Annotated in this window: 48 protein-coding genes, 1 tRNA gene and 3 pseudogenes; 24 read left to right on the forward strand and 28 right to left on the reverse strand. The window is 71.8% G+C overall.

Translation table 11 applies throughout. The annotated features are described in order from the left end of the window. Positions 1-510: 510 nt before the first annotated feature. The 6 genes from AB0O67_RS06115 to AB0O67_RS06140 all read right to left on the reverse strand — a co-directional run bounded on the left by AB0O67_RS06115 (position 511) and on the right by AB0O67_RS06140 (position 4,489). Complete coding sequence (locus tag AB0O67_RS06115; RefSeq protein WP_365446680.1) at positions 511-918, reverse strand: hypothetical protein; 408 nt, start codon at positions 916-918, stop codon at positions 511-513. Further along, positions 912-1,685 (reverse strand): M23 family metallopeptidase, encoded by a 774-nt coding sequence (locus tag AB0O67_RS06120; RefSeq protein ID WP_365446682.1) that lies wholly within the window; start codon positions 1,683-1,685, stop codon positions 912-914. Before AB0O67_RS06120 ends, AB0O67_RS06115 begins: the two co-directional genes overlap by 7 nt. A 67-nt stretch (positions 1,686-1,752) precedes the next feature. Beyond that, positions 1,753-2,628, reverse strand: a complete 876-nt coding sequence (locus AB0O67_RS06125; protein ID WP_365446684.1) for an NlpC/P60 family protein — start codon at positions 2,626-2,628, stop codon at positions 1,753-1,755. Between the two features lie 142 nt (positions 2,629-2,770). Beyond that, on the reverse strand, positions 2,771-3,322 hold the full coding sequence (locus AB0O67_RS06130) for an RNA polymerase sigma factor (RefSeq protein ID WP_365446798.1): 552 nt from the start codon (positions 3,320-3,322) through the stop codon (positions 2,771-2,773). A 161-nt stretch (positions 3,323-3,483) separates the two neighbouring features. Beyond that, the gene (locus tag AB0O67_RS06135) at positions 3,484-4,143 is read right to left on the reverse strand and encodes a M15 family metallopeptidase (protein WP_365446686.1); all 660 of its coding nucleotides are present in this window, start codon (positions 4,141-4,143) and stop codon (positions 3,484-3,486) included. 160 nt (positions 4,144-4,303) lie between these two features. Next, the gene (locus AB0O67_RS06140; RefSeq protein WP_365446688.1) at positions 4,304-4,489 is read right to left on the reverse strand and encodes a hypothetical protein; all 186 of its coding nucleotides are present in this window, start codon (positions 4,487-4,489) and stop codon (positions 4,304-4,306) included. Between the two features lie 329 nt (positions 4,490-4,818). Between AB0O67_RS06140 and AB0O67_RS06145 the strand changes: the two genes are divergently transcribed. Together AB0O67_RS06145 and AB0O67_RS06150 are read left to right on the forward strand one after the other, a co-directional pair. Beyond that, positions 4,819-8,025: a BTAD domain-containing putative transcriptional regulator gene (locus AB0O67_RS06145; RefSeq protein ID WP_365446690.1), complete on the forward strand. Its 3,207-nt coding sequence runs from the start codon at positions 4,819-4,821 to the stop codon at positions 8,023-8,025. A gap of 662 nt (positions 8,026-8,687) precedes the next feature. After that, a complete protein-coding gene (locus AB0O67_RS06150; protein ID WP_365446800.1) occupies positions 8,688-10,241 on the forward strand; it encodes a glycosyl hydrolase family 28-related protein in 1,554 nt (517 codons plus the stop codon). Between the two features lie 639 nt (positions 10,242-10,880). Here the strand turns inward: AB0O67_RS06150 and AB0O67_RS06155 are convergent. Beyond that, positions 10,881-12,506, reverse strand: coding sequence for a multicopper oxidase family protein (locus AB0O67_RS06155; protein ID WP_365446692.1), 1,626 nt, complete (start codon positions 12,504-12,506; stop codon positions 10,881-10,883). A 265-nt stretch (positions 12,507-12,771) separates the two neighbouring features. Here AB0O67_RS06155 and AB0O67_RS06160 point away from each other — a divergent pair, with 265 nt between their 5' ends. The 3 genes from AB0O67_RS06160 (at position 12,772) to AB0O67_RS06170 (ending at position 15,454) form a co-directional block, all read left to right on the forward strand. Then, the gene (locus AB0O67_RS06160) at positions 12,772-13,020 is read left to right on the forward strand and encodes a hypothetical protein (RefSeq protein ID WP_365446802.1); all 249 of its coding nucleotides are present in this window, start codon (positions 12,772-12,774) and stop codon (positions 13,018-13,020) included. A 166-nt stretch (positions 13,021-13,186) separates the two neighbouring features. Continuing rightward, positions 13,187-14,863, forward strand: a complete 1,677-nt coding sequence (locus AB0O67_RS06165; RefSeq protein ID WP_365446694.1) for a hypothetical protein — start codon at positions 13,187-13,189, stop codon at positions 14,861-14,863. 81 nt (positions 14,864-14,944) lie between these two features. After that, positions 14,945-15,454 carry a helix-turn-helix domain-containing protein gene (locus AB0O67_RS06170; RefSeq protein ID WP_365446696.1) on the forward strand — a complete coding sequence of 170 codons (510 nt, stop codon included), beginning with the start codon at positions 14,945-14,947 and terminating at the stop codon, positions 15,452-15,454. Positions 15,455-15,541: 87 nt separating this feature from the next. Here the strand turns inward: AB0O67_RS06170 and AB0O67_RS06175 are convergent, their stop codons facing one another. From AB0O67_RS06175 to AB0O67_RS06195, 5 genes are all read right to left on the reverse strand, one after another. Then, positions 15,542-16,600, reverse strand: coding sequence for an LLM class flavin-dependent oxidoreductase (locus tag AB0O67_RS06175; protein WP_365446698.1), 1,059 nt, complete (start codon positions 16,598-16,600; stop codon positions 15,542-15,544). Next, complete coding sequence (locus tag AB0O67_RS06180; RefSeq protein WP_365446700.1) at positions 16,600-17,106, reverse strand: SRPBCC family protein; 507 nt, start codon at positions 17,104-17,106, stop codon at positions 16,600-16,602. The genes AB0O67_RS06175 and AB0O67_RS06180 overlap by 1 nt, the downstream gene beginning before the upstream one ends. A gap of 64 nt (positions 17,107-17,170) precedes the next feature. Further along, positions 17,171-17,722 carry a hypothetical protein gene (locus AB0O67_RS06185; RefSeq protein WP_365446702.1) on the reverse strand — a complete coding sequence of 184 codons (552 nt, stop codon included), beginning with the start codon at positions 17,720-17,722 and terminating at the stop codon, positions 17,171-17,173. Continuing rightward, positions 17,719-20,121, reverse strand: coding sequence for an FUSC family protein (locus tag AB0O67_RS06190; protein WP_365446703.1), 2,403 nt, complete (start codon positions 20,119-20,121; stop codon positions 17,719-17,721). Before AB0O67_RS06190 ends, AB0O67_RS06185 begins: the two co-directional genes overlap by 4 nt. After that, the gene (locus AB0O67_RS06195) at positions 20,118-20,276 is read right to left on the reverse strand and encodes a hypothetical protein (RefSeq protein WP_365446705.1); all 159 of its coding nucleotides are present in this window, start codon (positions 20,274-20,276) and stop codon (positions 20,118-20,120) included. The genes AB0O67_RS06190 and AB0O67_RS06195 overlap by 4 nt, the downstream gene beginning before the upstream one ends. A gap of 209 nt (positions 20,277-20,485) precedes the next feature. On the opposite strand from AB0O67_RS06195, the gene AB0O67_RS06200 reads away from it, so the two are divergent. Then, positions 20,486-21,676, forward strand: a complete 1,191-nt coding sequence (locus AB0O67_RS06200) for an MFS transporter (protein ID WP_365446707.1) — start codon at positions 20,486-20,488, stop codon at positions 21,674-21,676. Between the two features lie 12 nt (positions 21,677-21,688). Here the strand turns inward: AB0O67_RS06200 and AB0O67_RS06205 are convergent. Both AB0O67_RS06205 and AB0O67_RS06210 read right to left on the reverse strand, forming a co-directional pair. Beyond that, positions 21,689-22,150: pseudogene (locus AB0O67_RS06205) on the reverse strand (DUF664 domain-containing protein); the annotation flags it as partial. Next, entirely contained in the window at positions 22,147-22,851 is a 705-nt protein-coding gene (locus AB0O67_RS06210; protein ID WP_365446709.1) for a helix-turn-helix domain-containing protein, read from the reverse strand. The pseudogene AB0O67_RS06205 and the gene AB0O67_RS06210, both read right to left, overlap by 4 nt. A 56-nt stretch (positions 22,852-22,907) precedes the next feature. Between AB0O67_RS06210 and AB0O67_RS06215 the strand changes: the two genes are divergently transcribed. From AB0O67_RS06215 to AB0O67_RS06225, 3 genes are all read left to right on the forward strand, one after another. Beyond that, a complete protein-coding gene (locus tag AB0O67_RS06215) occupies positions 22,908-24,512 on the forward strand; it encodes an FAD-binding oxidoreductase (RefSeq protein WP_365446711.1) in 1,605 nt (534 codons plus the stop codon). A gap of 334 nt (positions 24,513-24,846) precedes the next feature. Beyond that, on the forward strand, positions 24,847-25,290 hold the full coding sequence (locus tag AB0O67_RS06220; RefSeq protein WP_365446713.1) for a VOC family protein: 444 nt from the start codon (positions 24,847-24,849) through the stop codon (positions 25,288-25,290). Positions 25,291-25,335: 45 nt separating this feature from the next. Continuing rightward, a complete protein-coding gene (locus tag AB0O67_RS06225) occupies positions 25,336-26,775 on the forward strand; it encodes an NAD(P)/FAD-dependent oxidoreductase (protein ID WP_365446715.1) in 1,440 nt (479 codons plus the stop codon). Between the two features lie 37 nt (positions 26,776-26,812). Here AB0O67_RS06225 and AB0O67_RS06230 read toward each other — a convergent pair whose 3' ends face one another. The 3 genes from AB0O67_RS06230 to AB0O67_RS06240 are packed head-to-tail and all read right to left on the reverse strand — an operon-like array spanning position 26,813 to position 28,612. After that, complete coding sequence (locus tag AB0O67_RS06230; RefSeq protein ID WP_365446717.1) at positions 26,813-27,271, reverse strand: carboxymuconolactone decarboxylase family protein; 459 nt, start codon at positions 27,269-27,271, stop codon at positions 26,813-26,815. Further along, entirely contained in the window at positions 27,268-28,257 is a 990-nt protein-coding gene (gene sigJ / locus AB0O67_RS06235; RefSeq protein WP_365446804.1) for an RNA polymerase sigma factor SigJ, read from the reverse strand. Before sigJ ends, AB0O67_RS06230 begins: the two co-directional genes overlap by 4 nt. A 34-nt stretch (positions 28,258-28,291) precedes the next feature. Continuing rightward, positions 28,292-28,612 carry an STAS domain-containing protein gene (locus AB0O67_RS06240; protein WP_365446719.1) on the reverse strand — a complete coding sequence of 107 codons (321 nt, stop codon included), beginning with the start codon at positions 28,610-28,612 and terminating at the stop codon, positions 28,292-28,294. Positions 28,613-28,860: 248 nt separating this feature from the next. On the opposite strand from AB0O67_RS06240, the gene AB0O67_RS06245 reads away from it, so the two are divergent. The 4 genes from AB0O67_RS06245 to AB0O67_RS06260 all read left to right on the forward strand — a co-directional run bounded on the left by AB0O67_RS06245 (position 28,861) and on the right by AB0O67_RS06260 (position 31,261). Continuing rightward, on the forward strand, positions 28,861-29,460 hold the full coding sequence (locus AB0O67_RS06245) for a sulfite oxidase-like oxidoreductase (protein WP_365446721.1): 600 nt from the start codon (positions 28,861-28,863) through the stop codon (positions 29,458-29,460). Then, positions 29,430-30,182: a ferredoxin reductase gene (locus AB0O67_RS06250; RefSeq protein ID WP_365446723.1), complete on the forward strand. Its 753-nt coding sequence runs from the start codon at positions 29,430-29,432 to the stop codon at positions 30,180-30,182. Before AB0O67_RS06245 ends, AB0O67_RS06250 begins: the two co-directional genes overlap by 31 nt. A 77-nt stretch (positions 30,183-30,259) precedes the next feature. After that, entirely contained in the window at positions 30,260-30,532 is a 273-nt protein-coding gene (locus AB0O67_RS06255; protein WP_365446725.1) for a DUF6510 family protein, read from the forward strand. 81 nt (positions 30,533-30,613) lie between these two features. Continuing rightward, positions 30,614-31,261 carry an RraA family protein gene (locus AB0O67_RS06260; RefSeq protein ID WP_365446726.1) on the forward strand — a complete coding sequence of 216 codons (648 nt, stop codon included), beginning with the start codon at positions 30,614-30,616 and terminating at the stop codon, positions 31,259-31,261. Positions 31,262-31,469: 208 nt separating this feature from the next. On the opposite strand, the gene AB0O67_RS06265 is transcribed toward AB0O67_RS06260, so the two are convergent. Next, positions 31,470-32,387 carry an NADP-dependent oxidoreductase gene (locus AB0O67_RS06265; protein ID WP_365446728.1) on the reverse strand — a complete coding sequence of 306 codons (918 nt, stop codon included), beginning with the start codon at positions 32,385-32,387 and terminating at the stop codon, positions 31,470-31,472. A gap of 207 nt (positions 32,388-32,594) precedes the next feature. Here AB0O67_RS06265 and AB0O67_RS06270 point away from each other — a divergent pair, with 207 nt between their 5' ends. After that, positions 32,595-33,500, forward strand: coding sequence for an NAD(P)H-binding protein (locus AB0O67_RS06270; protein ID WP_365446730.1), 906 nt, complete (start codon positions 32,595-32,597; stop codon positions 33,498-33,500). Positions 33,501-33,590: 90 nt separating this feature from the next. On the opposite strand, the gene msrA is transcribed toward AB0O67_RS06270, so the two are convergent. After that, complete coding sequence (msrA, locus tag AB0O67_RS06275; RefSeq protein ID WP_365446732.1) at positions 33,591-34,103, reverse strand: peptide-methionine (S)-S-oxide reductase MsrA; 513 nt, start codon at positions 34,101-34,103, stop codon at positions 33,591-33,593. A 239-nt stretch (positions 34,104-34,342) separates the two neighbouring features. On the opposite strand from msrA, the gene trxB reads away from it, so the two are divergent. After that, complete coding sequence (gene trxB, locus AB0O67_RS06280; RefSeq protein WP_365446734.1) at positions 34,343-35,338, forward strand: thioredoxin-disulfide reductase; 996 nt, start codon at positions 34,343-34,345, stop codon at positions 35,336-35,338. Positions 35,339-35,601: 263 nt separating this feature from the next. Next, positions 35,602-36,912, forward strand: coding sequence for a cation:proton antiporter (locus AB0O67_RS06285; RefSeq protein ID WP_365446736.1), 1,311 nt, complete (start codon positions 35,602-35,604; stop codon positions 36,910-36,912). A 27-nt stretch (positions 36,913-36,939) separates the two neighbouring features. On the opposite strand, the gene AB0O67_RS06290 is transcribed toward AB0O67_RS06285, so the two are convergent. Further along, positions 36,940-37,602, reverse strand: coding sequence for a response regulator transcription factor (locus tag AB0O67_RS06290; protein WP_365446738.1), 663 nt, complete (start codon positions 37,600-37,602; stop codon positions 36,940-36,942). Between the two features lie 2 nt (positions 37,603-37,604). Then, positions 37,605-38,546 carry a HAMP domain-containing sensor histidine kinase gene (locus tag AB0O67_RS06295; RefSeq protein ID WP_365446740.1) on the reverse strand — a complete coding sequence of 314 codons (942 nt, stop codon included), beginning with the start codon at positions 38,544-38,546 and terminating at the stop codon, positions 37,605-37,607. 236 nt (positions 38,547-38,782) lie between these two features. Here AB0O67_RS06295 and AB0O67_RS06300 point away from each other — a divergent pair, with 236 nt between their 5' ends. Next, a complete protein-coding gene (locus AB0O67_RS06300; protein WP_365446742.1) occupies positions 38,783-39,070 on the forward strand; it encodes a DUF3040 domain-containing protein in 288 nt (95 codons plus the stop codon). 162 nt (positions 39,071-39,232) lie between these two features. On the opposite strand, the gene AB0O67_RS06305 is transcribed toward AB0O67_RS06300, so the two are convergent. After that, positions 39,233-40,435 carry an epoxide hydrolase family protein gene (locus AB0O67_RS06305; RefSeq protein WP_365446744.1) on the reverse strand — a complete coding sequence of 401 codons (1,203 nt, stop codon included), beginning with the start codon at positions 40,433-40,435 and terminating at the stop codon, positions 39,233-39,235. A gap of 323 nt (positions 40,436-40,758) precedes the next feature. Between AB0O67_RS06305 and AB0O67_RS06310 the strand changes: the two genes are divergently transcribed. Continuing rightward, a complete protein-coding gene (locus AB0O67_RS06310) occupies positions 40,759-43,578 on the forward strand; it encodes an AAA family ATPase (RefSeq protein WP_365446746.1) in 2,820 nt (939 codons plus the stop codon). An 18-nt stretch (positions 43,579-43,596) separates the two neighbouring features. Here the strand turns inward: AB0O67_RS06310 and AB0O67_RS06315 are convergent, their stop codons facing one another. Next, entirely contained in the window at positions 43,597-44,454 is an 858-nt protein-coding gene (locus tag AB0O67_RS06315) for an alpha/beta hydrolase (protein ID WP_365446748.1), read from the reverse strand. A gap of 338 nt (positions 44,455-44,792) precedes the next feature. On the opposite strand from AB0O67_RS06315, the gene AB0O67_RS06320 reads away from it, so the two are divergent. The 4 genes and pseudogenes from AB0O67_RS06320 to AB0O67_RS06335 form a co-directional block, all read left to right on the forward strand. After that, positions 44,793-45,530 (forward strand): flavodoxin family protein, encoded by a 738-nt coding sequence (locus AB0O67_RS06320; protein WP_365446750.1) that lies wholly within the window; start codon positions 44,793-44,795, stop codon positions 45,528-45,530. Between the two features lie 117 nt (positions 45,531-45,647). Further along, complete coding sequence (locus AB0O67_RS06325; RefSeq protein ID WP_365446752.1) at positions 45,648-46,217, forward strand: DM13 domain-containing protein; 570 nt, start codon at positions 45,648-45,650, stop codon at positions 46,215-46,217. Positions 46,218-46,390: 173 nt separating this feature from the next. Further along, positions 46,391-47,740, forward strand: a complete 1,350-nt coding sequence (selA, locus tag AB0O67_RS06330; RefSeq protein ID WP_365446806.1) for an L-seryl-tRNA(Sec) selenium transferase — start codon at positions 46,391-46,393, stop codon at positions 47,738-47,740. Positions 47,741-47,745: 5 nt separating this feature from the next. Then, positions 47,746-48,255: pseudogene (locus tag AB0O67_RS06335) on the forward strand (GTP-binding protein); the annotation flags it as partial. A gap of 186 nt (positions 48,256-48,441) precedes the next feature. Here the strand turns inward: AB0O67_RS06335 and AB0O67_RS06340 are convergent. Next, positions 48,442-49,038, reverse strand: coding sequence for a hypothetical protein (locus AB0O67_RS06340; RefSeq protein WP_365446754.1), 597 nt, complete (start codon positions 49,036-49,038; stop codon positions 48,442-48,444). Between AB0O67_RS06340 and AB0O67_RS06345 the strand changes: the two are divergent. Next, a pseudogene (locus AB0O67_RS06345) lies at positions 48,934-49,476 on the forward strand (selenocysteine-specific translation elongation factor); the annotation flags it as partial. The gene AB0O67_RS06340 and the pseudogene AB0O67_RS06345 sit on opposite strands and share 105 nt — an antisense overlap. Positions 49,477-49,559: 83 nt before the next feature. On the opposite strand, the gene AB0O67_RS06350 reads toward AB0O67_RS06345, so the two are convergent. Next, positions 49,560-49,652 (reverse strand) — tRNA-Sec (locus AB0O67_RS06350). Between the two features lie 52 nt (positions 49,653-49,704). On the opposite strand from AB0O67_RS06350, the gene selD reads away from it, so the two are divergent. After that, positions 49,705-50,727: a selenide, water dikinase SelD gene (selD, locus tag AB0O67_RS06355; RefSeq protein WP_365446756.1), complete on the forward strand. Its 1,023-nt coding sequence runs from the start codon at positions 49,705-49,707 to the stop codon at positions 50,725-50,727. Positions 50,728-50,773: 46 nt separating this feature from the next. On the opposite strand, the gene fdh is transcribed toward selD, so the two are convergent. The 3 genes from fdh to AB0O67_RS06370 form a co-directional block, all read right to left on the reverse strand. After that, positions 50,774-54,034: a formate dehydrogenase gene (gene fdh, locus AB0O67_RS06360; RefSeq protein WP_365446758.1), complete on the reverse strand. Its 3,261-nt coding sequence runs from the start codon at positions 54,032-54,034 to the stop codon at positions 50,774-50,776. A gap of 152 nt (positions 54,035-54,186) precedes the next feature. Further along, positions 54,187-55,233, reverse strand: a complete 1,047-nt coding sequence (gene nrfD, locus AB0O67_RS06365) for an NrfD/PsrC family molybdoenzyme membrane anchor subunit (RefSeq protein WP_365446808.1) — start codon at positions 55,231-55,233, stop codon at positions 54,187-54,189. A gap of 20 nt (positions 55,234-55,253) precedes the next feature. Then, complete coding sequence (locus AB0O67_RS06370) at positions 55,254-56,174, reverse strand: 4Fe-4S dicluster domain-containing protein (RefSeq protein WP_365446810.1); 921 nt, start codon at positions 56,172-56,174, stop codon at positions 55,254-55,256. Between the last annotated feature and the right edge of the window lie 202 nt (positions 56,175-56,376).

A 56,376-nucleotide genomic window follows, 5' to 3' on the forward strand; every position in this document is an offset into this window, starting at 1 on the left:
ACCACACGACGACGGGCGGACCGGGCGAAGCGCCCGCCACGTTCACTGTTCAGAGTCTTCATGGCCATCCTCGGATCGGGTGGTGGTGCGTCGCTCGCACCACCGGCAGGACGGCGATGCGTGCCGCGCCGTATGAGGGCGGGGCGGAGGAGCCCCGTACCACGCCGTACGAGGACCGGGCCGAGGAGCCCCGGGCCGGCGCCGCTCTCATACGACGGGGCGCCCCCACCCGTCACCCGGGTACGGGCCGCAGGCCGCCGTCGCCGGCTTCTACGTCTCGCTGCAGACGAACAGCAACGCCCGCTCGGCGCCCGGCACGCAGAACGTCCCGCTGCTCTGGGCCTGAGGCGGCAACGTCGACGTCGGCAAGGACCCATCCCCGCTCGTGAACGAGTGCTGAACCGCACGCCGATGCCCCTGGGACCGCGAACCTGGTCCCAGGGGCATCTCGCTGTGCTCAGCGGGCCAAAAAGGTTCCGCGGCTGGCGAGGTCGCGCGGATCGGAGAGACTCAGCAGTTCGGCAGACCCGAGTCGCGCTCGTCGTCGCCGCCCCCGACGAGGAAGATCTCGCTCATGTAGGCAGACGGCGCCATGCCGACCGCGGGGGTCTTGACCCACCAGGTGTGCCAGTAGCCGCCGTAGTCCGCGCGACCGCCCTTGACCTGGCACAGCACCCTCAGCCACCCGCCGTCGGGCGACGTCGCGATGACCGGCGCCTGCTGGTTGGGCGCGGAGCGCAGATTGACGTTCGAGCCCCAGATGGGGCACCGGTACGTGCCCGGGTAGTCGGGGTCGGGGGTGCAGGGCGCCGAGTCGGCGGCCTGCGCGGATGTGGTGAGGCCCGGGGTGAGAAGCGCCGCGGCGGCCAGGACGACCGCCGCGACACCCTTCCCACCGGCGCGCAGGCCGGTCAGCATTCACGCACCCCCGGCAGCCAGGCGGCGGGGTGGTCGATGTAGATGTTGCTGACGTAGCCGCCGAGCCCCGGGATGTAGGACCAGGCGTCGTTGCTGTAGCCCTCGGCGTTGACCACGTCACCGTGCTTCTGGCATTCCACGAACACCGGCGTCGGCCCGGTCAGCGTGCGCACGACCGCCGCGTTCAGCCGGGCGTCGGCCCGCACCCGGACGCTGGTGCCCCAGGTGGTGAAGTTGGTGCCGGGCGTGCCGCTGCCCGGCGTGCACGGCAGGCTCACCCCACGTGCCGCCAGGTACGGCACCGGGTCCATGCCGCGGGTGCTGGACGTGGAGCTGTGCGCCTCGAAGTGCAGGTGCGGGCCGGTGGACTGGCCCTCGGAGCCCATGCGCGCGATCAGTTGGCCGCTGCTCACCCGCTGGTTCACGGAGACGAGACGCTCGTACATGTGGCCGTACTCGGTGACCGTGCCGTCGTCGTGCCGGATGCGGATCCACTGGCCGTAGCCGCTGGCGGTGCCGGAGACGATGACGGTACCGGGGCCGGCCGAGTAGATCGGCGTACCGCGGTTGTTGGCGATGTCGACGCCGTCGTGGCCGGAGTGCCAGCCCTGGGTGATGGTCCCGGCGGTCGGGCAGGAGCCGGCGTAGTCGGCGGGCTTGGCGGGCGGGGCGGCGTCGGCCGCGCCGGCCGTGAGCGGGACCAGCCCGGCCGCGGCGACCGTGGCGACGAGCATGCCGAGGGACTGGGAGCGCTTGAATGCGCGCATGACGGGTTCTCCTCCGTGCGGGAAAGGGTGGTTGGGTCGGTTCACCGGTACGGGCGGCGCCCGTGGCTCAGCAGGTCGGCACTCCGGGCAGCCAGGCCGCGGGGTCGTCGATGTAGATGTTCGAGATCCAGGCCCGGTACTTCGGCAGGTACGACCAGGCGTCGTTGCTGTAGCCCTCGGCGTGGACCATCTCGCCGTGCGTCTGGCACTGCACGTCCACCGCAGTCGGGCCGGGCAGCCGGGTCACGGGAGGCTTCGCGGTGCCGGGCTCCGGGCGCAGGCCGACGCCGGTGCCCCAGGTCATGAAGCGCTTCGTGCCGGCCGGCGGCTGCTCGCCGCCCGCGATCCGCAGGGCGCCCGCGTACTGGGCGTTCAGTCGCACGTCGCTGACCATCACGAGCGTTCCCGACTCGCGGGCCTCGACCATCTTGCCGCCGCCCAGGTAGATGGCGATGTGATGGACGCTGCCCAGGTTGCCCGGGTTCGACGCCCACAGCAGCAGGTCGCCCGGCTGCAACGGGCCGAGGCCCTCGTCGCGGCCGAACCGGGCGGTGGCGCCGCTCCACCGGGCCTGGTTCCAGGACCCTTCGGGCAGGGCGATCCCGGCTCCCTGCCAGGCCGCGTACTGCACCAGGTGCGAGCAGTCGAAGCCCTTCACCTGGCTGTCGTGGGCGCCGGGGCCGCCGCCGGGGTAGTCCTGACCGTACGTCGGCCCGTGGATGGAGCCGCCGCCCCACGAGTACGGCACGCCGATCTGCGAGCACGCGGCGTCGACGATCGCCTGCGCCTGGGCGGACGCGCTCGCCAGGGCGCGGCAGTCGGCGGCGGCCACGGTTTTCGACGGAGCCGGTGCCGCGGCGGCCAGCGCGGTCCCGGTACAGCTCAACGTGGTGGCGAGCAGCAGTCCTCCTGCCACCGCCAGTGTGCGGTTCGTGCGGCGCATGCGGGTCCCCCTGATGTGGTTCGAGCGCTGTGCGGATGGGTCGGGTACGGGCGTGTGGTCCACGGACGAGTCCTGGGCGTGCGGGGCGTACGGCGGGTCGGCGGAGCCCGGCAGTCGGTCGTCTGCCTCGGGCCGTCGCCGGTCACACCGTGGGCGTGGGCCGCGCGGGCCCGTCGGCCTTCGTGGAGGAGACGGGCGCGGAGGCCGGTTCGTATGCGTCGAGTGCGGCGCGGATCTTGGCGAGTCCGCGCATCCGGTTGCGCTGCACGGTGCCGCGGTGGGCGCCGAGGCGTTCGCCTGCCATGTCGTGGGTCAGGCCCTCGATGTCGACCAGGATCACGGCGGCCGCCTCCTTCGGGGAGAGCCCGCGCAGCAGCGCGGTCGCCACCGCCTCGGCCTCCCTGCTCGCGAAGCCGCCGTCCCAGCTCGGCTCGGGCAGCCGGTCGGTGGAGCGCTCCTGGCGCGAGGGGTGGCGCCACTGGTCGCGCAGCAGGTTCAGCGCCGCCGCGCAGGTGTAGGCGTACGGCTGCTGCTGCCGCACCAGGGTCTGGGCGCGCGCCCGCCGGGAGAGTCTCAGATACGTCTCCTGCAGCAGGTCGTCGGCGTCGTGCGGATTGCCGGTCAGGACCAGCAGCCGGCGCCGCAGTCTCGGCATCACGGCGGTGAAGGCCTCGTCGAACTCGGCCGCGGTCATGTGGTGCGTGACGGTCGTCGTGCTCGTGTCCGTGGTCTCCACGGCGAGGGACGACTTGCTCGTCATCGTCGGGGCGATGCAGGTGCTTTCCATGGTGTTCCCCCGGGGTCCGTCTGTCTCGTACTGCGGTGGGACCTGTGTGTTCCTTCGGGTGCGCGGCGTTACGGGCGGCGCGGCGTGGCGGGCCCGTACTTGGCCGTCGGCGCCGCGGTCATCAGCGCCCAGTACCGGTCTCCGTGGGACCAGTGCCACCACTCCGTCGGGTAGTTGACGAACCCCGCCGCCGTCATCGCCCGGCTCAGCACCGCCCGGTTGGCCCGGGCCTCGGAGCCGATGCCGGCCGCGCCGGTGCGGCACCGTCCCCCGCTCTCCTCGGGGGTGGCGTTGACCTCGGTACCGAGGGGGAGTTCCACACCGTCCGCGGTGCACAGCGTCAGGTCCACCGCGCCGCCGCTCACGTGCGGGGCGACCTCCGGAGGCGAGATGTAGGCGCTGGCCAGCTCCCGGATCCGGTCCGGTCGCGCGTCCGGATGGGCGGTGCGCAAGGTGGTCGCGTACTCGTCGAAGTAGCGGCGTTGCAGCGCGGCCGGCCGGAAGCCCTCCACCATCAGCAGGTGGATGCCCGCGGGCAGCGCGTCCTGGGCGAGCAGGAGCCGGCGCAGGACGCCGGCCCTGACATGCGCGTACGAGCCGTCGGCGTCGGCCTGCCGGGGGTCGACCCGCAAGGCGTCGACCTCCCGGACGTCGACCAAGGGCTCGCCGTTGTCGGCGACTTGGGTCCCGGCCACTCGGTGGTCCGAAAGCAGGATGATGTCCGTCACGCTCACAGCGTGGCGGTGCGCTCTGCAGGATCGCTGCAGATCCGCTGCAGAGCTGTCTGCATCGCTGTCTGCCGGGGCGAAGTGGCTGCGAATGGCCCGTCATCACCCCCCGCACCGCCCGCCGGATGGACCTGGTGGCCGCGCCCGCGCCCGGACTTGGTCAGAAGCAGTCCTCGACGTTCTCGGAAACTCCGGGAATGGGGTTGTAATTGCCGCCCCCACGCACGTACACCGCGCTGATCCAGCCACGGGGCCTGCCGGCGTCCACCTGAACCCAGTAATTGTTCTCGTAGGGACCGTCCTTGACGGTGTCACCCGTGTTCTGGCAGTACGCCGTGACATACATCCGGCTGACCTTGATACCGCTTTAGGGCGGGCACGAGAACGCGGCGCACGCGCGCGTGTTCACGTCCGTCCCCCAGACGTAGACCCTGGTCGACTCCGCGGCCTGCGGAGCCTGCGGAGCCTGCGGGGCCGGCGCGGCCGCGATCAGGACCCGCTCATACGGAGGGGCGCCTCCTGCCGTCCCCAGGTGGGAAGTCGGACAGCCTCTTCTACGGATTGGGGGGAATTCTCACCGGACACCCAGTGATTTCCGGCCACTTTCCGTCCTCCCGCACTGCCGAGAGAAGAAGGGCAGTGCGGTGTGAGGCATGCCTGTCTGCAGGTGCCGGTATGTTGTCCCTGACTCGCGGGAACGTGAATTCGGGGGACACGGTGGACGTTCGCCTTCTGGGTCCGGTCGATGTGTCGAGCGGGGGGCAGCTGATTTCGCTGAACGGTGCGAAACCGACAGCGATACTCGCGGCTCTCGTCGTGCATCTCGGTGAGGTCCTGTCCGCCGAACGGCTGGTCGACCTCGTATGGGAGGAGGAGCCGCCCGCCACCGCCCGGGCGCTCGTCGCCTCGCACGTCTCCGGCCTGCGCCGCGCCCTCGCCGGCCGGGAGGGCGGTGACGCGATCCGCACCCGATCCCCGGGCTACGTCGCCGAGTTCCCGCCCTCCGCCGTGGACGCCCGATGCTTCGAGGACACGTTCACCGCCGGCCGGAGCGCGGCCCTCGACGGGCGGGCCGAGGAAGCCGTCGACATCCTGCACAGGGCGGTGCGTCTGTGGCGCGGACAGGAAGCGCTGGAAGGGCTCGGCCAGAGCTTCGCCCGGGTCGAAGCCATGCGCCTGGCAGAACTCCGGCTGGAAGCACAGGAGTTCCGCTTCGCCGCCGAGCTGGACCTGGACCGCCGCACGGATCTCGTCGCCGAACTCGTCGCACACGTCGCAGCCCACCCCCTGAGGGAGCGCCCACGCGGCCAGTTGATGACCGCGCTGTTCCGCACCGGCCGCGTCGCCGACGCGCTGCGCTGCTTCGACGAGGGCCGCCGACTGCTCCGTACCGAACTGGGCCTCGACCCCGGCCCGGAACTGCGGGCACTGCACCGGGCCCTGCTCCAGGCGGACACCACGGTGCTGGGGCCCCCGGCCCGCCGGGCGACCCCTCCCGCCGGACACGGCCACGCCGGACGGAGCCCCGCCGGACAGGGCCCCGGACCCAGGGAGGAGGCGGCGACCCGCCCGGCTGCGGACGCGGACGCATCGCCACCGCCCCGGCTCCGGCCGGCCCACGAAGGCACGCGCCGCCCCGTACCCTCCCAACTCCCCCCTGACGTGGCCGACTTCATAGGGCGTACCGAACAGATCGCCTGGGCGACCACCCTCCTGGGGCAGGTGCGCGACCCGCTGCGCACCGCACCGCCCATCGGGGTCATCTCAGGCCGGTCCGGCACCGGCAAGACCGCCCTGGCGGTCCACGTCGGCCACCGAACCGCCGCGCTCTTCCCCGACGGGCAGCTCTTCGTCGACCTGCGCGCCTCGGACTCCGAGCCCGTACGGACCGCCGACGCCCTCGCCCGGCTGCTGCGCGCCCTCGGGATGGATCCCGACACCGACGCCCGCGACGAGGAGGACCTCCTCGGCCTGTACCGCACGCACATCGCGCGCCGTCGGGTCCTGCTCATCCTCGACAACGCGGTCAGTGAGGCCCTGCTGCGCCCCCTGCTGCCGCCGGGCGGCGGCTCGGCGGTGCTGATCACCGGCCGCCGCCGGCTGGTCGCCCTGGAGGGCGCCACGCATCTGGATCTGGGCGTGCCCTCGGAACCCGAGGCCCTGGACCTGCTCGCCCGCGTGGCAGGACCGACCCGCCCCACCCTGGAGCCGGGCGAGGCCGCCGAGATCGTCGCACTGTGCGGCCGGCTTCCGCTCGCCCTCCGTGTCGCGGGCGCCCGTCTCGCCGCCCGCCCCCACTGGACACCGGCCCGGCTCGCCGCACGCCTCCAGGACGAACGCCGCCGCCTGGACGAACTCCAGGCGGGCGACCTGGAGGTCCGCGCGAGCCTCGGACTCGGCTACGCCGACCTCGACGCACAGGAGCAGCGCGCCCTGCGCCGTCTGGCCCTGATGGATCTGCCCGACTTCGCCGCCTGGGTCGCCGGGCCGCTCCTCGACGTGACCGCGCACGAGGCGGAGGACGCGGTCGAACGCCTCGTCGACTGCCACTTCGTGGAGGTCGTCCGCACCGACGAGACGGGCCGCACCCGTTACCGCATCCACGACCTGGCGCGCGAGCACGCCCGCGAGCGATGTCTGGCCGACGAGGACCCGCACGAGCGCGAGACGGCGGTGGGAAGACTCGTCGACAGCTGGCTCGGCCTGGCACGCGGCGCGGCGGCCCGCGGCCCCGGCGGCGCGTCACGGCTCCTTCCGGGCACCACCGCGGAGGAGCCGGTGGATCTGTCGGGCGAGCCGACCGCGTGGTTCGCCGCCGAGCAGCGCTGCCTGCTCGCCGCGGTCACCCACTGCGCGGAGCACGGCATGTCCGACGCCGCCCGCGAACTCGCCGCCGCCCTGATGGCCGCCTCCGCGGCGCTCTACAACCAGTTCGACGCCTGGTCCCGCTCGCACGACGTGGCCCTGGAGGCGGTACGCCGCGGTGGTGACGTCGAGGGCGAGGCCTGGTTGCTGAACGGGCTCGGCCAACTCCGGCTGGAGCAGGACCGCTTCGACGAGGCCCACGCGTTCTTCGCCGCGGCACTGCGCCTGTTCGAGGAGCGGGCCGTTCGCCGGGGCCGCGCGGAGGCGCTGGCCGGCATGGGCGCGGCCCGACGTGAACAGGCCCGCTTCGCCGAGGCGCTGACCCTGCTCACCTCGGCGCTCGAACAGTACCGGGAGCCGGAGGACATCGCGTCCATGGCCCATGTGCTGTACGGCATCGGATGCGTGCACCGGGACCAGGGCCGGCACGACGAGGCATGGGAGGCCCTCTCCCAGTCGCACCGGCTGTACGTGACCGCCTGGGACCGCCACGGCGAAGCACTGGCGCTGCGCTCACTGGGCCTGTGCCACCGGGCGCGGGGAGACCTGCCCGGCGCGCAGGCACTGCTGCGGCGGTCCCTGGACATCTTCGAGGAGACGGACGACGCCTTCGGCGTGATGTACGCGAGTCAGTCCCTGGCCAAGGTCGAGTTCCGGCAGGGCCGGATGACCGAGGCTCGGGAACGTCTCGACCGGTGCCTGGAAATCACCCGTGAGCGCCAGGACATGTTCGGCGAGGCCCTCGTCCTGCGCACGATCGGCGAGTGGCACCTCGCCGCCTCGGACTGGGAGACCGCGATCGAGACCCTGCGACAGGCGCTCGGTCTCTGGGAGAAGCTGGCTCTGCCGCTGTGGCGTGCCCGCACCCTGCGGGACCTCGCCCGCGCCGAACTGGCCAAGGGCGCGGCGGCGGCGGGACGCGAGCTCGAGGAGGAGGCGCAGCACATCTTCCGCGAACTCGGCAGCCGCGAGGCCCAGGAGCCCCTGGAACCCGACGGCGGCGGTCCAGGACGCTGAGGTGGCCCGCGCCCCGCGAGCGACTCTGCCCGGTGGTCATGGGGCAGGCGCTCGGCTCCCGTCGCACGGGTGGACGGCGCGGCACCCGCCGCCCGGGGCACCGCCGGGAGAGGACCCCACCATGCGCCTCGCCCCCCGTCGACCTGGCACTCTGGCAGGTACGCACCCGTACAGGACGCCGCGTCAGGGCGACGACGGCCACGGCCCTCACTGCCGGGTCCCTGGGCGACGAACGTGAACGTCCGTCACGACGGGCAGGACGCGGACCGCGTCTAGTCCGACATCGCACCGGTGTTCATCACTATGAACACAATTCAGGTTCTGAGTCGCTCTTTCGTCCGCGGGCTTGACCGTGATCGAGGTGAAGGCCACCGTTGTAGCTCGCCAGTGAGGACGCTTCCCGGCTCGAGCCCCGTGTGCCGTCTGTTCACATACCTGAAGCACGGTCATGTGATGCGGAGTTGAGGAGCTGCGGGGTTCATGCCGGATCGCACAGGAGTCCAAGGATGCGAAGGGAGTCGGCCGTGACGCCAGACGAGCGCCGGGGGAGCGACGCGCACCCCGTCGGAGGGATCACCAGACGCGGCCTGATCGCCGGCGCCGCGCTCGTGGCGGCCGGCGGCACGGCTGCCGCCGCCCCTGCCCGGCCGGGACAAGTGCCCATGCTCTGGCGGGAGTTCTCCCGGAACCCCTACACCCACCCGCAGATCCCCTATGTCGGCCGCGCGGGCTTTCGCGGGGGAGCCGAGCGCCTGCCCCGCCGCCCGGTCATGGCCGACGTGCGCGACTACGGAGCCGTGGCGGACGGCACGGCCGACTCCGCTCCCGCCATCAACCGTGCCATCGCCGCCGCCGGAGAGGCCGGCGGTGGCACGGTCACCATCCCGCCCGGCACCTTCCGCATCGACGGCCTGATCCGCGTCGGCCACTCCGGCGTCGTGCTGCGGGGCGCCGGCAGCGGCCGTACCACCCTGTACGCGACACGGAATCTCACCGAACTGATCGGCGCCTACGGCTCCCGGTACGGCGGTGACAAGTCCTCCTGGTCCTGGGCGGGCGGCCTCATCTGGATGGCCCCGGCGGCGCGGTGGACCTCGCTGGTGACGGCGATCCAGGAGAAGCGGTGGCCCTTCGAGGGCTGGACCGGCAACCGGCGGGACGAGTTCAGCCCGCTCACCCCGGTCGAGCCCGCCCCGCAGGGCTCCTGGACCGTGCGGGTCGCCGACCCCTCGCGGCTCCGCCCCGGCGCCCTGGTCCTGCTCCGCCTCTCCGACGACGCCGGGCACACCCTGCTGGAGCACATGGCGGGGGGCGGGCCGGGTCCGGAGACGTACCTATGGGACGACAAGACGAAACTCACCTCGTACGTGCCCTACGAGTGGCCGGTGCGCGTCATGCGCGTCCGCGGCCGTGACATCGCGCTGGAGCGTCCCCTTCCGCTCGACGTGCGCCCCGAATGGCAGCCGCAGCTGACCACTCTCGCGACCCCGCTCACGGGAGCCGGCGTCGAGGGCCTGACCCTGGAGGCCGTACAGACCCCGCAGGCTCCCCATCTGCTCGACAAGGGCTACAACGGCGTCGTTCTGCAGTGCGCCTACGACTGCTGGGTCGACGACGTGACGGTGCGGCACGTGGACAACGGATTCGGCCTGGTCGCCGCGTCGGCGTGCACACTGCGCCGCACGCGGGTGGCCGGACGCGGCACCCATCACCCCTATTACTGCCGGGAAGGCTCGCACGACAACCTCGTCGAGGACTTCACCATCGAGGAGCGCACCACCCCGGCGCCCTCGAACACGCAACTGCACGGCATCAACGTCGAGGGCCTGTCCTCGTACAACGTGTGGTCGCGCGGCCTCATGGCGATGGGCACCTTCGACAGCCATCGGGGGATGCCCTTCGCCAACGTCCGCACCGACATCACCGTCAACAACAACGGCCGCCACGGCGGCGACGCGAGCGCCGGGCCGCTCTTCGGCGCGCGTTTCACCCACTGGAACATCCGCGTCACCAACGGCCGCGCGGGGCTGATGAAGATCGACGGCCTGGCGCCGCGCTCCGCGACCGTCGGCATCAACCAGGTCACCGAGTTCGACCAGATCGACGTACCCGACTTCACCGGCGATCTGCGCTCCCGCCTGGAGCTGTACGGCACCACGGACGTGGTGCGTCCGCGCAACCTGCACACCGCGCAGCGCGACCTGCGAGACGACTGACGCACTACCCGTTCCCCGGCACGTACGGGAAGTTCCCGCTCGACGCATGTGTCCCGTCCCGTGGCGCACGGTCCGACTGCCGCTGTTCACCGGGGCTGGAAGAACCTGGGCTGGCGCGAAGTGCCGGACGCGCTCCCGCCCAGAGGCGGGCGGCCGGCCCGCGTCCTTTCCCGCCTGGGGGTCCGTTCGCGGACGGTCCCGGTCGTCCGGCACCGCGCGGCCGGCCGGTGCGGTGCCGCGGCCGTAGTGGTGGGTGGCGAACATGTACAGCAGGCCGGTCACCACCACCACCGCGCCGCACAGCAGGACGGTCCAGTTCTCGAACCACGGATCCTGCGGTTTGCGGGGCCAGGCGATGTTGACATGGCGAAGATGCCGTAGGCCAGCGCCGCCACGTTCACCGCGAGCCCTGTCGCGCAGCAGCAGGTCGTGCACGCGCAGCCGGTGCAGGGTCGGGAGCGGGGGCCGATCTCGGTTCGACGGTCAGCAACATGGCTCATCAGGCGGGCGGCGGGGATGTGCCGCACGCCGCGCAGGGCGGGCGAGCCGGAGGGCGGCTGCCCCGGCCGGGTCCCGGCACGCGGCCGGGGCCCGAGGTCGAGAGCTGCCGAGGGCTCATGTCCCGCGTAGGGGAGACCGTCACTTCCGGTAGCCGAGGATGGTCATCATGCCGGATTCGGAGTGGTACTGGTTGTGACAGTGCAGCATCCACAGGCCGGGGTTGTCGGCGTAGAAGTCGATGACGAGCTTCCGGTGGGGCAGCACATGGGCGGTGTCCTTGCGGGCCCCGACCGCGTCGATGCCGGTGAGGGCGAACGTGTGGCCGTGCAGGTGCACCGGGTGCCACATGTCGGTGGCGTTGATGAGGCTCAGGCGGACACGTTCGCCTTCGCGGATCGGGATGCGCTTCTCGATGGAGTAGGGCTCGTGGTCGAAGCCCCAGTCGAAGTTCTCCATCCCGCCGGTCAGCTTGATGCGCATCTCGCGGTCCGGCTCGTCGTCGCTGAGGGCGACGGACTCGTGCGGCACGAGGCGCCTGGCGGGCACGAGCATGCCGTCGAGCTCGTCCGGGTGCGCGGTGGGCGGGGGGATCGAACCGCTGCTGGTGCGCAGTACCGCCATCGCCCTCGCGCCCTTGCCCTCGGCGATCGCGACCAGCGGGAACACCCCGTCGCCGGCGGTGATCATCACGTCGTAGCGCTCTGCCATGCCGAGCAGCAGCGCTTCCGTCCTCGTGTGCTCGACCGGGTAGCCGTCCGTGTGGGTCACCGTCATCTCGTGACCGCCGAGCGCCACCCGGAAGGCGGTGTCGCCTCCCGCGTTGATGATGCGCAGCCGGATGCGGTCCCCAGGGCGGGCCTGGTAGACCGAAGGAGCCCCCGGGAGGCGGCCGTTGATCAAGTAGTGCGGGTAGTCGACGTTGCCTCCCATGCTCTCCAGGACGCGGCTGTACGAATCGCGCAGGACCCGGTCGGGGCCGGCGGCCCTGGCTGAGGCCGACTCGTGCGGGTCGCCGGACTTGGCGCTGTTCGGGCCGTGAGCGCCCTCACCCATGTCCATCGGCGAGGCCTCGCCGCCCCGCAACTGGCCGAGCACGCGGTCCGGGGTGGACCCGGACACGCCGTCCACCCAGTCGTCCAGGACGATGACCCACTCCTTGTCGTAGGACAGCGGCTCCTTGGGGTCCTCGACGATCAGCGGTGCGTACAGACCGCGGTCGAGCTGCATGCCCGAGTGCGAGTGCAGCCAGTAGGTGCCGGGGTGCCCCACCGTGAAGCGGTAGGTGAAGTCCTCGCCGGGGTTGATGGAACGCTGCGTCAGGCCCGGTACGCCGTCCATGTCGCAGCGCATCCGAATACCGTGCGAGTGCAGCGTCGTCGCCTCGCGCAGATGGTTGGCGAGCGTGAGGTCGAGTACGTCGCCTGCCGTGATCCGGATCTCCTTCCCGGGCAGCGAGTCGCCGTACGCCCACGTCCGGACGGTCCGGCCGCCCAGGTCGATGGACGCCTCGGTGGCGGTGAGTTTGAACTTGCGGACGGGCCCGGACCCGCGCTTCTTCTCGGCGGCCAGGACCTCGGGATCGGACGGGTTGACGTATCCCTTGGGTCCCTTGGGGATGAAGTTGCCGGCACTGTGCCTGGCGCCCCTTTGGCCGGTGGCTCCGCCTTCGGATGGTGCGCCGGACCCGGAGCAGGCGGCCAGAGTTCCCGATCCGGCGGCCACGATCGAGGCACCGAGCAAGGTGCGCCGCGTAAATTTCTGCATGAATGTATAAGACCTGTTTTGTGCGCTTATATGTGAGAACCGGAGCGGCGCGTCTCACGAATCACGGGCACGGCGCGGGGGAGCGGCGCCGGTCGGAGGCATGCGGTGCCACGCGGGGACGTGATCGACATCGGGTCCGGGCGCCGGCAGGCGGGCGCGATGCGGATACCCAGACAGGCGGCGAGAGTGGCGGTACTGGACCCGGCGGGGGTCGGTCTTCCTGTTCCGGTACCCCGGCGGCGGGCTCGACCCCGGCGAGGCGCCGCTGCGGGCGGCGCAGCGCGAGCTGCGAGAGGAGACCGGGTGGGCCGACCTCGGGATCGACGGCACCTTGCTGTGTCTGTGGGAGCACGACTTCACCCGGGCCGGCGTCCCGGTGCGCCGGAACGAGCACGTCTACCTCGCGCACGGCCCGCGCCGGGATCCGGTCCCGCGCAGCCGGCGCGCCGCCGACCCCGATCGACCTCGGCTTTGTCTCGGCTTCGTCCGGAACGATCCGGAGACCGGCGGCTGATCAGGGGCTACGCCTCAGGAGCGCCGAGACGTGTGACACCGGCTCATCGGCGGAACAGGCCGCGGTGACCGTCGCCTACTTCTGGCTGACCATCAGATGGACACTCCGTATACTCCGCCGGAGCGCAGCCCATCCGAACACCTGGCCAGAGAGTCCGCATACCGCCATGAAGAACGCCCTGCCTCCGCTGTCGCCCAACTACGCCACCCAGAGGAACCGCGCCTACAGGGAGAGCGTGGAGGTGCATGGGAAGTGGCCGGTCGAGTTCCAGTTCCGCCCGGCCCAGGGCGACCACCCGCATCTGCTGGTCGTGTTCTCGTCCGTGGGCAGCAAGTACGGCTTCGGCAACGCGCTGGAGAGCGTCAAGTGCAACATCCTCAGGATCCGTGATCACTTCGACGGTGGGGCCTCGTACTACGTGGCGAGGAACATGGACTTCAGCGTCACGGATTCCATACAGGCCCTCATCGAGGACCACATGCGGCGACTGCGGGTGACCCGGGACGAGGTGACGCTCCTGGGCGCGTCCAAGGGCGGGAGCGCCGCGCTCTACTACGGCCTGAAGTACGACTACAAGAACATCGTGGCCTCGACGCCGCAGTACTTCCTCGGCAGCTACTCCAAGGGCCACGGGCAGCTCGGAGACGCCGTCCTCGGCGAGGGACAGTCCGAAGAGAACGTCGCGACGATGGACGCCGTCATGAAGGACGTCCTCGCGCAGAGGTCGGACCTCAAGCGGAACATATATGTGGTCTCCTCTCCCGGCGACTATCAGTACGAGCAGGAGGTCAAGCACTACCTCCCCGCCCTGCGGGAATACGAGAACTTCAACTTCCTCTTCGTGGAATCGCCGACGGTACGACGGCACGACGAGGTGGTCCGGCAGGCGCTGCCGTCCATCCTGAGCATCGTGTACTCCCTGACGGAGGGCGTCGCTCCCCGGTGGGGCGAGGTCCGGATCGGGACCGATTCCGAGGACCCGGAGGCGGCCGCCGAGCACCTCGCCGGGCTCCGGGAACGCGACACCGCACTGGCCACTCTCCGGAGTGCCGAGTTCGCGGACGGGTGTCTCCAGCTGAAGGGGCACGCCTTCCTGCCGGGCGTTTCGCCCGACGGTCCGGTGGTCGAGAACAAGCAGCTCGTCCTGGAGAAGGACGGCGAGACCTGGACGTACCCGCTGGAGTCGACCAAGGAGATCAGGCTCTACCGGGACTATTTCGACGAGTACTTCTGCGAGTACGCCATGGGCGGTTTCGCCTCTCAGGGCGAGCTGGCCTTCACCGGTCTCCCGCAGGGTATGTACGACGTCTCCGTCTGCATCACGAGCGAGGACGAGGGGATCGAGCGGCGGACGCGGCTGATCTCACAGAACGCGGTCGACCGACGTCAGGCCAGCGGTGACTCGGAGCTTCTCTTCCGGGGCGGCAAGGGCGGTCTGAAGCTGGTCAAGCGGAGCATCGTGGGGGTCGATTCCGCCGGGGTGTGCTTCTCCGCCGGGAAGGCGCAGGAGCGCGACCAGAAGATCCACGCGGAGGGGGTTCTCTTCCTGCCCGGAAGGAATGCCGACCGTGACGCGCATGCCTTCTACTACCTCGTACTCCAGGGGAGGCAGGAATGCCACTCCTTCCCTCTGGGCGTGAAGAAGAACCCCGACGTCGTACGGCCGCACAAGCCGGCCGGAGACCTCGGGAACTACGACTTCGGATACTTCACGACGGGAACCGGAGGAATCGACGTCTCCGGTGTCCCGGCCGGAAAGTACACCCTGCTGGTCTCGATGAGCGTCGGTGGTGCCCTGTTCACCAAGAAGGCCGGGAAGGTCACCCTGAAGACGCCTCGCTGAGCGGGGAAGGCCGCGTCAGGGGCATTTCCCGCGAGCTGCCGGGGCCACCGCATCTCATCATGAGACTGTATGGTCGAGGGCATGAGACGGACGTCCTTCGATGGCTGGCCCTGCTCGATCGCTCGTACGGTGGACATCCTGGGCGACGGCTGGACGATGCTCGTCCTGCGGGAGGCCTTCTACGGCGAGTCACGCTTCGACGGCTTCATCGGCTCGCTGGGCATCGCCCGCAACACCCTCGCCGACCGGTTGCGGCGGCTGGAGGACGCGGGGCTCCTGGAGCGCCGCGTCTACCAGACCGAGCCGGTCCGCCACGAGTACCGGCTGACGGAGAAGGGCCGCGACTTCTTCGGCGTCCTGGCCGCGATCAGCGCCTGGGGAGACCGCTGGCTGGCCGGCGAGGAAGGCGTCCCCGTGGTCATGCACCACACCACCTGCGACCACGACACCCGGCCCCAGGTGGTGTGCTCCTCCTGCGGCGAGCCGCTGCGGCACGCGGACGTGGCCGTGACCACCGGGCCCGGCTACCCGGCCCGCCTGCTGAAGCGGCCCGATGTGCGGGCTCGCTTCGGTCTCGACCTGGAGGGGTGACGGGAGGGGCGAGGGCGCGCGGTTTCGGCGCCGGCTCCTGAGCCGGGGTGCCGGGCCCCGCACCGATACATCGGGTTGGCGTGAGGTTCAGGCCTCGCCGTCGAGTTCGCGGACCAGCTCGATCGCCCTGCCCAGCGTGTCGAGCCGGGCCTGGAGGGTCTCGCCCGCCGGATACAGGCGGACCGTGTCCACCCCTGCGTCCCGCCAGACGCGCAGCCGCTTCCGGACCATCTCCTCGGTGCCGATGAGCGTGGTGGCCAGCACCATCTCGTCGGTCACGAGGGCGGCCGCGCCGTCGCGGTCACCCGCCTGCCAGCGCTCCCGTACCTCCGCCGCCACCTCGGCCCAACCCTGGCGGCTGTAGGCCCGGTTGTAGAAGTTGGTCGACGCCGAGCCCATGCCGCCCAGGCTGAAGGCGAGCTCCTTCCTGCGGCCGGCGACCATGGCGCCGAGCGCCTCCTCGTCCGCCGCGAAGGAGACCTCCGCGCCCTGGCAGACGTCGAATTGGGCGCGGTTGCGCCCGGCGGCGGCCAGACCCTCTTGGAGCGGGGTGAAGTAGGCGTCCGCCGCGCCCTCGGGGACGAAGCTGGTGCCGAGCCAGCCGTCCGCTACCTGCCCGGTGAACTTGAGCATGGCGGGTGACAGGGCCGCCAGGTAGAGGGGGACGGCGTGCTCGGCCCGCACGGAGAGCCGCATGGGGACGGCCTCCCCGCCGGGGCGCGGAATCTGGAACTCCGAGCCCGTGTGCGCGATCTTGCCGCCCGCGATCGCCTGCCGCACGATCTCCACGGTCTCCCGGACGCGCGCCAGGGGGCGGACGAACGGTACGCCGTGCAGGCCCTCCATCACCTGGGGGCCGGAGGGCCCGAGACCCAGCAGGAAGCGTCCGCCGGAGAGGTTGGACAGGGTGATCGCCGTCTGCGCGAGGGAGACCGGGGTGCGTGTGCCCACCTGCATGATCCCGGAGCCGAGCAGCAGCCGTTCGGTGCGGGCCGCGTAGAAGCCGAGGGCGGACGGGGCGTCGGACCCCCAGGCCTCGGCCACCCAGCAGATGTCAAGACCGAGTTTCTCCGCCTCGACGACGAAGTCGGCCTGAGCGGACCAGGTGCCGAAGCTCGACGCCTCGACCGTCGTCGCCGTGCGCATCACGCCTCCGCCCACTGTTTGATGTGTTCCAGCGTGGCGGTCATGTTGCGCTCGAACTCCCGCATGCGCACGAACACGATCTTCTGCTCCTTGTCCGGCATGGCCTCGATCGCGAGGGACAGCCCGGAGGGGGCCGGCCCCATCTGCACCCACTGCGACAGCTCGGTCCCGTCGTCCCTCGGCGTCAGCCGGAACCGCCAGACGGCCGTGGGGTTTTCCGGATCGACCACCGCCCACGCGAACACCGTCGGCCGTTCGCATTCGATGACGGTCGAAACCGTCTCCCACTCCCCGAGTTCCGGATGCGCGCTGCGTCCCAGGAACCGGGCCCCCACTCCCGGCCCGACGGCTCCGTCGACCCACTCCACCGATTGCAGCTCCGCGCTCGCGCCGGGCATGCGCCCCACGTCCGACACCAGCTCCCACACGCGCTCCGGCGGGGCGTCGACCCAAGTCGTCACCTCCACCGTCGGCGTGTCCGCATACCGCGCGCCCGTCCACTCCACCGCGTCCGCCTCCTCATCGCCAAGGCACCCTTGGCAGTAGAGTTGCGTAATGAGACTTACATGGTCAAGCCCCGGTGTGGCTGGCGGTTGGTGGGGGCGGGGTTCCCTCGACGGGGCGTGGCGTCCCGAAATCCCCACCCACGAGCGTGCCGCCCTCGCCGGCCTCGTAGAAGGCGGCGGCTCGCAGGTGGCCCAGCCGGGGCGGTACGGGGCGCAGCAGGGGGCGCTGCATGGCCTCGGCGACGGAGTTGGCCCTGACGAGGTGTTGCCGGGTCTGCTCCCGCTGCCAGGACAGCGCGACGCTCGCGATGCCGATGAGGAACGTGGCGACATACATGGCGATGTGGTGCTGCTCGTCGAAGTCGCCGGGGTGGCGAGCGGCGATCCACATCTTTAGGCCCAGGCACGCCACCACCGACAGCGCCGTGCCCCGCAGCCCGCGCGTCGCCGCGGCCAGCGGGGGGACGGCGATGAGCATGAAGCTCACCGGTTCGCTCCCGTGGACCAGGAGTTCGGCGACCACGTCGATCGCCACCGCGGCCGGCGGCAGCCACCACACCCATCCGTGGCGCGGCGACGGTGGCCGCAGCGCGGCGTGCAGACTCCGGCTGGTCACCGCGCGCCCTGACGTCTGTCTCCGCCGGGGCGGGCCGCGGATCCGGGGACGCCGACAGCCGTCGTGCGGCGTTCCGCCTGGCGGACCGTCTCGGGCAGGTCGTCCTCGATGCGGTTGAGCTGAGCGGTGACGCTGCGCAGCCAGACGTCGAGGTCGACCAGCGCGGGCATCGGGGTCCGGTCCGCCTGCGGGGGCGCCGGACGGGTCTCGTCCGGTGCGGGGAGAGCGGGTCTCGGCCGCGAGGAGGTAAACGGGTCCTCGTCCGGCCTCTGGGGTGGCGGCTGCGCCTCGTCGGCCTCCGGTCCGGACGATCCGGTCGACCGGGCCGCGTCGAGCGGGGAAACCACCGCTCCCGGCTCGGCGGCGGACGGCCCGCCCCGCTCCCACTCGGACAGGTCGCCGGCGCACAGGGCGGCCAACCGGTCGGTGGTGTTCGCCAGTGCGCGGGCGCCGGCCCGTGCCTGGTCGGCGGCATCTGCGGGCAGGGCCCTGGCGGGCAGGTCGACGCGAGGGAGCCACTGGGCGCCGAGCAGGATGTGGTTGGCGGCGATGAGTACGGCGTGCCAGTCGGCGTGGGCGGGCGTGCCGCCCCGAGGCTCGCTGCGGTACTGGGCGTAGGCGGACTCGGCGAGGCGCAGCCGGTGCAGGGTCGGGAGCGTCGGCGGAGCGGGGGCCGAGCCCGGTGGTACGGCGGTCAGCGTCGCGACGGTGCCTTTGATCAGCGGGCCGCATTCCCGCAGCAGCCCGGCCATGGTCCGGAGTACTTCCCGGCGGGCTCCGGAAGGCCAGGCGAGCATGGCGCACAGCAGTCCGATGGCGCTGCCGGTGACGACGTCCACGATCCGGGCCGCCGCGATGTGCCAGGTCGCGGGGGCGATCTGGGCGAAGGCGGTGGCCACCACGAGGGTGAACAGCCCCTGGGCCCAGGCGATCCCGAGCAGCGGCCCGAGCGCGAAGGCGATGAGCATGCCTGGCGCGAGGAGCGCGGCGTAGGCCTCGGTGTGCTGGCCGAGGCCGATCAGCAGCGCGCCCGCCGCGACGGCACCGACGAGGTTGCCCGCGACGGCCTTGCGGATGGCGGCCCAGGTCTCTCCGACGGTGGTGCGGCTCAGCGTGAGTACCGCCAGCAGTACCCAGAAGCCGTGCGTCAGGTCGAGCGAACCGGCGACGAGCCGCGCGGCGGCGAGTGCCACGGCGATGCGCGTGGCGTTCTGGAACTGCACCGAGCGCAGCGTCATGTTGCCGATGATCCGGCGTGACCACAGGCAGGGGGTGGAGGACTGCGCGTACCAGAACAGCTCCCGTGGCTCGATGGGTGGGGTACGCCGCCCGTCGAGGGCGACCCCTACGGAGATCTCCAGGACCCGGACGGACTCGGCGACCGCCAGCAGTGCCGCCTGTCGGCGCAGCACCGGAACCGGCGGAACCTCGGACGCCGACTCCGTCACCTGCCGCATGCGCAGTTGCTGGAAGCCGTCGATCGCCGCTTTCATCCGCTGCGAGCCGGGGGTGGCCCGGCCGGTCCGCAGGGCCGCGGCCGTCTCGTGGCACAAGGTCGCCACCTGTGGCAGCAGCGACCCGGAGGCCACGTCACAACGGTCCCCGCCGTCCTTGCCGCCGACATCCGCGTCCGGGTCCGCGGCCGCACCGGTGCCGTCCCGGACGAGGGCGCGCAGTTCGCCGGACTCGGTCAGGTGGGCCAGCTGTTCGAGCAGCCGGCGCGTGGCGGACCCCGCCTGGGCCAGGCCGCGGGCGGCGCGACCCGGGCCGGCGGGGCGTTCCGCCGGCGGGGCGTCGGACAGCCGCAGCCGCGCGCCGGCGTCCCGCAGTTCGGTGGGGGAGAGGTGGCCGCCGCGTCCGACGATGGTGTCGCCGGCCGTCACAAGGGCGTGCGCGAGTGTCTCCCGGTAGGTCGGTCCGGGGGGCTGCGGCAGCAGGAACAGCTCGCACAGCGCCAGCACCACCACGCCGTAGGTGAGCCCGGCCAGCCGTAGCCACAGGGTCTCGGGTTCGTACGGCGGGAAGCAGGCCAGGATGTAGAAGAGCTGGAGGCCAGGCGCCGCTCCGGCCGGCCGGGGCCCCGCGATCGCGGCGAAGGCGAGCAGGAAGCCCACGACGAGCATCCCGACCACCGCCGCCCAGGTCTGCACCGCCAGCACGGTCCCCAGGGTCACCAGCACCAGGCCCACCGGCAGCGCCTTGAGCATCACCTCGGCGCGCTGCCGCCCGGACCCGGGGATCGAGGACAGCAGACCGAGGGAGATCGGCGCGAACAGCGCGTACAGCGCCACGACCGGATCGTCGAGCCCGTACAGGAACGGATAGAAGCCCGCGGCGGCGGAGAGCGACACCCGCACCGACCGGCGCAGGATCTCCGTCCGCTCCGTTCCGCCCTTCACGGCAGACGCCCGTCATGGCGCGTGTGCGGGCCGAGCGGCTGCGCACCGCGCAGGAGCGCGAGCCGGTGACGTACGGCCTCCGAGAAGGCGCTGGTGATCACGGCGACCGCGATGGAAGCTGCTCTGCGCGCGGCTGGCGAAGACTCGGCGCGCATGAGCACGCTCCTCTCGGGCGGCGCCGCGGTGTCTTGGACGGGTGGACAGGCGACCCGCTCACCATTGTCGGCCGCCCCCGAACGGACCGCAGCCCGGCGCCCCGGGCCTGCCACAGCGTGATGCCCGCCTGTGGGCATGACCATGACTTGGCGTCGGGCGGGCGTGCCGTGCGGACGGTTGCGGTGTTCGGACGGTTACCGTCGGCGACATGGACGGCGTTCGCCGAGGGTGGCGTGAGTGTGTGCTCGCTGGGGCGGTGTTCGCTGTGTGCATGGCCGGCACCACGCTGCCGACCCCCTTGTATCCCCTCTACCAGGAGAAGTTCGGGTTCTCCGAGTTCACGGTGACCGTCGTGTACGCCGTGTACGCCTTCGGGGTCATCGGCGTACTGCTGCTGGTGGGCAACGCCTCGGACGCCGTGGGCCGACGTGTCGTCGTGCTGTGGGGTCTTGGATTCTCGGCGGCGAGCGCCGTGTGCTTCCTGTGCGCCACGGAACTGGGCTGGCTGTATGCGGGACGGCTGCTGTCGGGAGTGTCGGCGGGGCTGTTCACCGGGGCCGCCACGGCGTACGTGATGGAGCTGGCACCGCACGGCGGCGCCTCGCGCGCCACGTTCGTGGCGACGGCCGCCAACATGGGCGGGCTGGGCTGCGGCCCGCTGCTCGCCGGAGTGCTGGCGGAGTACGCCGCCTGGCCCCTCTACCTGCCGTTCGTCGTGCACCTCGCGCTGGTGGCCGCCTCGGTCGCGGTCCTGCTGCGCCTTCCGGAGACCGTACGGGAACGGATGCCGCTGAGGACGGTACGGCCGCACGGGCCCGCTCTGCCCGCGCAGGTACGGGCGGTGTTCGGGCCCGCGGCCACGGCCTCGTTCGTGGGGTTCGCGCTGTTCGGGGTCTTCACGTCGGTCAGCCCCGCGTTCCTGGCCGAGTCCCTGGGCATGCAGAACCACGCCGTGAGCGGGCTGGTCGTCGCACTGGCCTTCTTCGCCTCGACGGGCGGGCAACTGGCCGTCGGCCGGATCGGGGTGCGGCGATCACTGCCGCTGGGCTGCGCCGGACTCCTGGCCGGACTGGCGCTGCTCGCGGGAGCACTGTACTGGGACCTGTTGGCGCTGGTGGTGCTGAGCGCGCTCGTCGGCGGAGGCGGGCAGGGGCTGACGTTCCGCGCGGCGCTGGCCTCGGTGTCCCACGCGTCTCCGGAGGACCGGCACGCGGCGGTGATCTCCACGCTGTTCGTGGTGGCCTACGCGGGCATCTCGGTGCCGGTGATCGGCGTGGGGGCACTGACGGGACCGATCGGCCTGGAGGGCGCGGGGCTGGTGTTCATCGGCTGCATGGCCGTGCTCGTCTCGTCGGCCGCCGCCTATCTGCTGCGGCGGCCGGTGCCGGAGGAGGCGTGAGCGGTGTGGCAGATCGGCGTGCCCACAGTGGCGGGCGTACTCCTCGATGCGGTGAACCCACAGCTCCCGCACCGCCGTACCGTCCTGGCCCACCCGCGTGCCCAGATCCACGTACTCGAGCAGCGCCGCGTCGGCCGCCGCCTGTTCGCGAGCGAGGTCGGCGAACGCGCCCTCCGCCACCGCCTGTTCCGCCACGGCGCCCTCGAAGTCGGCGTCGCGGGCGCCGGGCGGCTTCGGTTCCTGGTCCTCCGGGCGAATCCAGTTGCGCCAGTCCCCCTCCACCTCGCCAAGATGACGTACCAGCCCCAGCGGGAACATGGTCGACGGCGGCACCGAACGGCGCGCCAGGTCACCGGCCCCCAACCTGTCGCACTTCATCCGCAGGGTCATTCGATAGCCGCTGAGGAAATCCTGCAGAGTGGCCGACTCGCCGTCCGGACTGACTGAGCGGCGGCCTGGCAGACAAGCGATCACTCAGGTGTACCGAGAGCGTCCCGACCCGCTGCGAACAGGCGGGCGCAGCGGTCCGTCATCGCCTCCACGGACTCCTCGGGATGGGTGATCCACCAGCGGACAAGCGCCGTGACGACGCCCTGCCAGGCGTGACGCAGGGCATCCGCGTCACGCGCGTCGAAGGAATCGGCGGCCAGCAGGACGTCGGCGGTGCCACGTGCCGCACACGCGTCGACGGCGGCCCGGTAGCGCCGCGCGCGGCGGGCGGCCTCGCTGTCGGCCGGCAGGGAGGTGTCGTAGAGGACGAACCATGCCTCCCGCTGTCCCTCCAGCGCGGTGAAGAGGCCGTGCAGGACCCGCAGCGGTGTCGGCGGCGCCGACGCGCCGCTCCGGTCCGCGGCAGCCTCGGGCCCGGGGCCGCGCACACCGGTGACCGCCCGCTCGGGGACGCGCCCGCCGGTCGTGTCCTCCATGGCGGCGCGGATGGCCGTCAGGATCCGGTCGCCGACCGGCACCAGGCAGGCGAGGTACAGGTCCTGCTTGGCCCCGAAGTACTGGTGCAGCAGCGTCTTGGTGACCCCGACGCGAGACGCGACGGCCGCGAGCGAGGTGCCCTCGTAACCGCGGCGGCCGAACTCCTCCGTGGCCGCGGCGAGGATCTGCTGCTCGCGCCGGGCCCGCGGGACGCCCTTGGTGCCCGCTCGGGGTGAGGGGGTTGCCATGCGGAAAATTTACCACTAGGTAATTTACCTTCAGGTAAGTTCGACGAAGGAGCCCCATGTCCGTCGAGAACGCGGCGCGCACGCCTCGGAACCGCTCCTGGTGGGGATGGGGGTGGGCCGACGCCCACCCTGACGACGCCGAATGCGTCGCGCTGGGCGCCCTCGTGCCCGGCACCCTGGCGCGGCCCCTGCCCCTGCCCGAGGTGGCCGACCTGCGCATCGGCAGCCCCGCCGCCGAAGCGCCGCGCAGTCTCACGCACTTGGTGACGTACGACCCCGAGGCGCGCGCCGCCCACGCCATGGGCAAGGCCTACCGCGACGTCGCGCGCGCCCTGCGTGGCCGGCCGGGCCGGGTCCCCGACCTGGTCGCCCGTCCGGCCCGTGACCAGGACGTGGCCGACCTGCTGGAGTGGGCCGGTGAGCGGCAGGTGGCCGTGGTCCCCTACGGCGGCGGCTCGTCGGTCGTCGGCGGCGTGGAGTACCGGGGCGAGGTCCACCGCGCGGTGCTGTCGCTGGACCTGACCGCCATGGACCGGGTTCTGGAGATCGACACCGACAGCCGCGCCGCCCGTATCCAGGCGGGCGTCCTCGGCCCCGAGCTGGAGAACCAACTCAGGCCGCACGGACTGACGTTGCGCCACTTCCCGCAGAGCTTCGAGTTCTCCACCCTCGGCGGCTGGCTGGCAACCCGGGCGGGCGGGCACTACGCCACCGGCCGGACCCACATCGACGACTTCACGCAGTCCCTCCGCGTGGTCACCCCCGCCGGCACCAGTACCTCCTGGCGGCTTCCCGCATCCGGAGCGGGCCCCTCGCCGGACCGTCTGTTCCTCGGGTCCGAGGGCACCCTGGGCGTGATCACCGAGGCGTGGATGCGGGTGCAGGAACGCCCCCGGCACAAGGCCTCCGCCTCGGTGTCCTTCACCGACTTCCACGCCGCGCTCCTCGCGGTGCGCGCTCTCGCCCAGTCCGACCTCGCGCCCGCCAACTGCCGGCTGCTCGACGCCGGCGAGGCCGCTCTCTCCGGCGCGGCCCGGGACGGCTCCGCCGTGCTGGTCCTCGGTTTCGAGTCGTCGACCGGCCCCGTGGAAGACCGCCTCGCCCGGGCCGTGGAGGCGGCCCGCGCCCACGGTGGCCGGACCGAGGCGGACGCCTCCTGCCGGGGCGCGTCCACCGACGGGCCGGTCGGCGCGTGGCGCTCCGCCTTCCTGCGCATGCCCTACCTGCGGGACGGGCTCGCGCGGATGGGCGCCGTCACGGAGACCTTCGAGACGGCCACCACGTGGGACCGGCTGCCCGCACTGATCGACGCCGTCCGCACGGAGGTCGGCGCCGCCGCACACAAGGGGACAGGGCACCGCGCGATCGTCAACTGCCGTCTCACGCACGTCTATCCCGATGGCGCGGCTCCCTACTTCACCGTGATCTGCGGGGGGCGGCCCGGCGACGAGGTGGCCGTCTGGGACGACCTGAAGGCCGTCGCGGGCGAGGTCCTTCACCGCCACCGCGCCACCATCACCCACCACCACGCCGTGGGGCGTGACCACCGCCCCCAGTACGACCTCCAGCGCCCCGAGCCCTTCGCCGAGGCCCTGCGTGCCGTGAAGCGCACCCTGGACCCCGGCGGGATCCTCAACCCGGGCGTGCTCCTGGACGGTTGACCGCACAGGCGGCCCCTCGCCCCGGCCCGCCCACGGATCATTCGCGGTGGCCCTTCGCCGGAAGGCACCCGGCGATACATGTTGCTACGCTCGAAATGGCCTGATCGAGCGAATGGCGCTTCGCCGTGGGAGCCTCCGGCCGAGCGCTCGACAAGGGCGGCCGCGCAGCTCCAGCGCGCCGCGCCGCAATGATCCGTAGCGGCAAGACGTGGATCGATGAGCGCTCTCGCGCTCCCGAGCCGCTCATCGAAAAGCCGGAGGGGTGGTGCGCCTCCACCTGGAGACGTAGGGGAGTTGCCGGGATCGGCCGGCGCTCAGGGAAGGTGGTGACGAGATGGATCTCAAGTTCGAAGTCGTCGTACTGCCCGTCTCCGACGTCGACCGCGCCAAGGCCTTCTACGAGGGCCTGGGCTTTCGTTTGGACGTCGACCACTCGGACGACGAGGGCTTCCGGGTGGTGCACCTGACGCCCCCCGGGTCGCAGTGCTCGATCCTCTTCGGCAACGGGGTGTCGAACGCGGCGCCGGGCTCGGTCGAAGGGCTGCATCTGATCGTCGACGACATCGAGGCGGCCCGGGCCGAACTCCTCGAACGGGGAGCCGACATGAGCGAGGTGTTCCACGACGCCGGCGGTGTCTTCCACCACGCCGGGGAGGAGGGGCGGGTCGGCGGCCCCGAGCCCGAGCGCGCGAGTTACAGCTCGTTCGCCTCGTTCAGCGATCCGGACGGCAACGGCTGGGTGCTCCAGGAAGTCACGACCCGGCTTCCCGGGCGGTGACCCGACCGGCCCCGCGAAAGCGGCGACACAGAGGCAGGAGCAGCAGTGGACGACACCTCCCGTACCTACGACGTCATCGTCATCGGCGCGGGTCCCGTCGGTGAGAACGTGGCCGACAGGACCAAGGCGGCCGGGCTCAGCACAGTGATCGTGGAGAGCGAGCTGCTCGGTGGCGAGTGTTCCTACTGGGCGTGCGAGCCCAGCAAGGCGCTGCTCCGGCCGGTGCTGGCGCGTGCGGACGCGCGCCGCGTACCGGGGCTGAGGAAGGTGGTTGCGGGGCCGCTGGACGTGCCGGCGGTCCTGGCTCACCGCGACGACATCGTCTTCCACTGGCAGGACGACGACCAGGTCGCATGGCTGAACTCGGTCTCCGTCGACATCGTGCGGGGCCACGGCCGCCTCGACGGGCCGCGCCAGGTCGTGGTGACCTCCTCCGACGGCGGCACCGTGCGCCTCATCGCACGCCACGTGGTCGCCGTCTGCACCGGCACCCGCGCCGCGCTGCCGGACCTTCCCGGTCTGGACGAGGTACGGGTGTGGACCAGCCGCGAGGCCACCAGCGCCGCCGCCGTACCGGGGCGTCTCGTCGTGGTCGGCGGTGGCGTCGTCGCCGTCGAGATGGCCACCGCCTGGCGGGCGCTCGGCGCCGAGGTGACCCAGCTGGTCCGGGGCGAGGTCCTGCTCCCGGGCAGGGAGCCGTTCGCCGGGGAGCTGGTCGCGGAGGGGCTGCGCGAGGCGGGCGTGGACGTCCGCTTCGCGACCTCCGTCACCTCCGTCGCGCGGCAGGACGGACCCGACGGCGAGGTCCGCGTCACCCTGGCCGACGGCGAGCAACTGGTCGCCGACGAGCTTCTGTTCGCGATCGGCCGCGCGCCGCGTACAGACGACCTCGGCCTGGAGACCATCGGCCTCAGCCCCGGCGACTGGCTGAAGGCCGACGACACCTGCCGGGTCGGCGACGTCGACGACGGCTGGCTCTACGCCGTCGGCGACGTCAACCATCGCGCCCTGCTGACGCATCAGGGCAAGTACCAGGCCAGGATCGCGGGCGCCGTGATCGGAGCCCGCGTCAACGGCGAACCGCTTGACGAGACCAAGTGGGGCGCCCACGTCACGACCGCCGACAGCGAGGCCGTACCCCAGGTGGTCTTCTCCGACCCCGAGGTCGCGCACGTCGGCGTGACCGCGCAGGAGGCGGAGCGCGCCGGGCGCCGGATCCAGGTGGTGGACAACGACTTCCTGAGCGTGGCGGGCGCCGTCCAGTACGCGGAGGACTTCCGTGGCAAGGCCCGCATGGTGGTCGACCTGGACCGCGGTACGGTGGTCGGTGTCACCTTCGTGGGACCCGGCGTCGCGGAACTGCTCCAGTCCGCGACCGTCGCGGTCGTCGGCGAGGTACCGGTCGAACGGCTGTGGCACGCCGTTCCGCCCTTCCCGACGATCAGCGAGGTGTGGCTGCGCCTGCTGGAGGCGTATCGCGGGTAGGGCGGGCGGCCGGGTCCGAAGGCCTACGAGGTCGAGGTCAGCCCCGGACGGGGTACCGGCTGGTGATCGCGACGCGGTTGAAGGCGTTCATCACCGTCGCCAGCCAGGCCACCGCCGAGATCTGCTCCGCCGTGAGGACGGCCGCGGCGGCGTGGTAGTCCTCGTCGCTCACCTGTCCGTCGGACACGCCCGTGATCGACTCGGTCAGCCGCAGGGCCGCGCGGTCGGTGTCGGAGAAGTAGCCGGTCTCCGCCCACGCGGGCAGCACGGCGATCCGGTCGGGGTTCTCGCCCTTCTTCAGCGCGTCACGCGTGTGCATCCGCAGGCAGAAGGCGCAGCCGTTGATCTGGGAGGTACGAATCTTCAGCAGCTCGACCAGAAGCGGGTCGAGACCCGCCGCGGCGGCGGCGCTCTCCACCTCCGCGGACAGGGCCAGGAGGGTCTTGTAGGGGGCGGGGTGCTGCTTGCCGATGTTCACGCGCTGGGTGTCGATCATGGTTCCTTCGCTTCACTGGTGTGGCCCACGCCGCGGCAGGCACCGCGGGCGGCGTTCTCACCAGGGAGACGAGGCGGCCCCGCCGGGTGTGACGGTCGGACGGAGGAATGTTTTTCCGGGTTGAGCACCCTGCGGTACGCCGTGATGAGGCCGTCCGTGATCTGCGCCGTGTCGACGGAGTGGACGCGGCCCTCCCGGCGGAACACGAGAGCGAGCTCCCCGCCGACCTCGACGACGTCGATGCGGTCCGGGCGCCACTGACGCACCAGGCGCACCATCACCCCGGCGATCCGCTCGGCGCCCTGGATGGGCTTGCGCGCCGCGATGACCTTGCCCCCGCCGTCGGTGACGAAGACGGCGTCGGGGTGCAGGAGCCTGACCAGACCGGCGAGATCACCGGCCTCATAGGCCGCCCGGAACGCCACCAGCACCCGCTCACGCTCCGCCTTCGGCGCCTGCGGCGCCGACTCCTTCGCCTTGGCCACCCGCCGCCGCGCCCGCGAGGCGAGCTGCCGTGCACCGGGCGCGGAGACGTCCAGCACTTCCGCGATGCCGGCGAACTCGAGACCGAAGACGTCGTGCAGGACGAAGGCCACCCGTTCCGGCGGGCTCAGCTTCTCCATGATCAGAAGCATCGCCGAGCTGACCGACTCGTCGACGAGGACCGGCTCGGCCGCGTCCGGCCCCGTCAGCAGCGGTTCCGGAAGCCAGGGCCCGACATAGGTCTCCCGGCGCACGCGAGCACTCCTGAGTATGTCGTACGACCGCCGCGCCGCCACCGTCACCAGCCAGGCCCGCAGGTCGTCGACCTCGCGCAGATCCGCTCCGGCCGCCCGCAGCCATACGTCCTGGGTCACGTCCTCGGCATCGGCCACACTGCCCAGCAGCCGGTAGGCCACGCCGAAGACCGCGGGGCGGTGCGTCTCCCACTCGGTTCCCAGCAGATCCTCCTGTTGGGACCCTTCAGGTACGCGCCCGTCACCCATGTGCATCGCATTCTCCTCGGCTCGCGGTTCCAGCCTAGCCGTCGGGGTGGATGGTGAAGACCTGGTCGAGGCCGACGATGGTCAGGACGCGCAGCGTGTTGGCGGGGACGCCCGCCAGGACGATGTCGGCTCCCGCGGCGACGGCGTGCTGGCGGGCGGCGAGAAAGGCGGTGATGCCGCTGGAGTCGCAGAAGGTAAGTCCCGCCAGGTCGATGACCAGGCGCTGGCCCGGTTGCAGGGCCAGGGATTCGACCCGCTGCCGAAGGGTCGCGGCATGGGTGTGGTCGAGGTCGCCGGCGACCGCTATGACGGTTCCGGTGGCGGTGGCGCGTTCGGTGATGTTCAGCGGGTTCATCAATGGTGACCCCGGACCTCCGAGGTGAGTGAAGGCGGCAATCTCCACTACGCCCGGAGGTCCCTCCATGATCAACAACCAGCGGCAGCGTGTCACCAACCTCCCGGCCGAGTACACGGTGGTCATGTCAACGGGTGGGGTGACGGCCCGCGGGCTTGTTGAACGGGGCACCGGGACCGGCAGAGATGCTGCGGTCCCCGATGTCCTGGAGAATGGGATACGGCCACGTCGCAGAATGGGGGCGCGGTATGCCGATCATTTCACCCGGATTCCACGGCCGAGCGCGCGAAGCCCGGCACAAACTGCCTCCTGGACAGTACGAGACCACGGGCTTCCCCGTCCTGTCGGCAGGGCCGACGCCCGCGGTGGACCTCGACGCGTGGGAATTCACCATCCGCACCGAGACAGGCGCACGGCACAGCTGGAGCTGGGCACAGTTCCTGGCGTTGCCCAGCCAGACCCCGACCGTCGACCTGCACTGCGTCACCAAGTGGTCGAAGTTCGAGACGGAGTGGCAGGGTGTCTCCCTGGACCTCCTCCTGGAGGACGTGGAGACCGGCGCCGACTACGCGCTCGTGCACTCCTACGGCGACTACACCACCAACGTGCCCCTGGAAGACCTCCTCGACGGGCAGGCGTGGATCGCGTACCGCTTCGACGGCGAGGAACTCCCGCCGGAGCACGGCGGCCCCGCCCGGCTGCTGGTTCCGCACCTGTACTTCTGGAAGTCCGCCAAGTGGGTCCACGGCATCCAGCTGCTCGACGAGGAAGAACGCGGCTTCTGGGAGAACGTCGGCTACCACAACTATGGGGACCCATGGCGGGAGCAGCGGTATCAAGGCGACTAGGCGACCGGCTGCGCTGGAAGACGGCACGCCTGACCGATCGGCGCGTCGAGTCGGAGGTGGCGCACACGCTCGTCTTCGAGGTGCCCGACTGGCCGGGCCATGCGGCCGGGCAACACGTCGATGTGCGCCTGACGGCCGAGGACGGCTACAGCACCCAGCGCAGTTACTCACTGGCGTCCGCACCCGACGGCGAGAGCGTCGAGCTGACCGTTCAGCGCGTCGACGGCGGTGAGGTCTCGCCGTATCTGACGGAGGGTCTCGCGGTGGGAGACGCGGTGGAACTACGGGGACCGATCGGCGGCTGGTTCGTGTGGCGGCCCGAGCAGACGGAGCCGATCCTGCTGGTCGGCGGCGGCTCCGGCCTGGTGCCACTGATGGCGATGATCCGCACCCGCCGCGCGGTCGGCAGCCGTACGCCCTTCCGGTTGGTGTACTCCGTCCGGAGCCCCGAGTACCAGCTGTTCGCCCCGGAGTTGAGGCCGGACGACCCGGGTCTGGACAAGACGTACCTCTACACCCGCTCCGCCCCACCGCACTGGCGGCGGCCGCTCGGGCAGATCACGGCCTCGGACCTGTCCGGCGCGGGATGGCCACCGGACTTCGAAGCCACCTGCTACGTCTGCGGTTCCACCGGCTTCGTGGAGAAGGCCGCCGGCCTGCTGGTGGCCCTCGGCCACCATCCCGGCCGGATACGTACGGAGCGTTTCGGACCCAGCGGCTGATGCCGTGCCCCACCAGGGCGCTCATCATCGGAGGTGGAGGCGCGATGGCCGGTACGACGCAACGGAGATGAGTCCTCATGACCCTGACGCCCGGCTTCCTCGACGGCAATGCCGCCGCAGGCGATCTGCAGGCTCTGTTCGGAACCGACATGTCCATGGCCTCCGGACGATGCCGTGGCTGCGGCGAACAGATGGTCCTCGCCCAGACGCATGCCTACCTCGACGGTCCGGGGATGGTGCTGCGCTGTCCCGGCTGCGAGGGTGTGCTGCTTCGCCTGGTCCGCTCACCTTCCGAGACCTGGCTCGACGCCGGCGGACTCCAATACCTCAAGATCCCCACACCTTCATGACCACGTACGTACGACGTGGCGGAGAGCCGCGGAGCGACTGCGTGCGGCCAGGCAAGGCCGCCCGTCGACTGGGAGACCCTCATGGCAGACAACGCCGACCGCCTGCAAGAGCTCGCCTCGCGCGTGCGCACACCCGACGTCGTCGATGCCATGGGACGGATGCACCGCCACCGGTGTCACATCGACGACCTGGTGAGCCCCACGCCGGGCCGTGTCCTTCTGGGTCCCGCGCTGACGATCTCGTACTTCCCTTCGTGCGAGGAAGCCCTGCCCGCTGAGCACTACACCTTCACCCGGCTGTTCGCCGAGGCCGTCAAGGACGGCGCCGAGGGGCGGGTGCTGGTCATGGCAGGCAACGGGCATCCCGAGGTGTCGCTCGGAGGCGGATCGAAGCTCTCCATGGTGGCGGCACGCGGGCTCGCCGGTGTCCTGGCCGACGGCCGTCTGCGGGACTTCGTAGAACTCGCGACCCATGACTTCGCCGTCTACTGCCTTGGACAGTCGGCCAAGTGGGGCGGCGATGTGGTGACGCCGTACGAGGTCAACCGGCCGGTGGTCGTGTCCGGCGTGGCGGTCCGCCCCGGCGACTACGTGTTCGCGGACGTCTCCGGCGCCGTCGTCGTCCCCGCGCCCCATGTCTTCGAGGTGTTCGAGGAAGCCGGCCGCGTGGCCCGGACCGAGGAGGCCTTCGTCGGGGGTGTCGATCAGGACGATCCCGCTCAGCCCTGACGCGCGGGCCCCGCGCATCCCGGACGTCCGTGTCCCAGCGACCGGGGGCCCGCGTCGTGGACGCCGCCGCCGTTGTCGTGGCCGTGGAAGAGGAGGCCCCCGGCGTCGTGGGACACCTCACTCACCTCGACGCCGCGGCCGGCGACCTCGGAGTCGGGCGGCCCCCGGCCGGCACGCCGGCAAGGACGCCGATCCGGCTGCCCGGCGCTCACGCAACCTGGATGACTGTCTTGCCCACGGTCCCCTTCTTCGCCCGGAACGCCTCCGGCGCGCGGTCCAACGGGTGGACGGCACCGACCAGCGGATGCAACCGCCCCTCCCGGTACCTGCGAATGACCTCCAGGAGGTGGCCACGGTCGGGTTCGACGATGAAGTACAGGGCGCGGCCGTCCTCGGGCCGGACATTCGGGGGTTGGGCGATGCTCACCAGCGTGCCGCCGGGCGTGACCACGGCGGCCGAGCGGTCGAGCACCTCCCCGCCCAGACCGTCGAAGACGAGGTCGACGCGGCCCACCGCCTCCTCCCACCCCGGCTGTTCGAGGTCGACGAACTCCTCCGCGCCGAGCTCCAGGACCCGGTCCCGGCTGCCCGCGCGCCCCGACCCGATCACGCGGGCCCCGGCGTCGCGGGCCAGCTGCGTCGCGGCCATCCCCACGCCGCCGCCCGCGCCGTGCACGAGGACGCTCTGCCCCGCCTCCAGGCGCCCGTGGACGAAGAGGCCCTGCCAGGCGGTGAGCCCCGGCATCGGCAGCGCCGCCGCCTCCACGTGCTCGATCCCGGCAGGCAGCGGGGCCAGATTCCGGGCCTCCACCGCCACGTACTCCGCGAGTGCGCCGTCCCGGTTCCAGTCGGTCAGCCCGACGACCCGCTGTCCCGCCGAAAGGCCGGTGGTACCGACCGCGACCTCGGCGACCTCGCCCGACACCTCGTGCCCCGGGACGACCGGCCCTCGCCCCCTGCCGCTCCGGTCGACCCAGGAGGCCGGCCAGGCCAGCTCGTCCGGGGTGAAGGAGGCCGCACGCACGCGCACGACGACGTCGCCCTCGCCCGCGTACGGGTACGGCGCCTCCTCCACGACCAGACCGTCCACCGCCGCATCACGATCGTGGGTCCGTACGGCCTTCATGGCCGCTCCTTCCGACCGGGGAAGCCCCCTCCACTCCAGAATGACGGCGGGACCCGCGCGGGGCGATTCGGGTCGCGGCGCCGGAGCCGCTCACCCGGGCGACGCCGCCTTGCTCAGCCGCTGAACACGTACGCCCCGTTCGGACACCAGACGCCGCTCGCGCGTGTGCTCACGCGCCGACGCCACACATCGGGGGAAGATCGAGCCATGGTGACCAGCAATCTCGTCCTCATCGCACACATCGGTGGCGTGGGCCGTACGGTCCTGGAGAATCTGCGTGCCCAGGGCGTGCCGGTGCGCGCCATGGTGCGCCGGGACGACGAGCGCGCGGACGAGTTGCGTGCGCTCGGCGCGGAGGTCGTCGTAGGAGATCTGACCCGGCCCGAGAAGGTCGCGGCCGCGCTGGAGGGCGTCGCACGGATGTACTTCGCGATGCCCGTGTCGCCGGATCATCTGCTGGCGACGACCGTGGTGGCCAGTGTGGCGCGCGAATACGGACAGTTGGACGGGCTGGTCGGCATGTCGCAGATGACGGTGTCGCAGATGACCGCCACCAGCACCACCGAGTCGCATCAGCAGCGGCTGCACTGGCTGGCCGAGCAGGTGCTCGACTGGTCGGGCCTGCCGGTGGTGCACATCCGGCCCACGGCCTTCCTGGACAACCCGCTGTTCACCGCACTGCCGGCGCTCTCGATCCGCGGGAACGGCACCATCGCGCTGCCCTTCGGCACCGGACGCACCTCGCCGGTCGCGGTGGCCGACGTCGCCCGGGTGGTCTCGACCGTGCTCCGCGACCCCGGCCCGCACACCGGCCACGTCTACGAACTGACCGGGCCCCGCACCATGGACATGACCGGGATGGCGGAGGAGTTCTCAAGGGCCCTCGGCCGTCCGGTGTCCTACGTGGACATGCCGCCGGACCAGTGGCGGGCCGAGGTGCTCGCCAAGGTGGGACTGCCCCCGCACACCGAGGAGCACATCCTCACCATGGCCCGGTTGCACCGCGAGAACCGCTACGACCGCGCCACTCGCGACGTCGAAAGCGTCACGGGCATCCCCGCCCAGTCGGTCGAGGTGTTCGTCGCCGCACGCAGGGACTTCTACGTGGGGTAGCACATGACGGACCGGCGCCGGGGATCAGGTGCCCGCGGGTCGCCTCGTCCCGGGGCCACCGGGACGACGCGACCACTCGGGCACCAGCCGTCAGTCCTTCGCGCGCGCGGGCAGCCGCCAGCCCGGGCGGACGAAGTGGCAGGTGTATCCCTCGGGATAGCGCTCCAGGTAGTCCTGGTGCTCGGGCTCGGCCTCCCAGAAGGGGCCGACAGGTTCCACCTCTGTCACGACCTTGCCCGGCCACAGACCGGAGGCATCGACATCGGCGATGGTGTCCTCGGCGGTCTCCTTCTGCTCGGGATCCACGTAGTAGATCGCCGAGCGGTAGCTGAGGCCTATGTCGTTGCCCTGCCGGTTCTTCGTCGTCGGGTCGTGGATCTGGAAGAAGAACTCGAGGAGGGTACGGAAGTCGGTCTGATCGGGGTCGTAGGTGATCTCGATCGCCTCGGCGTGCGTGCCGTGGTTGCGGTACGTGGCGTTGGGCACGTCACCGCCCGTGTACCCGACGCGGGTCGACAGCACCCCGGGAAGCCGCCGGATCAGGTCCTGCATGCCCCAGAAGCACCCCCCTGCGAGAACGGCTTTCTGTTGCTGTCCAGTCATCTCGGTCCTCCGCATGATGTCGTCGCTGCTTGGCTACGCCTCAGCCCCAGCGTACGGCGACGGGGCGACGCCGTTTCCAGCCGGCCGGACCCGCCGGTTCGGGGCTCCGGCCGACAGGATGCGCACCCATCCGCACGAGCGCATGGTGGATTCGTCCGCTGCCGGGACCACGCCCGACGTCGGGAGGCGTCTGCCGGCTGGTCTCGTTCCTCTTCTCCAGGCTCTGGTAGGTGATCAAGGTGGATGAGACTGTCCGGCAAGTGATCATCGTCGGCTCCGGTCCGGCCGGCTACACCGCCGCGCTCTACAGCGCCCGCGCACTGCTGCGCCCGCTGGTCTTCGAGGGCTCCGTCGCCGCGGGGGGCGCGCTGATCAACACCACCGACGTGGAGAACTATCCGGGGTTCCCCGAGGCGGTACTGGGCCCGGACCTGATGGAGAAGATGAGAACCCAGGCGGAGCAGTTCGGCGCCGAGATGATCCCGGACGACATCGTGGAAGCCCGACTCGACCAGGAGATCAAGGAGGTCGTCGACAGCGCGGGAGTCACCCACCGTGCCAGGGCGATCATCCTCGCCACCGGGTCCAGCTATCGCGAGCTGGGGCTGGCCAACGAGAAGCGGCTGTCCGGGCGCGGCGTGAGCTGGTGCGCGACCTGTGACGGCTTCTTCTACCGCGACCAGGACGTCGTGGTCGTGGGCGGCGGCGACTCCGCACTGGAGGAGGCCAACTTCCTCACGAAGTTCGCCCGCACCGTCACCGTGGTGCACCGCCGTGACCGGCTCCGCGCCTCGAAGATCATGCAGGAGCGGACCCACCGCAACGAGAAGATCCGTTTTCTGTGGGACCACGAGGTGATCGACGTGCTGGGCGAGGACAAGGTCACAGGGGTACGCGCCCGTGACGTGAACACCGGCCAGGAAACCGACGTACCCGTCACCGGGGTGTTCATCGCCATCGGACACGATCCGCGCGTCGAGCTGGTCAGGGACCAGCTCTCCCTGGACCACGCCGGTTACGTCGCCGTGGAAGGCCAGTCCACGCGTACCAACCTCAACGGCGTCTTCGCCTGCGGTGACGTCGTCGACCACGACTACAGGCAGGCCATCACCGCCGCGGGGACCGGCTGCGCGGCGGCTCTGGACGCCGAGCGGTACCTCACCGCGCTGGACGACTGCATGACCTCGGACGAAGCCCGTATGGAGGCCATGGCCGTGGCCGAGCTCGCACACTGACCCCCGGCGTCGCCGATCACTGAGCTGGCATACGAGACCCGCGTCCGACCGGCGTGTTGGGTGCCGCTCACCTGCGCATCTGGGGGCCGTCACCGATGGTGCCCGCGTCCGGGCGCATGTGAGTGTGGAGCCACGCCGCGGCCTGGCGTCGCCGTACGTCACGGCCTTTGAGGCCGGTGGCCTGGCGTCTGACGAAGGAGGACGTATCCACACCCGTCCGTCGAAGAGTGACCGACCCTGCGCGTGGCGGAAGGTGGTGACCCGTGGGACATGCTGACACCTTGCTCGCCATGGGCGGCGCCTTCCTGGCCGCCGCCTTTCTCGCCCGCCTCGGCGGCAGGATCGGACTGCCGACCATTCCGCTGTTCATGCTGGCCGGGATATTGCTCGGCCCCCACACACCAGGCCTCGTCCTCGTCGAGGACGCGCACGACTTCGAGATGCTCTCGGCGCTCGGACTGGTCCTGCTGCTGTTCTACCTCGGCCTGGAGTTCCACCTCGACGATCTCAGGCACGGTGGCAAGCGGCTGCTGGCCGCGGGCGGTGTCTATCTCCTGCTGAACGTCGGCGCCGGACTGGGGTTCGGGTTCGCCCTGGGGTGGGGCGTGCGGGAGGCGCTGGTGCTCGCCGGCGTCCTCGGGATCTCCTCATCGGCGATCGTCACGAAGATCCTCATCGACCTGGGCCGGCTCGGCCGTCCGGAGACCCGCCTGATCCTGGGCGTGATCGTGGTGGAGGACATCTTCCTCGCCCTGTATCTCGCCGCTCTCCAGCCGGTCGTCAGCGGTGCCGAGGGCGTCACGGAGATGGCCCTCCAGGGCGCCAAGGCGTTCGGGTTCCTGCTGGTGCTGGCCGCCGCCGCCCGCTACGGCACCCGGCTGGCCGGCCGGCTGATCGTGAGCCGTGACAACGAACTGCTGGTCATCAGCTTCCTGGGCGCCGCCGTCCTCGTCGCGGGCGTCTCCGAGGTGCTCGGTGTCGCCGACGCCATCGGCGCGTTCATGGTGGGCCTGATCCTGGCCGGCACGCCCTCCGGGCCACGGATCCGTGAGCTGGTGCATCCCTTGAGGGACGCCTTCGCGGCGATCTTCTTCTTCGCCTTCGGCCTCGCCATCGACCCCGGCGACATCGCGTCCGTCGCGGTGCCGGTCGCCGCCGCGGCGGCACTGACGGTCCTGATGAACGTCGTGGCGGGGCTGCTGGTCGCCCGTCTGTACCGCTACGGCACCGACACCGCTGCCGAGATCGCCACGACTCTCGTGGCCCGGGGCGAGTTCGCGCTGATCCTGGCCGCGATGGCCGCGGGCGCGGGGCTCGACGTCCGTCTCACGCCGTTCATCGCCGGATACGTCCTCGTCCTCGCCGTCCTCGGCCCCATCGTCGCCGGGCGCGCGCACCTGCTGGCCCGCGCCATGCGGTCCGCGAGCGCGTTCGCCGCCGCCCGGGGGAGGGGCACCGCGCCGCGGCGTGCGGCCACACCGGAGGACGAGCATGCCCGTCCCGTGGACGACAGCGCACCGTCGGCGTCCGCTCCGTCCGCTTCGTCGGCACACCCTGTCGAGGCCGAGCGCTGAAGCCCGAGGGGCGACGAACCCCGGCGGTCAGGGTTCGATCAGCCCGACGCGGATCGCGTACCGGGTGAGTTCCAGACGGTCCTTCAGGCCCAGCTTCTGCAGCAGGTTGGCGCGGTGGCGTTCCACGGTCTTGGGACTGATGACGAGCAGGTCGGCGATCTCCTGCGAGGTATGGCCCTCGGCGACGAGCTTGAGGATCTCCTCCTCGCGGTGGGTGATCGCCTTGGCGGGCAGAGCGCGGCCTTCCCGGAGGCGGTCGAGGTAGTTGCGGATCAGGGCGCTGACGGCGCCGGGGTAGAGGAACGATTCACCACGCATCGTCGCGCGGCACGCCTCGACGAGGTCCCGGTCGGCGACCGACTTGAGGACGTAGCCGGACGCGCCGACGGAGAGGGCCTCGAAGAAGAACTGCTCGTTGTCGTACATGGTCAGGATGAGGATGCGCATGTGCGGCTGGATGCGGGAGAGTTCGCGCGCGGCCTGCAGGCCGGTCAGACGCGGCATGGCGATGTCGAGGATGGCCAGGTCCGGGTGGTGTGCCCGGGCCTGTTCCACGGCCATGGCGCCGTTGTCGGCCTCTGCCACGACGGTCAGGTCGGGTTCGCCGTCGAGGATGAGGCGGACCCCGCGCCGGACCAGGGCGTGGTCGTCGGCCAGCAGGATGCGGGTGGGAGCGGCTGCTTCAGGCATGGTCAACGGTTCCGGTCGGGGACGGTGAGGCGTACTTCGGTGCCGCCACCGGGGCACGGCCCCAGGGCGAGGTGGGCGCCGATGAGCAGGGCGCGTTCGCGCATGCCACGGATGCCGGCGCCTTCGGGCGCGGCGCCGATGCCCCGCCCGTCGTCGTGGATGCGCAGTTCCACGCCCACGGCGGTGCGCCGCAGAGTCAGCTCGGCGTGGCGGGCCCGCGCGTGGCGGGCGGTGTTGGTCAGTCCTTCCTGGGCGACGCGGTAGAGCACGAGTTCGGTCTCGCGGCCGAGCGGGGGCAGATCCGCGTCGAGGTGGTGCCCGACGGACAGCCCGGGGTGGGTGAACTCGGTCGTGACTGCCTTCAGCGCGGCCGTCAGTCCGAGTTCGTCCAGGACCCCGGGGCGCAGCCGGCGCGCGATACGGCGGATCTCCTCCAGACTGCCCCGGGTGGTCTCCTGCACCTGACGCAGCTCCTCGCGCACGGCGGGCGGGGCCTCGCCGGCGACGCGGGTGAGTTCGAGCAGCACGGCGGTGAGTGTCTGGCCCACCTCGTCGTGGAGTTCCTGGGAGATGCGGTGGCGTTCGGCCTCCTGCGCGGACAGGGCGCGGGCGCTGCTGGTGGCGCGCTCCTCCTCCAGGCGGTCGAGCATGGTGTTGAACGTCGTGATCAGCTCCGCGATCTCCCCGTGGCCGCTCACGGCCGGACGCCGGCCCGGGCGCAGCAGGTCGGTGGTGGTCATGGCGCGGGTGAGGCGTTCCAGCGGGGCCAGCCCGACGCGCAGCAGGAGGGCGTTGGCGACGAGCATGGCGGCCAGGCCACCGGTGAGTATTGCCGCCTCGGTGAGCAGGACAGGGGTGGAGACGGTCACCGGGCCCAGCAGCAGCGCAGTGGCCGCGAGGAGCACGACAGCGTTCAGCAAGAAGATCCGCCAGTACAGGGGCACCGTGTATCGCCTCCTAGACCTGGTCCCGGCGGCCCGCCATGCTTCATCGTGAGCGCTGCCCCGACCGTCCGCCATCCGTGACAACACCCACCTGCCGATGCGTGAGGGGTTTCGGCAGCGGTGTTCGTAAGGGCCCGCCGCTCCCAGGGATGAGGGGCGGGGCTGATGGCGGGCAGGCGTGGCGGGGCGGAAGTCTGGAGTCCAGGCGAAGACCGCGAGCCCGGGAGGGAGGCGCCATGCCTCAGTCCGACGACGAACGTCTGGTCGCTCTCGCAGCACGGTTCGAGCGCGACGATCCGCGTTTCACCCAGGCACTGAGAACCGGCCGCCCCGTCCGGCCCCGCGAATACCGGCGTGCACGGGCCTGGTGGACGGTGGGGATCGCTCTGGCCGTCCTGGCGACGGGCGTGGTCGTTGCCGACGGACTGCTCATCGCGACCGGCCTGATCCTGGCCGGCATCGGCGCCCAGCTGTTCGACCCCCACCGGACCCGTCCGGGAGGACGTACTCGACCGCCCCGGTGAGAAGGAGCCGCGACGGATTGCTCACCGGTCCCGTCGAGACCGGCCGGGGGAAGGGACTGCCGGGCGGTCCGCAGGGGCCGGTTCGGGCGGGCCGGTGGCTCGGTACCGCGCCACCGGCCCGCCGTCCCGGGGGCTACGACATTCGCCTCCCGGCCCGGTCGGTCACTTGCGCAGCGACCGAAGGCCCACGCGCAGCTCGTTCACGAAGAGCTCAGGCTGCTCCCAGGCCGCGAAGTGCCCGCCCCGGGGGAGCGTGTTGTAGTGGATCAGGTTGGGGTAGGCCTTCTCGGTCCAGGACCTCGGCGCCTGGTACATCTCGTCGGGGAAGACACTGACGGCGGTCGGGAGCCTCACGCCCTTGGCGCTGAAGAAGCCCAGCTTGTTCTCGCCGTAGAGGCGAGCCGCGGAGACACCCGTGTTCGTCAGCCAGAAGAGCGTGACGTTGTCGAGGACGTCGTCCCGCGTCAGCCCCGTCGGCTCCCCGGCGAAGGCACGGGTGATCAGGTCCAGACTCGCCGCGTCATGGTCGAGCATGAAGGCGGCCAGGCCGACGGGGGAATCGGCGAAGCCGGCCAGTGACTGCGGGCGGTCTCCCATGATGTAGGCGTAGTAGGCGTGCGAGTACATGACGCGCAGCTGGTCGACGGCGCGCTGCTCCTCCTGCGAGAGCTCCGGGGTGCCGGCCGGAAGCGGCTGACCGGTCGCGATCGCCTGCTCGATCTCCGGCGGCACGATGCCGGCCATGTTGGTGTGTATGCCGATCAGACCCTCCGGCGCCTGCAGGGCCAGGGCGTCGGTGACGATCGCACCCCAGTCGCCGCCCTGTGCCGCATAGCGCGTGTATCCGAGGCGCCTCATCAGCTCCGCCCATGCGCGTGCGATGCGTTCGGGGTCCCAGCCGCGCTCGGTCGGCTTGCCCGAGAACCCGTAGCCGGGCATCGACGGAATCACCACGTGAAAGGCGTCCGAAGCGTCCCCACCGTGAGCCGTGGGGTTGATCAGGGGGTCGACGATCTTCATCTGCTCCACAACCGAGCCGGGCCACCCGTGGGTGACGATGAGCGGCAGGGCATCCTCGTGCGGTGAGCGCGCATGGACGAAGTGGATGTCCAGGCCGTCGATCTCGGTGATGAAGTTCGGGTGGGACCGGAGCGAGGCCCCGACCCGGCCGAAGTCGTACTCCGTGGCCCAGTACCGAGCGAGTTCCTGCAGGGTCGCGAGCGGTGTGCCCTGCGACTGGTCGGAGACCGTTTCCTTCTCCGGGAAGCGCGTGGCCTCGATGCGCCTGCGCAGCTCGGCGACGTCCGCCTCGGGGAACTCGGGGGTGAAGGGACGAAGGGTGGTCTTGTCGCTGATGTCAGACATGCGGGCCTTCCTGTTGTGCGGTGGGGGGTTTGACCTCTTTAGGTTCGCGCAGCACGGTGCTGTTCGCCCCGGGGAGAACCCCTGGCGTGCCCCCGGTTCCTGGGACGCCGACCCCCGGGGTCGCCCCGGGGGTAGCGGGGCGGTCCGGGATGAGAGAACCGGCGCCCGGTGACGAAGGGTGAGCGGACGAGAACTCCTGGCGCAGCTCTGAAATATTTTCCTATTGCGAGCAAAATGGGATTTTCGGTACTCCGGCGGCAGTCCGTCGGCCGGATCCACCGGAGCGAGGCCGCAGGGCGCAGTCGACGGCGAAAGGCCGGCTCATGAGCGATGTGGGCTACGGACCACAGGCGAGGCTGCTGGGCCGGAGTGAGCAAGTGGCCGCCATCGATCGGGCGTTGACGACGGCGCAGGCCGGCAGCGCCGAGGTTCTGGTTCTTCGCGGTGAGTCGGGGATGGGCAAGACGGCCCTGCTGGACTACACGGCCGACCGGGCCGCGGGCCTTGGGTTCCGTACCTGGGTCATCGCGGGCATCGAGTCGGAGATGCAGCTGCCGTTCGCCAGCCTCCAGCAGTTCTGCGCTCCCATGCTTGATCGGCTCGGGGACATTCCCGGACCGCAGCGGGACGCGTTGTCCGTGGCCTTCGGCCTCAAGGCGGGCCCTTCGCCCAATCGCTTCCTGGTGGGGATGGCCGTTCTCGGTCTGCTGGCCGGCGCCACCGAGAATCCGGACCGCCCCATCGCGTGTCTCGTCGATGACGCGCAGTGGCTCGACGACGGCTCCATGCAGGTACTGGGCTTCGTCGCCAGGCGCCTGATGGCCGAGCCGGTGGCACTGATCTTCGCCCTGCGGGACTTCGGAGACCACCGTGAGACGACCGGCCTGCGGGAAGTCGTCGTCGAGGGTCTCCCTGAACACGATGCCCGCGCGTTGCTGGCGTCGGCCGTGCCCGTGCCCCTCGACCCGCTGGTGAGGGACCGCATCATCGCGGAGGCACGGGGCAACCCGATGGCCTTGCTGAACCTGCCGCGCACTCTGGCGCCGCACGAGTTGGCCGGTGGCTTCTGGTTGCCCGGCAACCAGAAGCCGGCCAGTTACATCGAGAACACCTTTCACCAGCGCTTCCTGTCACTCCCGGAGGGCAGTCGACGGCTTCTGCTGACCGCCGCGGCCGAGCCCACAGGGGACGTGGCCCTGCTGTGGCGGGCAGCCAGTCTCCAGGACATCCCAACGGAGGCCTCGGCCGCTGCCGAGGGCTCAGGGCTTGTCGAGTTCGGGACCGGCGTGCGTTTCCAGCACCCTTTGGCGCGGTCGGCCATCTACCGCAGGACATCCGCACCCGACCGCCGGGCGGCGCACCGAGCCCTGGCGGAGGCGACCGACCCGGTGCTCGACCCCGATCGCAGAGCGTGGCACCGCGCCCACGCGGCCGGCGGGCCCGACGAAAGCGTCGCCGCCGACCTGGAGCGCTCGGCACAGCGGGCTCGAGACAGGGGAGGGGTTGCCGCTGCGGTCGCGTTCCTGCGACGGTCGGCGGAGCTGACCCCCGATCCCACACGCCGTGTCACTCGCGCACTGGCTGCCGCCCAGGTCGGGATCGACGCCGGCGGTGCGGACCCGGTCCACCACATGCTGGCGGTCGCCGAGGCCGGCCCGCTCGACGCTCTCCAGCGGGCCTGGCTCGAGCGGCTCCGCGCCCGGCTGGTCTTCGCGCGGGCACGCGGCAGCGAGGCCCCCGGTCTCCTGCTCGAGGCCGCCCGGAGGCTGACACCTCTCGATCCGGACCTGGCCCGCGACACCCTGCTGGAGGCAGCCAGCGCGGCGATCTTCGCCGGCCGCCTGAGCGAGGGGCCGATGGAGCACGAGGTGGCCGAGGCAGCCCGCGCCGTGCCGACGCCCACGGCCCCGCGGATGGTCGATGTCCTGCTGGAAGGCATCGCCAGTCTGGTCCTCGACGGCTACGCCGGGGGTGTCCCGGCGCTCAGGAACGCACTGCATGCCGTCCGCCGGGGGCAGAGGACGGGGGTGCAGGCCGACGGGAACGGGCTGCGACTGGCCGGCGCGGTGACCCCCGAGCCTCTCGCGTCCGAGTTGTGGGACGACGAGGCTTGGCACGATCTGGCTGCCGACGACGTCAGGATCGCCCGCGAGGAGGGTGCGCTCGCCGCTCTGCCCCTCGCGCTCAACTACCAGGCGTGCTTCCACGTGCATGCCGGTGAATTCACGACCGCGGCGTCCCTGCTGGACGAGGCGGCCGCGCTCTCGGTGGCCGTGGGCAGCCCACCCATACGGCACACGTCACTCGTGCTCGCCGCCTGGAGGGCGCAGGAGTCCGAGGCGATGGATCTGATTCGGACCAGCATGGAAGAAGCGGGTACACGAGGCGAGGGACGTGCGCTGGGCCTGGCCGAGTACGCCACCGCACTGCTCAACAACGGCCTCGGCCGCTACGACGCCGCGATGGCCGCCGCTACGAGCGCCTGCCGGTACGAGGACCTCGGATTCTTCGGCTGGGCATTGATCGAGCTGATCGAGGCGGCGGCCCGCAGTGGGCGGACGGAGGCCGGCGAAGCGGCGCTGGACAGGCTCGTCGAACGCACACAGGCGAGCGGAACCGAGTGGGCCCGGGGCGCGGAGTCACTCTCGCGCGCACTCATGAGCGACGGCGGCACCGCCGACGCGCTCTACCAGGAGGCACGCCGTCATCTCGAACACTGCCGCATCTCCGTCCACCTGGCCCGCGCCCGCCTCCTCCACGGCGAGTGGCTGCGTCGTCAGGCACGCCGCCAGGAAAGCCGTGCCGAGCTACGTTCCGCCTACACGACGTTCAGCGCGATGGGAGCAGCAGGCTTCGCCGAGCGCGCGCGCAGGGAACTGCTGGCGACGGGGGAGACCGCACGCAGGCGGACAGGGGGTGCCGGCGTCGAACTCACGAGCCAGGAGGCTCAGATCGCCAGGATGGCCCAGAGCGGATACACCAACCGCGAGATCGCCGACCACCTGTTCATCAGCCCACGCACGGTCGAATGGCACCTCGGCAACCTGTTCGCCAAGCTCGGCGTCACCTCCCGCCGGCAACTGCGGTCGGTGCTGTCACCCCTGCAGCCAGGGATGGCGGCGAACCAGCGGAGGACGGGTTAGGCCCCGCCGTCCTCCCGCCTACCGGTGGGTGAGCGCGGCGAGTTCCCCCAGCACCCGGGCCGCCGGTGCCGGGTCGATCAGCCACTTCAGGTGGCTTCCTTCGAGGGTGCGGACGTCGTACGGGTTGTCCGGGGTCAGCGCGTCGCCCTCGCGGATCAGCCGGTCCTGGAGGGCGAGCGGCAGACTCGCGTCGTCGGCCAGACGCACGTACGTCTTCGGGACACGGCCCCAGGTCGCCGCCCGCGCCCGGTCGTCGCGGGTGCCGACGTCGAGGTTCTCGTCGGGCTGGAAGGTGTTCAGGAACGTCAGCAACTCCTCGTCGGTGCCGTCGGCGAGGAAGGCCGCCTTGAACGCCGCGAGGGCGTCCGGGTCGCTGGTGCGGAAGTTGACGCGCAGCAGGCCCAGTTCCGCCGGGTTCCCGGCCATCGCCAGGCCCAGGGAAGCGGCGTCGACCGTGGCCATCTCCGGTTCGGCGTAGTAGTCGCCGACGGTCAGATCGACCGGGCACCAGGCCGCGACGTAGACGATGCGGTCGATCAGGTCCGGCCGGGCGTTGGCCGCGGCAGTGGCGGTGACACCGCCCCGGCTGTGCGAGACCAGGATCACCGGCCCGTTCTCCTTGGCCCGTTCCAGGATCCCGATCAGGTGCGCGGCGTTGTCGGCGAGCGTGACGCCCTTGATCGGACCGGGCGCGGTGGCGAGGCCTTCGAGATCCTGCGGCGCCTGATAGGCGGGCGGGTAGCCGGCCCCGAATCCGTGGCCGGGGAGATCGACGGCTACGGAACGGTGCCCGAGCAGCCCGAGTTCGGCTTGGAGCGGCGCGAAGGAGAAGGAGTTCGCGAAGGCTCCGTGCACCAGGACGAAAGTCGGCTGCATCCGTGAACTCACCCTCTGATCCCCCGATGGTCCCCGGGCACCCTAAGCAGCGAGAGATCACCGGTGCAACCGGTACAGCAGTTCTGCTTGCGCCTCGACGGCCGCGCCGGAACCGGGCCACCGCCCGCGAGGTCCCGGCGTCCGTCGCCCCGAGGCGGCGCCGCCCGCGGCCGCTTCCTGAAACGGGCGGCACCACCGGTTCTCGGGGCGGGGCCGTCAGGTCCTCCCGGAAACCACCATGTGCCGGTGCGTCGCAGTGGGACAGTGCGCGATTTCCGCGAGACGCTGCCGTGGGCACCCCGCCCCTCACCCTTCCGCTCTCCTCCCCGGAGTTCGCCATGGCAGCACCGTCCGCCCCGTCCACTGGGGACGGTCACCGCTTCGACGACCTGCGTGCGCTCTTCATCAACTGCACGCTGAAGCCGTCCCCCCAGCTCAGCCACACCCAGGGCCTGATCGACAAGAGCCGGGCCGTCATGGACTCGGTGGGGGTGACCACGGAACTCGTCCGCGCGGTCGACCACGACATCGCGCCGGGCGTCTACCCGGACATGACCGAGCACGGCTTCGCCACCGACACCTGGCCGGCGTTGTACGAGCAGGTGCTGGCCGCCGACATCCTCGTGCTGGCCGGGCCCATCTGGCTGGGCGACAACAGCTCGGTCACCAAGAAGGTCGTCGAGCGGCTGTACAGCTGCTCCAGCCTGCTGAACTCCCAAGGGCAGTACGCCTACTACGGACGCGTCGGCGGATGTCTGATCACCGGCAACGAGGACGGTGTCAAGCACTGCGCCATGAACGTCCTCTACAGCCTCCAGCACCTCGGCTACACCATCCCGCCGCAGGCCGACGCGGGCTGGATCGGCGCTGCGGGACCCGGGCCCTCGTACCTGGACCCCGGTTCCGGCGGCCCGGAGAACGACTTCACCAACCGCAACACCGTCTTCATGACCTGGAACCTGATGCACCTGGCGGCGATGCTCAGACGCGCCGGGGGCATCCCGGCCCACGGCAACCAGCGCTCGGAGTGGGACGCCGGCTGCCGGCCCGGGGCGGACAACCCCGAGCACCGCTGAGCGGACCGCGGCACGGGTGCGGCGTAAGCATTTCGTCATCGTTTCCGTGGTACGGGACGGCCGCCCGCTTCCGTTGAATGGGAGGGCAACGGGCGAACCCCAGGAGATGAGGCGGAGATGGTGCGCGTGCGCAAGGTACTGACCCGGCCGTTGGTCGTCGCGGTGCTGGTGGTGGCGGTCGGCGGAGTCGGCTTCGGGCTGTACTGGTTCCAGCCGTGGAAGCTCTGGCAGGACACGACCGTCGACGAGGCCCTGCCGGGGGTCGTGACCTCCGTGCCTCCTGCCGCCGCACCCCCGGAAGGGTCCCCCGGACGGCCCTCACCGGCCGCCGGACCACGGACGCTGGCGAGCGGGGAGCTGATCAGCCACGAGCACCAGACGTCCGGCACGGCGAAGCTCGTACGGCTGGCCGACGGGTCGCACGTCCTGCGGCTGGAGAACCTCGCGACCACCAGCGGGCCGGACCTGCGCGTCTGGCTGACCGACGCGCCGGTGAAGCAGGGACTGGCCGGGTGGCACGTCTTCGACGACGGCAGGTACGTCAGCCTCGGCGCTCTCAAGGGCAACAAGGGAAGCCAGAACTACGCTCTTCCCCGCGACGTGGATCCGGCGGGCTACAGCAGCGTGAGCATCTGGTGCGACCGCTTCGACGTCTCGTTCGGCGCCGCCGAGCTGGCTCGCGCGTGACAATGTCCAGTAGACCGGGTCGGCAGCCACGGCTGGGCGTGTCGTGACGCCGGCACCGGGCAGTGGGAGACGATGGGCGCTCCCCCGGCAGCCCCGAGAACGAGCGGAGAGGGAGGGGCCGCGTGGACCAGCGTGCGGCGGCTACCCCAGTCGGCAGCGCGAACGTCACCGGCGTGACCGGGCCCGGCCCGGCCGGCTCACGCCCGGGCCGGGACACGGCGGACGTGCGGCGGCGGATTCCCCGTACGGACGCGCTGATGCGGGACGCGCGCCTGTCGGAGGCGGCTGGCCGGCTGGGGGCCGGCGCGGTCAAGGCGGCCGTCCGGCAGGCACAGGCGCAGGCGCGGGACGGCTTTGTCGCGCCGGAGGACGTGGCGGACACCGCGGTCGCCCTGCTGCCGTCCACGGCCGGCGGGCTGCGGCCGGTCATCAACGCGACCGGCGTGGTGCTGCACACCAACCTCGGCCGGGCGTCGCTGTCCGCGGCGGCCCGCCGGGCGGTGCAGGAGGCCGCCGGACCGACGGACGTCGAACTGGACCTGCACACCGGTGTGCGCGCCCGCCGCGGCCGGACGGCCCTTGCCGCGCTGCGCGAGCGGGTGCCGTCGGCCGCCGCCGTGCACGTCGTGAACAACGGGGCCGCCGCCCTCGTCCTGGTGGCGACCGCGCTCGCCGCCGGCAAGGAGATCGTCATCAGCCGGGGGGAGATGGTGGAGATCGGGGACGGTTTCCGCCTGCCGGACCTGCTGGTGTCGACCGGAGCCCGGCTGCGCGAGGTGGGCACCACCAACCGCACCACCGTCGCCGACTACGCCGCAGCGATCGGCCCGGAGACGGCCTTCGTGCTGAAGGTGCACCCCTCCAACTTCCGCATCACCGGGTTCACCCGAGCCGCCGACGCCGGGCAACTGACGGGTCTCGGCGTCCCGGTGGTCGCCGACATCGGCTCCGGACTGCTCGGCCCGCACCCTCTGCTGCCGGACGAGCCCGACGCCGAGTCCCAGCTGCGGGCCGGTGCGTCGCTCGTCACCGCGAGCGGCGACAAACTGCTCGGCGGACCGCAGTGCGGACTGCTCCTCGGGGACGAGGAGCTGGTCCGGAGCGTGTCCCGGCATCCGCTCGCCCGTGCTTTGCGCGTCGACAAGCTGACCCTGGCCGCCTTGGAGGCCACGCTGACCGGGCCGGAAACGCCGACGGCCGCCGCGCTGGGCGCCACTTCGGCGGCCCTCGTCGACCGGGCCGAGCGGCTCGCCTCGGCCCTCGGCGCCGACGGGATCGCCGTCCGGGCCGTCGCGAGCACCGCGACGGTGGGCGGTGGGGGCGCCCCCGGGGTGACGCTGCCCAGCGCCGCACTGTCGCTGCCCGAGCGGTACGCGGCCGCACTGCGGACCGGTCCGGTCCCCGTGGTCGGGCGGCTGGAGGCCGGCCGCTGCCTGCTCGACCTGCGGGCGGTGCCGCCGGAGGACGACGAGAGGCTGGCCGCGGCCGTGCGGTCGGTCCCGGAACCGGCCGCGGAAGGGTAGCCGGCATGCGGGTACTGGCCACCGCAGGGCACGTCGACCACGGCAAGTCCGCCCTGGTGCGGGCGCTGACCGGGATGGAACCCGACCGCTTCGAGGAGGAGCGGCGCCGGGGACTCACGCTCGACCTCGGGTTCGTGTGGACCCGGCTCACCCCGGACGACCCGGACGCCACCGCCGGCTCGGGCGGCTCCACCGGGGAACCCATCGCCTTCGTGGACGTCCCCGGACACGAACGGTTCGTCGCCACCATGCTGGCCGGCGTCGGGCCCGTGCCCGCCGTGCTGTTCGTGGTCGCCGCCGACCAGGGCTGGCAGCCGCAGTCGCAGGAGCACCTGGAGATCCTGGACGCCCTCGGAGTACGGCACGCCGTGCTCGCGGTGAGCCGCAGCGACCTGGCCGACCCCGAGCCCGTGCGCGCGGACGCCGTCGAACGCATGGCCGCCACCTCCCTCGGCCCGGTGCCGTCCGTCGCCGTGAGCGCGGTGACCGGCGCCGGACTGGACCGACTGCGCCAGGAGCTGGTCCGGTTGGGCCGCGCGCTGCCCGTCCCGCCCGCCGACGCGGACGTACGGCTGTGGCTGGACCGGGCCTTCACCGTGCGCGGTCACGGCACGGTCGTCACCGGCACCCTGGGCGCGGGCACCCTCCGCGTCGGCGACCGGCTGGTGGCGGGGGACGGCACGACCGCCCTCCGGGTGCGCTCACTGCAGTGCCTGCACGAGGACGTCTCCGCCGTCAGCGGGGTGGCGCGCGTGGCGGTCAACGTGCACGGCGCAGCCGAGGGCGTGCTGAACCGCGGCCAGGTGTTGCTGACCCCGGACCGCTGGCTGCTCACCGACCTGATCGACGCGCGGGTCTGCGGAGCGCCGGTCGACGACCTGCCCCGGACGCTCACCCTCCACATCGGCGCCGCCGCGGTGCCGGTGACCGTCCGCCCGCTCGGCCCGGACACGGCCAGGCTGACCCTGACCCGCGCGCTTCCCCTGCGGGTGGGCGACCGCGCCGTGCTGCGCGAACCGGGCGGTCGGCGCCCGCCGTGCGGGACGACCGTCCTGGACGTACGACCGCCCCGGCTCACCCGGCGCGGGGCCGCCCGGGCCAGGGCGGCCGTACTGGCGGACATGACCGGCCGGCCGGACGGCGCGGCGGAGCTGCGGCGGCGCAGGCTCGTCCGTGGCTCCGAGCTGGCGGCGATGGGGGTACCCGCCCCCGCCGCGCCGGTCGTCGGTGACTGGCTGGCCGACGCGGCCCACTGGACGGCACTGCGGGACCGCCTGGAGGCCGTGGTCGAACGCCATGCCGCCGAGCACCCGCTGGAGCCCGGCCTGCCCACCGAGGCGGCACGCCGGCTGCTCGGCCTGCCGGACCGGTCCCTCGTCGACGCGCTCGCCGGGACATCGGGGAACCTGCGCGGCGGCCAGGGGCGGTTGTACGGACCCGGAGACCCCCGGCCCACGCTGCCGCCGCAGGTCCGGGTGGCCGTCGAGGCCCTACGGGGAGAGCTGGGGCGAACCCCGTTCCGCGCCCCGGAGGCGGGCCGGCTGGCCGAACTGGGGCTCACGCGCAAGACCCTCGCGGCAGCGGTCGCGGCGGGCGCGCTGCTGCGGGTCGGCGACGGGATCGTGCTGCTGCCGGACGCCGACGTCCGCGCGGCCGCCGTACTGCGCCGGCTGCCGCAGCCGTTCACCCTCAGCGAGGCCCGGCGAGCACTCGACACCACACGCCGGGTGGCCGTACCGCTGCTGGAGTTCCTGGACGCCCGGGGGCACACGGAACGCGTGGACGATCAGCGCCGGCGTTGCCGTGCGGACGCGGAGAGCGGAGGCGGACGGGAATCGAACCCGCCTGCCCGAGATCCTCGGACACCTCGGTTTTGAAGACCGGGAGGGCCACCAGGCACCCACACGCCTCCATCGCCCGCCCAGGCTACCGGAGGGCCAGACCGACGACCCGGAGGACCCGGCATGACCACCACACATGAAGCTCCCGTGCGGCTCACACAGTTCGCTCACGGCGGCGGCTGTGCCTGCAAGATCCCGCCCGGCGAGCTGGAGGACGTACTCAGCGGGCTGACGCGGCCGGCGACCGCGAGCGACGGCACGCTCCTGGTCGGGCTGGCCACCGGGGACGACGCGGCCGTCGTCACCCTCCCCGCCGATGGCGGTGCCTCGACCCGGGCGGTGGTGTCCACGGCGGACTTCTTCACGCCCGTCGTGGACGACCCGTACGACTGGGGACGCATCGCCGCGGCCAACGCGCTCTCCGACGTGTACGCGATGGGCGGCCGTCCGCTCGTCGCCGTCAATCTCCTGGCTTGGCCGCGCGACGTGTTGCCGTTCGACCTCGCCCGCGAGGTGTTGCGCGGCGGGCTCGACATCGCCACCGAGGCCGGCTGCCATGTGGGGGGCGGGCACAGCGTGGACGACCCCGAGCCCAAGTACGGCATGGCCGTCACCGGCCTGGCCGATCCGGCGCGCCTGCTGCGCAACGACGCGGGCCGGCCGGGCATGCCGCTGTCGCTGACCAAGCCCCTCGGCCTGGGCGTGCTGAACAACCGTCACAAGACCACCGGCGAGTGGTTCGAACAGGCGGTGGCCACGATGGTGGCGCTCAACCGCGACGCGTCGGTCGCCGCCCTGGAGGGCGGCGCGACCTGCGCCACCGACGTCACCGGCTTCGGCTTCCTCGGTCACCTGCACAAGCTGGCCCGCACCTCCGGCGTGACCGCCGTGGTCGACACCGCCGCCGTGCCGTACCTCGACGGGGCGCGGGAGGCGGTCCGGGACGGCTACGTCAGCGGCGGTACGCGGCGGAACCTGGAGTGGGTCGCGCCGTTCACGGACTTCGGGCACGCGGACGACGACACCCGGCTGCTCCTGGCCGACGCGCAGACCTCGGGCGGGCTGCTGGTGGCGGGGGAGGTGCCCGGAGCCCCGGTGGTGGGAGAACTCGTCCCGCTCCGGGAACACTCGGTCGTCCTGGCCTGAGGACGAGCAGAGCGCCTGACGAGGACCGGACGAGGACCGGAGCCGGTCAGAGCTCCGTGCCCGTCCGGTCGTCGATCCCGGCCCGAGCCCGGTACTCGCGCACCAGCTGCACGGCGGCCGGGCCCCTGGGCCGGCGCCCCGGCCGGATGTCGACGGCGAACGCCTTCGTCTCCTGGATGTGGGTGTTCGGGTCGAGGGCCATGTGCAGCAACTCGTTGGCGGCGTCCCCGGTGCTGTAGCCGCTCGTACCCCAGTGGTAGGGCAGGCCGACCTGGTGGAGGGGACGCCCGTGCACGGTCAGGGGCGGCACCCGGTCCGTGACCAGCACGCGCGCCTCGATCACGCCCCGGGCGCTGACGATCGTCGCCCACCCGGTGTGCTCCAGGCCGCGCCCGGCGGCCAGTTCGGGGGAGACCTCGCAGAAGAACTCCGGCTGCAGCTCGGCCAGATACGGCTGCCAGCGGGACATGCCTCCCGCGGTGTGGTGTTCGGTGAGCCGATAGGTGGTGGCGACGAACGGGAACACGTCCGAGCCGGGCTCGTCGCCGCTGGGCTGGTAGCGGTTGTCCGGGTGCGGCGGCAGCAGATGCCGTACCGGGTTGCGCTGCCGGCCGTACAGCAGGTTCGGGAACGGCGAGTCCTGCGGCTCGTAGTGCGCGGGCAACGGGCCGTCGGTGAGCCCGGAGGGTACGTACAGCCAGGCCTTGCCGTCGCCCTGCATGATGAACGGGTCGGTGCCCGAGAGGGCCTCGGGCCCGGTCGCGCCGTCCGGCGGCCGGTGGTCGGGGGACTTGTCCTTCTCGAAGTCGGCGACGTCGTGACCGGTCCACTCGCCCCGTTCCGCGTCCCACCACACCAGCGCCTTGCGTTCGCTCCACGGCCTGCCGTCCGGATCGGCCGAGGCGCGGTTGTACAGGATGCGCCGGTTGGCGGGCCAGGCCCAGCCCCACTCGTTCGCCACCCAGTTCTGCTGCTCACCCGGCTTGCGGCGGGCGGCCTGGTTGACGCCGTCGGCGTAGACCCCGCAGTAGATCCAGCAGCCGCAGGCCGTGGAGCCGTCGTCGCTCAGCTCCTCGTACGAGGCCAACGGGTTGCCCTCGGCGTCATGGCCGTTGATCTCGGCGAGGACCGCCTCGGCGTCCGGCTCGGCGATCTCGCCCTTCGTCGGGTAGTCCCAGGTGAGGTCCAGCACGGGCCGGTCCATGGCGTCGGTGGAGGCGGCGAGCTTCTGCCGGATGATCCGCCCGAGGTGGTAGGTGAACCACAGGTCGCTGCGCGCCTCGCCGGGCGGTTCGACGGCCTGGTGGTGCCACTGCAGCAGGCGCTGGGTGTTGGTGAAGGTGCCGTCCTTCTCGGTGTGCGCGGCGGCCGGCAGGAAGAACACCTCGGTGCGGATGTCCTCGGTGCGCAGCTCACCCGTCTCGATCTCCGGGCCGTCCTGCCACCAGGTGGCCGACTCGATGAGGGAGAAGTCCCGTACGACGAGCCAGTCCAGGTTGGCCATGCCCAGGCGCTGCATCTTCCCGTCGGCGGATCCCACCGAGGGGTTCTCGCCCATCAGGAAGTAGCCCTTGCAGGTGCCGTCCAGCTGCGCCATGACCGTCTCGTAGGTGGAGTGGGAGCCGGTCAGGCGCGGCAGGTAGTCGAAGCAGAAGTCGTTGTCGGCGGTCGCGGCCTCACCCCAGTACGCCTTGAGCAGGCTGACCAGATACGACCGCATGTTGCCCCAGTAGCCCTTACGGGCCGCGTCGGCCCGCACGAAGGTGTCCAGGTCCTGCTGATGGTGGGCGTGCGGCATCGGGATGTAGCCGGGCAGCAGGTTGAACAGCGTCGGGATGTCCGTCGACCCCTGGATGGAGGCGTGCCCGCGCAGGGCGAGGATGCCACCGCCGGGCCGGCCGATGTTGCCCAGCAGGCTCTGCAGCACGGCGGCCCCGCGGATGTACTGGACGCCCACGGTGTGCTGCGTCCAGCCGACCGCGTAGGCGAAGGCGGTGGTGCGGTCCCGTCCGGAGTTCTCGGTGACCAGCTCGCACACCTGGCGGAACAGGTGCTGCGGGACGCCGCAGATCGCCTCGACCATCTCGGGGGTGTAGCGGGCGTAGTGCCGCTTGAGGACCTGGAAGACGCAGCGCGGATGGGTGAGCGTCTCGTCGCGTTCGGGTGCGCCCTCGCCCACGTCCGCGCCGCCCGAGCCGTGGGCCTCGCCGCGCGCCGCCTCCGTGACCGCGCTGCTGTCGCCGGTGCGCTTGGCGAACTCCTGGTCCCGCCCGCCCGAGGCCGCCTGGAACTCCGCACCGGCGTACTGCCAGCTGCTGTTGTCGTAGCTGCGGGTCTCGGGGTCGAGGCCGGAGAAGACGCCGTCGAGGTCCTCGGTGTCGCGGAAGTCCTCGCGCAGGAGGGCGGGGCCGTTGGTGTAGGCCACCACGTAGTCACGGAAGTACTTGTCGTTGTCCAGGACGTAGTTGATGATCCCGCCGAGGAAGGCGATGTCCGAGCCCGCGCGCAGCGGCACGTGGACGTCGGCCAGCGCGCTGGTCCGGGTGAAGCGCGGGTCGACGTGGATCACCTTCGCGCCCCGGGCCTTCGCCTCCATCACCCACTGGAACCCGACCGGATGGCACTCGGCCATGTTCGAACCCTGGATGACGATGCAGTCGGAGTTCTGCAGGTCCTGCTGGAAGGTGGTCGCGCCGCCGCGGCCGAACGAGGTTCCCAGACTGGGAACGGTGGAGGAGTGTCAAATGCGCGCCTGGTTCTCGATCTGGACAGCTCCCAGGGCGGTGAACAACTTCTTGATGAGGTAGTTCTCCTCGTTGTCCAGCGTGGCCCCGCCCAGGCTGGCGATGCCGAGCGTGCGCCGGGTGCGGTTCTCGTCGACCTCCCACTGCCAGCCTGCCCGGCGGGCCTCGATGACCCGGTTCGCGATCATGTCCATGGCCGTGTCGAGGTCGAGGCGTTCCCACCCGGTGCCGTGCGGACGCCGGTAAAGGACATGGTGCTCGCGGGCGCTTCCGGTGGTCAGCTGGAGGCTGGCCGAGCCCTTGGGACACAGGCGCCCGCGGGAGATGGGGGAGTCGGGGTCGCCCTCGATCTGCGTGACCCGCCCGTCCTGGACGTACACGTTCTGCCCGCAGCCCACGGCGCAGTACGGGCAGATCGACTTCACCATGCGGTCCGCCGACGCCACCCGGGGCGTGAGCCGCGCGCTGGTGCCGCTCATGGCGGCGGCCCCGCGGCCCAGGGGATCCGTCCCCTTGAGCTGGCGGTAGACCGGCCAGGAGTCGATCCATGTGCGCACGCCCATGTCGTCCGCCCTCCTCTCTCGTCCGCCCTCTGCCGCTTCGTCCTTCGCGCCCTCTGCTGCCGATTTTCCCGCAGGCGGGCGGGCACGGCATCCGCGGCAGGGGGCGGAGTACCCGGGGGCCCCACGCCGAAACGCGGGCCCTCGGGCCGCGGTCAGTGGCCGTCGGACCGTGCCCGCGCCTCCAGCCGCTCCCGCTGGGGTACGACGGTGTACTTCGGGTCCTCCGCAGAGGCCACGCCGGCGTGGAACACACCGGACCGCAGAGCTGCCGAACCGGCCAGCAGAGCCGCACCGGCCACCGTGGCCAGCAGCCGGGCCCGCCCGGTCGCCCGGCCCCGGCCGTCCGCGTACGCCGCCAGCGCCGCACCGCCTGCCGTGAGCACCTCCGCCGAACGCAACTGCCAGTGCTGCTTTCCCTGGTCGTACGGCTCGGCGGCCAGCCCCATGCGCCGCTTCATCAGCCGGAAGGCACCCAGTTCCAGCCCCGCGCCGAGCAACGCCAGCCGGCGCGCGGGCCCGGTCTCCCGGAACGGCGCGCAGACCAGGGCGAGCCCGGCCGCGGCGGTGGCGGCCGAACCCGCGAAGACGAAAGGCATCTCGCGGTGACCCTCGTGCCACGACGGCACCGCCGTGTCGGACAACAGCACAGCGGTGTACGTGGCGACGGCCGGGCCGAGCGCCGCCGCGCCGCCCGTGGCGGCGGCACCGACGATCCGGTAGCGGCCGGCGACATCGGTGGCAGCGGCGGCGAACGTGAGCGGTGCGTAGCCCGCCAGCAGCCACGAACCCAGGTTCATGGGGGAGGTGGGCTTGAAGACGCGGAGCATGTGGAGGAACCGGGCGGGACGCCCCAGGTCGTGCACGAGCGCCGCCAGGGACAGCGAGATCGCTCCGGACGCGCCCAGTTTCGCCGCGCGGGCCAGCCCCGGGCGGCCCGTGGCCTGGCCACCGGCGGCCAGCAGCGAGGACGCCCCGGCGAGTCCGCCGAGGTAGAGGTAGCCCGCGATGTCCAGCGGCTTCCACGTCGGCTTGTTCAGGACCGGTTTGCCGTAGTACGAGGAGAACTTCGCGTCGGGCACCATCGCCTGCTCGCCACGCCTGCGGCGGCGCCGCCGGCGCCCGGCCCGGGCCCCGGTGAGGGCGTCGCGTCCGGGGCGTGCGCCTTCCATCCCGTCCCGGGTGACGTCGGACCCGCTCATCGGCCTCCTGAGGAAACGGCTCATCGCGGCCTCCTGGCGAAACTGACGACGGCCAGTGCGGCGAGCGACGCCGCGGCCGCCCCGGCGTGCCGCCACATGGCGGGCAGATCCCGGGTGGTGACGACGGGGTCGGGTGGCAGCCCGTAGACCTCCGGTTCGTCCAGCAGCAGGAAGAACGCGCCGTCTCCTCCGACGCCGTCCCGCGGGTCCTCGCCGTACAGGCGCGCGTCCGTGACGCCGGCCGCGTGCAGCTGCGTGACCCGGGCCGCCGCCCGCTCCCGCAGTTGGTCCAGAGGGCCGAACTGGATGGAGTCGGTGGGGCACGCTTTCGCGCAGGCCGGTTCCATGCCGACGCCGAGGCGGTCGTAGCACATGGTGCACTTCCAGGCGCGGCCGTCGTCGACGCGCTGGTCGATGACGCCGTACGGGCAGGCCGGAATGCAGTAGCCGCAGCCGTTGCAGATGTCCTCCTGGACGACCACCGTGCCGAACTCGGTGCGGAACAGCGACCCGGTCGGGCACACGTCGAGGCAGGCCGCGTGCGTGCAGTGCTTGCAGACGTCGGAGGACATCAGCCAGCGCAGTTCGGTCCGCCCGTCGGGTGCGACAGAAGAGACGGGGGAGGGGGAGACGCCCAGGTTCCCGGCGGCCGTGAAGACGTCGACGTCCTCGTGGCCGATGCCCGGTTCCTGCCCGCCCAGCGGCTTGCGCTGCTCGATGAAGGCCACGTGCCGCCAGGTGCTGGCGCCGAGCCCCTGGGTGTTGTCGTAGGACATGCCGGTCAGTTCCAGGCCGTCCTCCGGGATGGCGTTCCACTCCTTGCACGCCACCTCGCATGCCTTGCAGCCGATGCACACGGAACTGTCGGTGAAGAAGCCCACGCGCGGTGGAGGATCGGTGTACCCGGCCGCCCTCACCACGTCGGCCTGCGGACCGGACATCCGGCCGCCGTGAGTCGCACCCTCGCCTGTCCCCGCCGTGCGTGCGGTGCTGTCGTCCGTCATGCCCGGGACCTCCTCGTTCACGACTCGTCGGCCTCCTGTGGCTGAACGCGTTCCCGAGGTGGTGCTCACGGAAGCGGCGTCACACCTGCGTCTCGTGTGCCCTCGACGGTGACTCGTCACGCACGCGGTGGCCGCGCGT

Origin of the sequence: Streptomyces sp. NPDC086077 (assembly GCF_040686175.1) — a bacterium.
GTDB lineage: Bacteria > Actinomycetota > Actinomycetes > Streptomycetales > Streptomycetaceae > Streptomyces.

Excerpts from the sequence above, each read along its gene's own strand:
- AB0O67_RS06115 (WP_365446680.1), bottom strand. The coding sequence starts at position 918 with ATGCTGACCGGCCTGCGCGCCGGTGGGAAGGGTGTCGCGGCGGTCGTC.
- AB0O67_RS06120 (WP_365446682.1), bottom strand. The coding sequence starts at position 1,685 with ATGCGCGCATTCAAGCGCTCCCAGTCCCTCGGCATGCTCGTCGCCACG.
- AB0O67_RS06125 (WP_365446684.1), bottom strand. The coding sequence starts at position 2,628 with ATGCGCCGCACGAACCGCACACTGGCGGTGGCAGGAGGACTGCTGCTC.
- AB0O67_RS06130 (WP_365446798.1), bottom strand. The coding sequence starts at position 3,322 with ATGACCGCGGCCGAGTTCGACGAGGCCTTCACCGCCGTGATGCCGAGA.
- AB0O67_RS06140 (WP_365446688.1), bottom strand. The coding sequence starts at position 4,489 with ATGTATGTCACGGCGTACTGCCAGAACACGGGTGACACCGTCAAGGAC.
- AB0O67_RS06145 (WP_365446690.1), top strand. The coding sequence starts at position 4,819 with ATGTTGTCCCTGACTCGCGGGAACGTGAATTCGGGGGACACGGTGGAC.
- AB0O67_RS06150 (WP_365446800.1), top strand. The coding sequence starts at position 8,688 with ATGCTCTGGCGGGAGTTCTCCCGGAACCCCTACACCCACCCGCAGATC.
- AB0O67_RS06155 (WP_365446692.1), bottom strand. The coding sequence starts at position 12,506 with ATGCAGAAATTTACGCGGCGCACCTTGCTCGGTGCCTCGATCGTGGCC.
- AB0O67_RS06165 (WP_365446694.1), top strand. The coding sequence starts at position 13,187 with ATGAAGAACGCCCTGCCTCCGCTGTCGCCCAACTACGCCACCCAGAGG.
- AB0O67_RS06170 (WP_365446696.1), top strand. The coding sequence starts at position 14,945 with ATGAGACGGACGTCCTTCGATGGCTGGCCCTGCTCGATCGCTCGTACG.
- AB0O67_RS06175 (WP_365446698.1), bottom strand. The coding sequence starts at position 16,600 with ATGCGCACGGCGACGACGGTCGAGGCGTCGAGCTTCGGCACCTGGTCC.
- AB0O67_RS06195 (WP_365446705.1), bottom strand. The coding sequence starts at position 20,276 with ATGCGCGCCGAGTCTTCGCCAGCCGCGCGCAGAGCAGCTTCCATCGCG.
- AB0O67_RS06200 (WP_365446707.1), top strand. The coding sequence starts at position 20,486 with ATGGACGGCGTTCGCCGAGGGTGGCGTGAGTGTGTGCTCGCTGGGGCG.
- AB0O67_RS06210 (WP_365446709.1), bottom strand. The coding sequence starts at position 22,851 with ATGGCAACCCCCTCACCCCGAGCGGGCACCAAGGGCGTCCCGCGGGCC.
- AB0O67_RS06215 (WP_365446711.1), top strand. The coding sequence starts at position 22,908 with ATGTCCGTCGAGAACGCGGCGCGCACGCCTCGGAACCGCTCCTGGTGG.
- AB0O67_RS06220 (WP_365446713.1), top strand. The coding sequence starts at position 24,847 with ATGGATCTCAAGTTCGAAGTCGTCGTACTGCCCGTCTCCGACGTCGAC.
- AB0O67_RS06230 (WP_365446717.1), bottom strand. The coding sequence starts at position 27,271 with ATGATCGACACCCAGCGCGTGAACATCGGCAAGCAGCACCCCGCCCCC.
- sigJ (WP_365446804.1), bottom strand. The coding sequence starts at position 28,257 with ATGGGTGACGGGCGCGTACCTGAAGGGTCCCAACAGGAGGATCTGCTG.
- AB0O67_RS06240 (WP_365446719.1), bottom strand. The coding sequence starts at position 28,612 with ATGAACCCGCTGAACATCACCGAACGCGCCACCGCCACCGGAACCGTC.
- AB0O67_RS06245 (WP_365446721.1), top strand. The coding sequence starts at position 28,861 with ATGCCGATCATTTCACCCGGATTCCACGGCCGAGCGCGCGAAGCCCGG.
- AB0O67_RS06250 (WP_365446723.1), top strand. The coding sequence starts at position 29,430 with ATGGCGGGAGCAGCGGTATCAAGGCGACTAGGCGACCGGCTGCGCTGG.
- AB0O67_RS06255 (WP_365446725.1), top strand. The coding sequence starts at position 30,260 with ATGACCCTGACGCCCGGCTTCCTCGACGGCAATGCCGCCGCAGGCGAT.
- AB0O67_RS06260 (WP_365446726.1), top strand. The coding sequence starts at position 30,614 with ATGGCAGACAACGCCGACCGCCTGCAAGAGCTCGCCTCGCGCGTGCGC.
- AB0O67_RS06265 (WP_365446728.1), bottom strand. The coding sequence starts at position 32,387 with ATGAAGGCCGTACGGACCCACGATCGTGATGCGGCGGTGGACGGTCTG.
- AB0O67_RS06270 (WP_365446730.1), top strand. The coding sequence starts at position 32,595 with ATGGTGACCAGCAATCTCGTCCTCATCGCACACATCGGTGGCGTGGGC.
- msrA (WP_365446732.1), bottom strand. The coding sequence starts at position 34,103 with ATGACTGGACAGCAACAGAAAGCCGTTCTCGCAGGGGGGTGCTTCTGG.
- AB0O67_RS06290 (WP_365446738.1), bottom strand. The coding sequence starts at position 37,602 with ATGCCTGAAGCAGCCGCTCCCACCCGCATCCTGCTGGCCGACGACCAC.
- AB0O67_RS06300 (WP_365446742.1), top strand. The coding sequence starts at position 38,783 with ATGCCTCAGTCCGACGACGAACGTCTGGTCGCTCTCGCAGCACGGTTC.
- AB0O67_RS06305 (WP_365446744.1), bottom strand. The coding sequence starts at position 40,435 with ATGTCTGACATCAGCGACAAGACCACCCTTCGTCCCTTCACCCCCGAG.
- AB0O67_RS06310 (WP_365446746.1), top strand. The coding sequence starts at position 40,759 with ATGAGCGATGTGGGCTACGGACCACAGGCGAGGCTGCTGGGCCGGAGT.
- AB0O67_RS06315 (WP_365446748.1), bottom strand. The coding sequence starts at position 44,454 with ATGCAGCCGACTTTCGTCCTGGTGCACGGAGCCTTCGCGAACTCCTTC.
- AB0O67_RS06320 (WP_365446750.1), top strand. The coding sequence starts at position 44,793 with ATGGCAGCACCGTCCGCCCCGTCCACTGGGGACGGTCACCGCTTCGAC.
- AB0O67_RS06325 (WP_365446752.1), top strand. The coding sequence starts at position 45,648 with ATGGTGCGCGTGCGCAAGGTACTGACCCGGCCGTTGGTCGTCGCGGTG.
- AB0O67_RS06340 (WP_365446754.1), bottom strand. The coding sequence starts at position 49,038 with ATGGCGTTCGACCACGGCCTCCAGGCGGTCCCGCAGTGCCGTCCAGTG.
- selD (WP_365446756.1), top strand. The coding sequence starts at position 49,705 with ATGACCACCACACATGAAGCTCCCGTGCGGCTCACACAGTTCGCTCAC.
- nrfD (WP_365446808.1), bottom strand. The coding sequence starts at position 55,233 with ATGAGCGGGTCCGACGTCACCCGGGACGGGATGGAAGGCGCACGCCCC.
- AB0O67_RS06370 (WP_365446810.1), bottom strand. The coding sequence starts at position 56,174 with ATGTCCGGTCCGCAGGCCGACGTGGTGAGGGCGGCCGGGTACACCGAT.